Raw genomic sequence first — 57,671 nt, forward strand, 5'->3', positions numbered from 1 at the left:
GGTCAGGTCGCTTGGAGGGGAACGATCGCTACTGACCTATTACCGAAAGGTTTAATAAAACCTGATGCAACAGTTTGGGCAGGGCCAGGCCGCCACTTTGTTACTTATTATTTGCGAGGTGGAAAAATGGTTAATTTTGTCGCGGTAGAAGAGCGGTCGCAATGGACAAATGAGTCTTGGAATACAGCAGGTGATGTTGAACAATTAAAGAGTGCTTTCTCCGGTTGGCATTCAGAAGTGACACAATTATTGGCCGCAGCAGATGAGACTTTTTTATGGGGGCTTTTTGCACGTGAGCCACTATCTAAGTGGCACTTAAATCGGGTTGTGCTGTTAGGTGATGCTTGCCATCCTATGCTGCCTTTTATGGCTCAAGGTGCCGCTATGGCCATAGAAGATGCTTTTGTGCTTGCTAAAGAACTTTCTGGAGTCGTCCTAGAAAATAGTCAAAATGTGGAGCAAGCACTTACTCGATATACTCATCAGCGTCTACCGAGAACAAGTAAGGTACAGGCCATGTCTAAAGCCAATGCGGACCTATACCATATGAAAGGAGGGGCTTTAGGGCGTTTACGTTTGAATACGATAGGTATGGTAACGAGTACATTACCTTCAGTCGTCAATGTAAAGCTTGATCCTGTCTATGGCTTGGATGTAACTCAGTAAGCTCACTTTATCTTGGTGATTTTTGACTAGAAAAATTAATCCACAGAAAAGCGTGTTGCTTTAAGAAAGAGACAACACGCTTTTTTTGTGTATAAAAAGCTACCTTATACAGAATCTATCCCGATTATCGGCTTACTATCCTGAATAGAGCAGGCTTATTGTAAAAGTTGGGTGATTATTTTTTGCTGTTGAATATGTCCACTTGGGTCCGCTTGTGTTTTTAATTCACAAAACTGCTCTCCCCAAGGAGAGGTTCTCATCCGAATAGGTGGTGTAGAGGAGCGCGCGCAGGAGACGACAATGTCTGCGACTTCATCCGCTGTTTGATAAATGCTTTCCCCTAGAGCTCTGTTCTGAGCATTCGTAATGTATTTTTCCAATAATGGACGATATTCGTCATCCCTCATTCCCCCTGAGGCGGTAAATTGAGCGAGGGCGTTATTTGCAAATTCAGAGCTAATACCACCAGGCTCAATGTTGGTAAACTTGACATTAAAATTAGGTGTTATGTAAGTAGAAACCGATTCTACATAGCCTTCTAGAGCGAATTTTGCGGCACAGTAAATCTCATTGAAAGGCTGACCGATTAAACCGCCCACAGATGATATATTGATGATGTGTCCATGGCGAGCTTGACGCATATGTGGCAAGACGGCTTTGATACACCTAACAACGCCTAGAAAGTTTACATCCATGACCCATTGAATATCGGCTTCGGTCGTTTGTTCGGTCGTTCTTACGTAACCGGCTCCAGCATTGTTAATTAGTTGGTCTATATGTCCTTCTTGATTAATAATTTCGGACACACAGCGTTCAATACTTGCCGTGTCCTGAACATCTAATTGCTTTATTTCCAGAGAAACATTAGCCGCTTTCATGGCGCTTTCAAGCGCGGCCTTTTTCTCTAGGTTGCGCATAGTAGCAAATACTTTATGACCTTGCTTGGCAAATTGAATCGCTAAACTGATGCCTAAACCTGTGGATGTACCTGTAATAAGAGTGACGTTTGACATAAAAATGGCTCTTTAATGGTGGGTTAATGACGGGCTGTTTGCTTCCTGTATTCAGTCGGAGTAATACCAACTTTATTTTTAAATAATCGAGAAAAATACTGTGGATACTCAAACCCCAACGAATAGGCAACAGTGGCAACGGAGTCGTTGGAGGAAAGCAATAGGTTCTTAGCCTTGTCAACGAGGGCAAGTTGAATCCATTCTTTTGCGGACTTCCCTGTTTCAACTTTTAAGGCATCGGTTAAATAGCGAGGTGTCATATTAAGCTGTTGGGCTATATCGCTAATACTTGGCGTTCTATACACGTCAGATACATACATATATTGGTAGAGAAGGTTATTAAAGCTTTCATAAATTGAGGAGTGGAATTCTTTGCGCACAAGAAATTGCCGACGATAGAAACGTTCTGCATAGCGTAGCAAGGTCGACATTTGTGAAAGCATAATTTCTCGACTCAACGCATCGTAGCTTGAATGATATTCGGCTTCTATAGAGTCAAAAATACGACAAATTAGTTGCTGTTCTTTTGGCGAAAGATGTAATGCTTCATTCACAGCATAATCAAAAAAACGGCACTTTTTTAATTGAGATTGAAGTTCGTGCCCACGAAGATAATCTTCGTGAAAAAGGATCATCTTGCCAACAGATTCAACCTGTACTCCTGTTGTGTAAAATGTTTGATTAGGTGCAAAAAAAGCATAGTGCCATTTTGACAATCGTATTTTGTTTTACCGTAAAGAATCTCTCCGGTTAAGACGGTCTTTAGGGCAATGCAATAAAAGTTGGCGCTGATTACCTGATTATCTTGCATGCATCTAGCAGTATGTTTTTGTTCTTCTGCCGAAAAGGAGAAAACATCTATTAAAGGATGCTCTGGCATAGGTTTACCAAGAGTATGGTAATAATCAGCAATGCTTTCAAAATGCACTTTTTTCATAATAGAGAGCGGACCTTGCTAACGCCTGAATCGATATTTTTTGTGTTTAAAATTCTAAGGGATTCGAGGTGAGATGTCTGTATACAGGATTACATAAGCTGTATACAAATCGACGAAGCGGCATCGTGACACGATTTCTTGGGATAGCATAGGGATGAATACATTGGGGAATAAAATAAAAAATGACCCCGTATAAGGCCATTTTTTATCCGTATTTCTTTGAGATAGTTTTAGTTTGATAAAAAGGCATCAAAAATAGACAGTGCATTGATATTGTAGGCAATGCGATCTTCTGTTGTCGCTGTACTTGGACGAATACCCAATTTAGCGCCTATGATGAATTCTGGGTTTTCTTTTGCCCTACTAACCTCTAAACAATGATGTATTGCGGCCGCATTCATTAAAGAATCGGGTTCACCTTTTGACGTTGGGTTGAGCGGTGTTGGTGGCATATGAGTGTCTTGCCATGCACCATATTCCGTGGCTTTATCGGAAACGCCAGAGAACATAATGCCATATAATAGGTCATTGTCTTGTGCTTGATTAATATGGTGTATCGCGCCAGCCACATCTCGAGCTTCAATTACCGAACGCCCCCAATTAATCATCATACCTGCGGTAAGTTTGCTTGAGCGATTGGCGCCTTTAATGGCTGTTATTTCGTCTTCTATGGTTAAAAAACCTTTTGCGGCTGTCTGTGAATTTAACAACGTATCACAATGCTCGACGACCACTTTGGCCCCATCCCAATCCCAATCTAATAACGTGATCAGAGATTCTTGGAAAGAAGATAATGACGAGTTGGCTTTGCTTTGATTGGGAGCGGAATGTATTTGTATTGCACTTACCGCTTGTCTACCAAGGTGTACGTTTAGTTGTTTGATAGCCTGTTTTGCTTTTTCTAAAAAGGCTAAGGCGGCTAAACGACCTGATTCATTGTCCGAAGCTAAGCCAAAATCTGGGTTTTTGCCTAGTTCGTTCATTGTCCCTGGAATGCAGGTAAAAACAAAGTTCCAAGAGGGGTCGATATTGTTAAGAAACCATGCATCATCATGAGGATGTAGTGTGCCTAAAAAAGGGTGTTCTAATCCTTTAATATTCTGCAGTGTTTTAAGCTTCGCATAATATTCAGATTCTAATTCTGGGTTCCATAATTCACCTGTAGGTGAGGAAGCATACGCACCGACAAAATATGACATTAACAATCTCCTAAGTAGCTACATTGGTTTTCTCTTAAGGACAACGTTACGTTGAGTGTCTAGGTTAATCAATAGGGAAAGATTAAAGCGAGGTTAGAGTGTTAAAGAAAGTCATAGTCGGAGGGAGGTTAACATTAACCCTAAGGTTTAATCTGCATTAGTGGGTGCGATGTTCTGTGTTGTAAACTGGTGGGTCGCTATGACTTGATGTAAGTGACCTTGTAAATATCCCCTCTATACTCGTTTAATGAATAATATAGAGGGGAGTCAAGTATTCTAATCAAATTTTAAATTGACTTAATAATTGATTTTGCTCATTCACTTGTCGTGTCATTGCTTGACAGTAATTTAGTTGAGTTTTACTGCGTTCAGTCGCTTGTTGGCTGATATCTCTAATGGCATTAGTATTATTATTGATGCTGTTAGTCGATGCGCTTTGTTGCTCCGCTAATTCAGCGATCTGTAAGTTCATTTCAGTAATGTTGCCTATGGATCGTTTAATAATATTAAGCGCTTCATTGCCTTCTATCGCATTTTCTGCCGCAATACTGGCGGTTTCGAGTCCATGTTTAATTTTATTTTCGGCATGAGTAATTTCGGCCTGTAATTGCGATATCATGTCGTCGATATCGCGGGTGGATTTCTCTGTTAATGTGGCTAAAGTTCTAACTTCATCTGCGACTACAGCAAAACCTCGTCCTGACTCTCCGGCTCTAGCCGCTTCAATGGCCGCGTTTAGTGCGAGTAAATTTGTTTGTTCAGCAATACCTGTAATAACAGAAAGAATGGATTCAATGTTTTGACTGAAAAGCGCTAAATTTGAAATGGTTTCTGAAATTGAAGCCATTTCATTTGCAAGAGATTGTGTGGCGTCAGTGGATTGAAGAATGATTTTTACACCATTATCTGTTTCTATACTGGCCGTGTTTGCGGCTTCAGAGGCGAGATGAGAGTGGTTGGAGATGTCCGTTGCCGCTGAGGCCATTCTATTCATAGAATGCGTTAATTTTTCTAATTCTTTTAATTGTAATGGCAACTGTTTTGCCGAAAAATTGACTTCGTCTGATGTTTTCCCCGCACTGTTTTGAAGTGCGGCACAGCTTTCAGAAACATCGATAATGAGTTTTTGTAAGTGTTCAGTGAATTGATTAAATTCCTCTGAAACTAAACCAAACTCATCCTTACTGTCGATCGGCAATCTATGGGTTAAATCACCACCACCTTGATTAATTTTCACTAGAGAATCATATAAGGCGGTTAATGGCCTCAGGATTTTCTTTACGACCAGCCCTAAGATGACAATGCAAAGTAGCACGCCAATCAGAGCGACAATGATACTGCTCCAAATCATAGGATGGGTTTTTTTAAGAATGGCGCTTTCATCAAGAACCACGGCAATATACCACTCAAGGCCTCGTAATTGATTGAGCTTGGTAAAAGACACTAATTTGGTTTGGTTGTTCATCTGTGTTTTATGCAATTGCGCATTAATTTGGGGGGCTCTACCATCAAATAAGTCCGCTAAGGTTTTACCATTAAAGTTGATGTCAGGATGACTAATAATTTCACCTCTTTGATTCATTAAGAAAGCATAACCATTACCATCAAATTGTAAGGCGTTAATCGCATTAGATACCGTCATTAAACTTAAATCACCGCCGAAAGCACCTTTAAAACGGCCTTTATCGGTAATGTTTGCGACAATAGAAATGAGCGTTTCGCCAGTGCTCGCACCAACATAAGGTTCTGTTAATGTGGCTTTTGTAGCGGTCTTTGCAATGTTATACCAAGGTCGTTGACGCGCATCCCAATCTGGCCTTTTTCCACTCGTCCCCTGGTTATCAATTCGAGTGCCGTTGACTTCTAAACCACCAAATATAAGCTGGAATTCATTTTTTAAAATAGGCAGATCAAAGGTGGACTGAATAGTCGTACTGGTAAAATTTTTATCGATATTTTCTGCCATCATATCGATTAACATTAGCTTTCCATTAAACCAACTTTCAATTTGATCGGCGAGTAATTGTGTCGATTGGGAGACGGCTTCTGCTGTTTGTTTTTCTACGGTGGAGCGCATTTGAGATATTTGTAACCAAGAGACGCTGCCAATCGTCAACAAGAGTACCAGTGCGGCCGATAAGCCAATTTTCATAGAAACTTTCATGGGGTTTTTCCAATAATTAGTGAAGTAAATTGATAGGAAAGAAGCGTGATGAGTTATATTTTTCGTATTGTATCTAGGATTTAATGGTTACGATTTATCATGTCGGTATTTGAAAAATCCCCTATTACGATGCAAGTAATAGGGGATAGTCAGTGTATTTTTACAAACTAACTTATGGATTAGGCGGTTTTATCTAATCTTGACGCGGCTTTGTTATAGATAGATTCATCTAATTCATTTTCGCTTTTACCTACGAGAATAGTGACCATTAAATCACCACAAACGTTGACACTGGTTCTTGCCATATCAAGAATACGATCAATGCCCGCGACGATCGCCAAACCTTCAAGAGGCAAACCTACCGTGGTTAACACAAGAGATAGCATGATTAACCCAGCGCCTGGAACACCGGCCGTCCCAATAGAAGCGAGAGTAGAGGTTAAGATAATGACAATGTAGTCAGAAAACTCTAGATCAATACCAAAAGCCTGTGCAATAAATAGCGCACAAACCCCTTGATATAACGCCGTTCCATCCATATTGATGGTGGCTCCAAGAGGTAACACAAAACTTGAGATACCTTTGGAAACGCCCATTTCTTCGCGAGCGGCTTTAATTGTAGCGGGTAATGTACCTGAACTACTTGTCGTCGTGAAAGCAACAGCCGCTGGATTAACTAAGCCTTTTAAATACTGAATTGGATTTAGGCGACCAATAAAGCTGATCATACCTGTGTAGAAAACCAATACATGCAGAAGGCAACCAATATAAACCGCCGCAATAACCTTGATTAGTGGCAATAGAATGTCCATACCGTATTTACCAGCAACCCATGCCATTAAACCGAAAACACCATAAGGCGCAAGTTTCATGACGATTTCCGTTAGCTTGTACATGGCTTCTGCTAGGCTTTCGAATACCTTTATTGCTGGTTCACCTTTTTCGCCACATAGAGTCAGTGCAATGCCTAAACCTAAAGCAAAGATAATGATTTGCAAAATGTTACCAGAAGCCAATGCATTGACTGGATTCTTGGGAATCATATTTAATAAGGTTTGTACTAGTGCTGGGGCTTCTTTGCCAGCAACATTCGGGTCCGTAATGGACATATTTAAGCCAACACCAGGAAGGAATATATTCGCTAATGTTAAGCCGATTGTGATCGCAACGGCCGTTGTACCTAGGTATAGAATAATGGCTTTTAAACCAATGCGGCCCATTTTACTGGTGTCTTTCATTGATGTAACGCCAACAATAAGAGAACAAAAGACCAAAGGAACGATCAGCATTTTAATGGCATTAATAAATAGGGTTCCAATGGGTTTTAGCATTTCTGCACTTGGACCCATGATGGCGCCAACGATGACACCAAGAACCATACCGACTAAGATTTTTTTCCAAAGAGCGAGCCCGCCCCAAAAATTGGTGCTTGTTTTATTGGTCATAAAACGGTTTCCTTTATTTATATTTTTGGTTTTATTTTTTTAAAGGTTATGCGCAATAACGACTTTAGCGTTTTGCATTAACCTCGACGTTTTTGTGGTTGAATCATATTGCTTGGTTTTAATACTTCCTGAAGAGCTTCTTCAGTCATTAAGCCTTCTTCTCGGATCAGCTCTAATACACCGCGACCACTTGCAAGGGCTGATTTCGCGATGCGTGTCGAATCTTCATATCCAAGGTAGGGTACAACCGCTGTGATAATGCCTATGCTCATGTCTACTAATTCTTGGCAGCGCTCTACATTGGCGGTAATGCCTCTTACACAGCGATTTTTCAGCATGTCCATTGCTTGGGTAAGCATTCTCATGGATTCTAAAATGTTGTAAGTAATCAAAGGTTCCATGGCATTAAGTTGAAGTTGGCCGGCTTCAGACGCCATAGTGACGGCTAAATCGTTACCGATTACTTGATAGGCTACTTGGTTGACGGCTTCTGGTATAACCGGGTTTATCTTGCCGGGCATGATCGAGCTGCCTGGTTGCTGTGGTGGCAAGTTGATTTCATTTAGACCGCAACGGGGTCCCATGCTTAGCATACGTAAATCATTGGAAATTTTAGATAATTTGACCGCTAAGCGTTTTAGCATCGAAGAAAATAGAATAAAAGCGCCCATATCCGAGCTGGCTTCGACAAGATCCGTTGCTCGTTTGAACTCGAAACCACTAATTTCAGATAAAAAATTCACGGCAAATTTGGCATACTCTGGATCGGTATTGATACCCGTACCAATAGCGGTGCCGCCGAGGTTAATTTCTTTTAAAAGGTCTGATAAACCCGCAAGACGATCAATGTCTTCACCTAAGGTTGTCGCAAAGGACTGAAACTCTTGACCCAAGGTCATTGGAACGGCGTCTTGTAATTGTGTACGCCCCATTTTGATAATATTCGCGAACTCCATGCCTTTACCTGCAAAGGCGTCACGTAGACCTGTGAGGGACCGAATTAAATCGCTGTGTTTTAATAAAATAGCCAGACGTACGGCGCTAGGGTAAGCATCATTAGTTGATTGAGACATGTTGACGTCATTATTTGGGTGAAGATGTTTATACTCTCCTTTTTCATACCCCATGCTTTCTAAGCCAATATTGGCAATGACTTCATTGGCGTTCATATTTGTGGAGGTCCCAGCGCCACCTTGGATCATGTCAACGACAAATTGATCATGATGCTGACCTTGAAGGATTGTATGAACAGCGGCCTGAATTGCAGTGACCTTATGGTCGTCTATTAAATTCAGCTTTTGGTTGGCTTTGGCGCAAGCCAGTTTCACCATACTTAAGGCATTAACGAGTTGTGGAAAGTGTTGCAGAGTAACACCGCTAAGATCAAAGTTATCACATGCACGCTGGGTTTGAATGCCATAATAGGCATCACTTGGCACCCAAGCGTCACCTAATAAATCTTTTTCTTTACGAGCGCTGGCTACTGAATTAGACGTTTCCATTCGATCCTCTTATTTTATTATTAAGTAAGTCGAAGACTAATAGAGCAATAGTGATGCCAACCTTTAAAAGGCTTATAGGTTTTTGAATTATAAGAATTATTTATTTAAATTGAGGCAATGGAAGATTATAAAAGGGTATAACCAAAGGAATAAACATACCTTTTAAATATGATTAAAAGGTATGTTTTTCAATGAGATAAGTTGTTATTACTATAGTTATGAAGTGACAAAAGTTATAAGGGTTCAATCAGTTTCTTTTTTAACCTTTTACTGAGAGCCGGTTGAGAAATACCTAATAAACGAGACGCTAAAGATTGATTGCCTTTCGCTCTATTCATGGCTTCTTCTATTAATAGATCGCCCACTTCCTGTAGTGTCGGTAATGGTTGGTCACTTTTAAACAAGGTTGCGTTGTCGGTATCACCGATGATTGTTTGTTTGTTTGGGTCAATGACACGACGGAAAATCTCCATCGACAGTACTTTTGACTGGTGCTGACTCATTGCATCGTAAGCCAATGCTTTGAGCTCCCTTACATTGCCTGGAAAGGTATAGTTGGCCAGCAGGGTGATTAGCTCTTTAGGGATAGTCGGTTTGTTTTTTCCCATTTCGGCAGCGGCTTCCGCGAGGAAATATTCTAGCAATAAAGGAATGTCGTCTTTGCGTTGACGTAACGCTGGTATTTCAATTTGATGAATACGTAAACGGTAATAAAGGTCTTTACGGAATTCTCCCTTTTTAAGCTTTTCTTCTAGGTTTTGGTGCGTGGCGACGATTACTCGAGAGCGCATTCTCTTAGGTCTATCGCTGCCTAAAGGGTAGTATTCTCCCTCTTGTAGTAGCCGTAAAAGTTTTACCTGTGAGGTCAGGCTCAAATCACCAATTTCATCAAGAAATAGGGTGCCGTTAATGGCTTGTTCTATCATGCCTGATCTGGCTCGATCGGCACCGGTAAAAGCGCCTTTGTGATGACCAAATAAGGTGTCTGCAAACACGTTATCGTCTAATCCAGCTACATTGACGCTAACCAATTCACCTGAGCGGTTACTTAAAGTATGGATGGCTTGGGTAATTTGTTCTTTACCCACACCACTTTCTCCGCTTATGAGTACCGGCTGACTACTATTGGATACGGATTCAAGGTACTGAAAAACGGAACGCATGCCCTTATTTTGGGTGATGATATTGGCAAATACCTCCGGTCGCTCCAAGGTATCTGAGAGGAAGCGTTTACGCATTTCTTGGTTTTCTTGCCGCATCTCTTGCATATGAACCGCACGACGAATCCCTTTGATTAATCGATCTTCTTCTGTGGTTTTAACAAAATAATCGTACGCACCTAAACGAATGCATTGAACGGCGGTCTCTAATTGGTTGAGGCCACTGACAATAATAACGCCGACCTCAGGATATTCTTGGACAATCTGCTGTAGTAAATTCTCCCCTGAAAGATGAGGCATGGTTAAATCTAATAAGACTAGACCAATCGGCTCTTTTTCAATGATCGACATGGCTTCACGGCTGTCTTCACAGCGATAAATATGATTAAAGCCAGCGCCACGCTCTAAAGCAATGCTTAAACTGCGTAGAAAAGAGGGTTCATCATCAACTAATAAGATACCAAAACTTGGGTAGCGATTAATGTTCATGTGTTGCCTTAATAACAGGAAGAGAGAGCGTGGCTTGTGTACCTTCACCTACTGATGATTGGTAGCTTAAGTGGCCCTTATGTTCTTGAACAATGCGTTCGGACACAGAAAGACCAAGTCCAGTTCCACCTTTTTCTCTACGGGTAGTAAAGAATGGGTCACTTAAGCGTGAAAGGTTTTCGGCTTCAATGCCGCAACCTTCATCAGTAACAATGAATTGTACTTGTTCATCTATTTGATTATAAAGGGTTTTTATACTAATTCCTTTGTTTTTAGAGGGTAATGCTTGGCACGCATTTACAATCAAGTTAATCATAACTTGTTCTATGCGTTGAGCATTACCTTTGAAGGTGGGCAGATTTTCACCGAAATCAACAGTGACATGATCGCTGTGATTTTTAATAATATTATCGACTAATCTAATGGCGGTAGAAACGGTGCTATTCAAATCAACAAAGTCATCGTGGCTGCTTGGCTCGTGGCGTGAAAAATCTCTTAAATCATCGACAATTCGACGAACTCTTGCTGTACCAGCTAACATGTCATTGAGCATTAACGGTAACTCTTCACGCATGCGACTGTATTCCAGTCCACCCACATAAAACTCGCCATGGGCCTGGTAGTGCTCTTCTAAAATTTCTTCAATATCTTGAAAGGTATCGTTTAATACCGGTAAGTTTAAGAGTAACAGGCTGATGGGGTTGTTGATTTCGTGGGCGACACCAGCAACTAATACGCCCAGTGATGTCATTTTATCCGCTTGTACAAGTTGTTGTTGTTGCAATTTTAATTCTTCGGTACGACGGCTAACCTGTTTGGTTAGGGTTCTATTCCAAATCATAATGCCCCCAAGAATAACGAACAATAGCACAGAGATAAGGGCGGTAATTTTTCCTATTGTTTTCCAAATAGCACTGGGGTCCTCTAAAGGGCCTAACCATTTATCGTAAATGGCCTGTTGGCGACCAGTATTAATCAGGATAGCAAGGCCTTCGCTGAACTGGGCTAATAATTCATCATTACCTTTCAGAACCGCATAACCATAATGCTGAGCTCCGAAAGGTTTGCCGACGGGAAGTAAATTAGAAAGCTCTAACTCTCGACCAAGGTACAGGCCAGGTAAATTCGCCACAATCGCATAATCATGCTGTCCTGAGGCCAATAAACGCAATGCGGCTGCATGGGTATCGACTAAAATTAGAGGTGAGTTTACACCTTCTTGTAATAGATAATCATGGGCGACCCCTCTTTTTTGAACAATGATATCCTTGCCTCTAAGATCCGAAAGTTGCGTTACCTTAGGATTCCCCTTGCGGGTGAAAATAGACTGGTGAATAATGGCGTGGGGAGGTGAAAATTGATAGGTTTTGGTGCGAGCTTTTGATTGTGCTATGCCTTGTAATACATCGATAGTACCTTCTTCAAGTTGCAAGCGTTTTTGATTCCAATCGCCGAGTTCAATTTTGACCTCCATTCCCATCACTTCAGCAATCGCCAATGTCAGTTCGGTATTGTAGCCATCCGGTTCTCCATCTTCGTTGATGAATTCATAAGGAGGGTAATTATGATCTCCAGCCACTAAGATTGTGCCCTCTGTTTCAAAGGCATAGCTATCAATTGCAAATAGCCCCCAGAGAGCGCACATGGGGATTACAAAAAGTGCGCGAAAAAATAGTCGCATACGTGGTCTCTTAGTTTGCTTAGCGTTGTTTAACATGCGATCTGTCGTATATTCATTCAGCGGAAGAACACAATAATATAAAGAATTGGAGAGTAAGATGACGATTAATTTATAAATAACATTTATTGTTAGGGCTGTCATATTTTTGTAAGGGTTTGCATGTAGTTTCCATAATACAAATTACTTTATGGAAGCCGAATTATGTCAAATAATGCTCAAGCGATACTGCCGGAAAAGGGCTCGTATCAAAATACCCTGCAATGGGTAATGGTTGCTGTACTCGTATATTTATTGATTTGCGCTGTGGGTATGATTGGTGGTGGCTTTAAAATGGCGGCTGGTGGTCATGCTAAGGAATTGTTTGCTTTTGCGAGTAACCCTTTTGCTGGATTAGTGGTTGGCATTGTGGCAACCGCATTGATTCAATCTTCTTCTACAGTGACCTCTATTATCGTTGGTTTAGTGGCAGGAGGACTGCCTGTAGAAATCGCTGTTCCTATGGTGATGGGGGCAAATGTGGGGACCTCTATCACGAATACTATTGTCTCCTTAGGGCATGTAAGAGCGAAAGATGAATTTAAACGGGCCTTCTCAGCGGCCACCGTGCATGACTTTTTTAACTTACTGTCGGTGTTGATTTTTCTACCACTTGAGATCGCTTTTGGGTTATTAGAAAAAATTGGCGGTATGTTTGCCGGTCTGTTTTACGGCGCTGGAGATTCCTCTATAAAAGGCTTTAATTTTGTGAAAGCCGCTACGGCACCTGTTGTTGATATCTTTAAAGGCGTAGCAAAGCCTATGGGGGACCAAGCAGGAGGCATTATGATGATCGTTCTGGGTATTATCCTGATCTTCATTGCGATTACCTTAGTGGGTAAACTGCTGAAAAAACTCATGGTAGGCAAAGCAAAAGACATTATGCATACGGCGATTGGTCGCGGCCCTTTATCGGGGATTGCCTCTGGTACCTTAGTGACGGTATTGGTTCAATCCTCTTCAACAACCACGTCTTTAATGGTTCCGTTAGCCGGGTCTGGTGCATTCAAGCTTAAGGAAATTTATCCCTTTACCTTGGGGGCAAATATAGGTACTTGTGTGACGGCGGTGCTTGCGGCAACGGCGGTAACCGGCAATGCCGAAGCCGCGTTACAAATTGCCTTTATACATCTGGTTTATAATATTTTAGGTGTTCTCGTTATTTATGGTATTCCAGCGTTAAGGCATTTACCTATAAACGCAGCGGAATCGTTGGGTGGTATTGCTTCGGAAAACAAGTTTGCAGCACTGGGCTATATTTTAGGTGTCTTTTTTATTCTTCCCGCTGTCTGTCTTGGTGTGAGCAATATTATTTAATTGAAGGAGTGTAGTGTGAATGATTTTCAAGTGTTAACGAATGAACGTTTAAATAAATTAATTGATGAAACTCAGACAACGTTAACTGAGTTAAAAGAGGAAATGAAGCGTCGCGAGCAGCTTCAAAAAGAACATGAAATTATGGATCTCGATGAACATATGAAGAATACGGAGATCAGCCTCGCGACGATCCGTAACTTTATTAATTATTTGATGGAAAATTCAAAAAAACGATAACAATAGAATGCAATAAGGCATTGAAAAAACGCCCTTTTTCTCATTGAAAAAGGGCGTTTTTTTATTCTGTATGTGTTGCTTATCATGCAGCAAAGAGACATAAAAAAGCCTGTCAATATTAGACAGGCAAGCAAGGTCATGTGGGGGTCATCAACATGACTTGAGAGTTAATCATAAAGGTTCAGTCTTATTATTAACCTTCTCTGAAAGAGAATACTATTAGACCTTTGGACTAGGCTTTTTTACGAGATTCAATTAAGAAAGGGGCAGGGAGATAAAAACACGGCTTGTTTCTTTCTCCGTCGCGGCTTTAGGAGGATTACACTTTATATTGTGCGAGTTCTATGAGTGTTACTTGATGTGTTTCTATTAGTGTGTCTATCAAGGGTTTGATCTCTTCTATTGCTTGGTTCGATTCACAGGCCATCTCAATGGCTCTTAACTGTGATGCGACTAATATGGCACCAATAGACTCGGCATTACCTGCAAATCGATGTGCTTCTTCACCAATTTCATAACTGTCTTGATTGTGTAGCTCTGTTTGTAATTGAGCGATGGATAACTGACTATTTTCTTCAAAAAGGAGAATTAAACGTGTCAGCCTTTGTTCTCCTAGGGCGGTTTTGTGAGATTGCAACAGCGGCGTGTCTATTAATAAGGATTGGCTTTCTTTAAAAGTCATAGAAGGTCCTTCTTGATCTTTATGTTGAAATACGTGCTGTTCAATCACTTGATAGAAGAGTGCCATGTTAAAAGGCTTAGGCACAACAGCCGACATACCTGCGGATAAACATTTTTTTAGACTGTGTGAATTTACATTGGCGGTTAATGCCACTATAGGAGTGGCTTTGTTAATAGAGGGGGTATTTCGAATATAGCGGGCGACATCGTAACCGCTTAACTTAGGTAAATGGATGTCGAGCAAAATCAAATCATAGCGATTTTGCTCGGCCATTTTAATCGCTTGCTCACCATCTTCTGCGAGATACACCTTATGGCCATCAGTTGTCATCAATTCCATCATAATTTGCACATTAATGGGCGTATCTTCCACAATCAAAATAGCCAGCGGACGACTGGATAATCTCGCCTGACTTTTCGCGAGAGGGTCTTCATTGTCCTTGATAAGGTTTTTTTCTTTTGGTTCTAATGGAATGTTAAACCAGAATAAGCAGCCTTTATCTGCGTTGTTTTCAACACCTATTTCGCCTTTCATTGCCTCCACTAACCCTTTGGTAATTGCCAGTCCTAGCCCTGTCCCTCCGTATAAGCGAGTAATACTTTCATCGGCTTGACTAAAGCGTTCAAACACTCGTTCCAAATAAGACTCGGCAATACCTACACCAGTGTCTTTGACTTCTATATGAAGATATTCAAGATGATCAGTAGAGTGCTGTTGATCGACTTTTACACTAATATGGATTAGTCCATTTTGCGTGAACTTGATCGCATTAGATATCAGGTTTGCCAAGATTTGACGCAAAGCACTGTCGCTACCTAAATAATTGTAAGCTAACTTCTCATCAAGACTGTACTGTATTTCACTGCCCTGTTGTTCGGCTTTCGCTGAAAATAATAAGCAGCTTGATTGCACGACTTTTTTGACTGAGAACAGGCTGATCTCAGGGGAGTAAGATTTTTCTTCTAAACGAGCATAATCTAAAAGACCATTTAAAATTGACAGTAAACCTTCACCAGATTGATAAATTACATCTAATTTTTGATGATGTTCCTGAGTCAGTAGTGGGTCTCTGTCTAATAACTCAACCATGCCTAATATGCCATTTAAGGGCGTTTTGATTTCATGACTCATGGTCGCAAGAAATTGGCTTTTCGCTTGGTTGGCCATTTCGGCTTTTTCTTTTGCGTTTTGTAGACTTTGGGTGCGTTTTTGAACTCGTCGTTGAAGCTGATCTCTATGATAACGTAACTCTTCTTGGATCTTATCTCGATGGGAGATGTCTTCTAAAATAGCTTGTCGCATTTCATTAATGGAATACACGACCTCATCAATTTCATCCGGTGGATTTTTGGCTTTTCGAAAGGGAAGCTCAAGAGGGCGTTCTAGGTTTCCGGTACTGGCTTGACGAGTATAAAGTGCCATAAATTCTAAATGACGTGTAACCATTAAATGTACAATAACCAATAGTATTAAGCCAGTAATGACAACCATTAATACCTGATATAAGCCAATTTGAATGGCGGTATGAAACAAGCCTGTTTTGATAGCTTGAAGATCATAATACACAGTGAGCTGGCCAAGTAAGCGATCAGGTTTGCCGCTGTTAGGGTAGTAAATTAGGAATTTTGTGCCAGTGGACTCTTTTTCTTTTAGTACATCTGGATTACCGACAACAATGTCTTCCTCCCAATGGTTTGTGTGTAAGGCAACGGTTTCAACATTAGAAAAGTTAAGAATGCCTTTGAGTTGCAACTTAATTTGTTCATGATTTAAATCCCATAAACTTTTACGGATGCCGTCAAGGTGTGAAGAGGCGATATAATCGGTTTGGCGAGTTAAGTTGGCGGCTTCCTTTCGGTAATCACTGTAGACTTGGATGGAGGTTAGCAGAATCGCAAGCAAAGTACTAAATAGCAGCAGGGTTAAAAAAATACGAGCGGCTAGGGGATGTGAATGCCGTATAGCAAAAAAAGAATCTCTATGAAATGAGTCGAGTTTTACTTTCATATTTACGCCCTAGGGTATGAGGATGATATTTTGACTGGTTACGTCACTATTTATATATCGCTGTGTAAAGTGCTGAATGCCTTTTTCAACGGCATTACCTTGTTTTAGCTTAATTAGGGCGTTATTTAATTCGGTAGTGCGTTCCATCAAGGGAGAGTGATGAGAAATACCAACATACCAATAGTCCGAAACAATGGGGTTGGGGAGGCTTTCAATACTGTTTTCATAATCTAGCTTTTTGACTTGTAATGCGCCCCCGATGACGCCTAATGGCATAATATCAATCCGTTGAATTCGTAATTTATGGATATTCTGTTCTCCAGAAGAAACAAATTCAATGTTTAAGTATTCCCGTATTTTTTTATCGACCTCATCCCCAAAACTGTCACTAAAAAGAATACCGGCTTTGAGTCCTTTTAAATCTTCCCACTTGTCGGAAGTGATAGGTTTTTTCTTATTGTAATAGAGTGTGATGGGTTCAAGTACTATGGGCTCATCAAGATACGACATAAACTTTAGCCGTTGTTCGGTTCGATAAGCCGCGACAACAACGTCAATATTCCCAAGTTCAGCTTCCTTTAAACATCGACGCCAATTGCTGTCTTGCTCCGTACTGACGCTATAACCTAATGAGCTGATCATTTTCTCGACGAGTGTTGGGGCTACGCCAATGATATGACCTTCTTCTATCCAAGATATAGGTGGGTAATCAGGGCTTCCGCATACCGTAATAACAGGCAAACCATTGTTTTCAGCAAAGCCAGAGCAAGAAGTGAAGAAAAGCATGCTGGCAAGACATTTAAATGAAAACAGCTTGTTCACTCGAGAAACTGCTCAGTATTATTAGGTGAATACAAATAGCCTATACCGTGGACAGTGATAATAAGATTTGGGCAATGAGGATCTTGGGCTAATTTGCGTCGAATGCGTCCGACTAAAACGTCAATGCTGCGATCAGTGGCATTCCATGCCCGGTTTTTGAGCCGATTCATTAACTGGTCTCGCGTCAAGGGAGATTCGGCGTTGTCAATGAAGGTGGAAAGGAGTTGGAATTCGCCTTCGGTGAGTTGAATTGCTTCACTATTTTCTTGTTGCAAAACTCGTCTAGCATTGTCTAATTGCCAAGTGCCAACATCGCGAAATACAGGTTGAGTGCTGGCTTTGGTGTTTTTTCTAAGTTTCTTTACCCGTCTAATTAAATTTTTACAGCGGGCCAATATTTCTCGTGGGTTAAAAGGTTTTACAACGTATTCATCGGCACCACATTCTAGCCCGATAATTCGATCAATATCGTCTTGTTTACCGGTGACTAAAATAATGCCAATTTCAGACTGGGTACGCAGCTCTCTTGTTAGGGTTAAGCCATCCTTACCGGGGAGACGTATATCAAGTAATATAAGGTCAAAATTTTGCTGTTGCAGTTCCGCCTCGGCGGCTTCTGCGGTTTCCACACCAGTGACTTGATAGCCCTCTTGTTCAAAGTAGCTAACTAAGGTTTCTCGTGTCACGATAGAGTCATCAACGACGAGTATTTTTGCATCTAGGATAAGCTCTTGCATGTAACCTTTTTCTTATAGAAGAATTATTTTGTAAGCTATTTGACTATAGCAAGTAAATAAAGAAAACATAACCGTTGCCGTAGCACACATTGATAATGGCTTGTTAATAGTATGAACAAAATGTAAACAGTGTGTTTTTTTAGGTATCAATCCGACTTGACCTTTTTTACTTCCGCTCTATTTATGACCTGAATGGGGACGGTTAAACGAAAAATAGTCACCCGCTTAGTCGTTATTTTATGGGTAATATAATTGATCAATCAATAGGCAGAAAGCCTTATTCTTCTTGACCTAACACCTTGTAATCGAGCAGCCTATTTAGACTTTAATGGATGAATCTCTGGCTGATTTCTGTTTACCATTCTCTATAACCTAGTGTTTTTCACAATGTTAGTACAATCTATTACGACTTGTTTGCGACCTCCTTAGTACTTCCTGTTAGAACTATAAAGATGAATTAAAAGTATTGCTAAAACAGCTTGTCTATCTCTGTTTATTACGAGCAAAAAGACTGTTTTAACAATTTCATTTAATGCTGCAAAGCATCTTTTAAAGCGCTGTTTATTAAGCTGAGCGTCAGCGTTTTGATAAAAATAATAACCTGAGGAAGTGAAAATGTCAGAAACTAAAAGAATAAGTGGAACGAGTCGGCCTAGCCTTCTGCTGGCACTAATTCCAGTCGTACTTACTTTATTTGTATTAGGCATACAAATTTTCTATTTTGGTGATTTTACTCCCCATGTACCCTTAGCCATCGGTCTCGCGATTACCTCTTTAGTTGGAGTGAAGCTGGGGTTTAAATGGAAAGATATTGAAGAAGGAGTGTTTCACGTCATTCATATCTCTCTGCCTTCGGTTTCCGTACTGATTTGCGTTGGTATGATTGTTGGGGTTTGGATTGCCAGTGGTACCGTGCCAACGCTTATTTATTATGGCTTAACCTTATTGTCACCAGAAATCTTCTTAGCGGCAGCGATGGTGTTGTGTGCGGTCGTCTCTTTATCTCTTGGTACGTCATGGGGAACAGTGGGTACGGTTGGTTTAGCGCTTATGGGAATCGGTGCCGGTTTTGATATCCCAATGTATTGGACGGCTGGCGCGGTTGTTTCCGGTGCTTTCTTCGGAGATAAAATTTCGCCGCTTTCTGATACCACTAATTTAGCACCAGCGGTAACCGGAACGGATGTGTTTTCTCATATTAAAAATATGATGCCAACGACCGTACCGGCGATGTTGATCGCCTTTGTTATTTACCTAATCGCTGGCTTTAGTTTTATTGATACAGGTGATGTGTCTTTTGCCAAAATCAATACGATTACCACGACTTTAGAAAATAACTTCACAATTTCTGCCTGGTTATTATTACCTGCGCTCTTGGTTATTATTTTAGCTGTGAAGCGTATGCCTCCGATCCCATCTTTGTTTGCTGGTGTTTTAGCTGGTGGTATTACAGCTATGTTTACCCAGGGCAGTGGTTTACATGAAGTATTAACCTATGCGAACAGTGGTTACTCCATTAGTACTGGCGTGGGCGAAATTGATAGTCTATTAAATCGTGGTGGTATCCAATCTATGATGTGGACGATTTCTTTAGTGCTAATCGCATTAGGGTTTGGCGGTGCTTTAGAAAAAACCGGTTGCTTAGAGACGATTATTGCGTCGATTATGACGAAAGTGAAAACCTTCAAAGGTGTGCAAACCGCCGCGGTATGTACCTCAATTTCAACTAACTTAGTCGCAGGTGACCCGTACTTATCGATTGCTCTTCCTGGTCGTATGTATGCCCCCGTTTACCGTGGTATGAAGTATTCTACGCTTAACCTTTCCCGCGCTATTGAAGAGGGTGGAACATTAGTTTCTCCGCTGATTCCATGGAACGCTGGCGGTGCCTTCGTGATCAGTGCTCTAGGTCTTGGTATTGCAGAGGGTAATATTGAAAACCTAATGTATATTCCTTTAGCGTTTGCTTGTTGGGTGTCTCCTGTATTGGGTATTTTATATGCTCAACTGGGTCTGTTCTCCCCAAAAGCAAGTGAAGAAGAGTTACGTAATTGGGAAAAAATGGGTGAAGAATCAATGGATCTGTCTAGCCTTCGTAGTTAACCTTTTTAGGATTTAAAAAACAACGTTTCTTGACGTGACCCCCAATAGTTGGAGCATCCAATTATTGGGGGTTTTTTGTGTCTCAAAATTGATCTTATCTAGATGTAAATCGTGTCTAATCTTCTATTTTATAGCCTGATTTCTATTCAGATTTCATTGATTGTAAATCAATTCATTCATTTTTAGCCGCTCTTATTCCGCCAGTTTTGAACCTTTATCAATCTTCTTGGTGATATGAATTTTACTAATTATTTTTTTGATAACGACAGCCTTTTTTTGCGTTGAGTGCATTTTTTCATCTAAAAATTGTCTTTTCAACATGTATTTTTGGTTAAAAAAGCTTCACATATATTAATAATGTGTCATTATACGGGAATATTAAGTGTTCATGTTTCGTATTACGGAATATTGGTTTATTGATAACAGCATTCTTTATAAAAATAATTGTTGAGAGTCATTATGTATCAGTCATTGAAAGAAAGAGTTTTAGATGCCAATTTGCAGTTGCCTCAATATGGCTTAGTCACTTTTACATGGGGAAATGTGTCGGAAATAGATCGTGAGAAAAATGTGATCGCGATTAAACCATCGGGTGTAAGTTATAAGGATATGACGGCTGACGACATAGTGATTGTTGATTTAGACGGTAACCGGGTAGAAGGACAGTTAAATCCTTCTAGTGATACCGCGACACATATTGAGCTTTATAAAGCGTTTTTGGATATTGGTGGCATTGTCCATACTCATTCGCGAAATGCCACGATTTGGGCTCAAGCAGGAATGGATATCCCGGCTCTAGGTACGACCCATGCAGATTATTTTTATGGTGATATACCCTGTACTCGGATGCTGACAGCTGAAGAAATTGAGACAGAATACGAAAAGAATACTGGCATTGTCATTATCGAAGAGTTTCAAAAGCGGGCGATTACGGCAACGGCTTTGCCTGGTGTGATTATTTCTGGTCATGCTCCTTTTGCTTGGGGTAAGAATGCCTTTGATGCGGTGCATAATGCGGTAGTACTAGAAGAAATTTCTGCAATGGCAATTGGAACTCGCTCATTGAACCAAGATATACGTGTTCAAAAAGAACTCTTAGATAAACATTATCTGAGAAAACACGGAAAAAATGCCTATTACGGTCAAAAGTAAGGTGATGTATGTATAAATTATTGGCGCTTGATTTAGATGGTACTGTATTAAAATCGGACCATACTATCAGTCCTGTATTGATTGAAAAAATACAGCAGCTATCTCAGAAAATACCGGTTGTTATTGTAACAGGAAGACATCATACCGCCGCTCGACCGTATTACCTTCAATTAGGATTAAAGACTCCCATTATCTGCTGTAATGGAACCTACATTTATGATTATCAAAATGAAACTGTGTTGCAACACAACGCTATCTCTAAAGAAAAAGCTAAGCAGTTTGTTACTTTAGTTGAGCAGCATGATATGAAAGCAGTGATGTACGTTAAAGAGGCCATGTTGCATTCAGTGCAGCGTCCTTTAAATTACGTCAATGCTCTTTCTCTATGGGCCGATTCGTTTCCTGATGACATCAAACCTTGTATTAAAACAGTAGATAGTTTTCACGAAGAGATTGTCAATAACGAATATATTTGGAAATTTGTTGTAGAAGGTGGTCAGGTTGATCATTTTCTTGAATTACCATTTGTTAAGAATAATTTTAGTGCTGAGCCTTCTTGGATTGACCGTGTTGATATCTCTAACGTAGGGAATACGAAAGGGGCGGCGCTGGATAAATACCTAGCTAAAGAAGGGTTATCTTTTCGTCAGGTGGTTGCCGTTGGGGATAACCATAATGATATTAGTATGCTGCAAAAAGCGGGTATGGGTGTGGCTATGCTGAATGCGGATAATGTCGTACAAGCGCAAGCTGATTTAGTGACCTCAGCCACCAACGATGATGATTATGTTCTTGCCGGAATCATTGATAAATTTTTTTATGGCGCCTAAGGCAAAAGTATCTGACTTTAAAATAATAACGACTTATTGGTACAAAAGAAGATGAATTACTTTATTGGATTGGATTCTGGTGGCACTTTTATGAAGGCCGCGCTCATAGACAGCAATGGCCGGCAATTGGCGTTATCAAAAGTGCCTGCAAAGGTATTGAATACACGTCAAGGCTGGGTTGAAAGAGGTTTAGATGATTTATGGGACGATGCGAAAAAAGCCATTATCGCCTTGCTTGCTTCCGTAGAGATCCCTGCTCATCAAATCAAAGGCTTAAGCATTTCAGCACAGGGGAAGGGGGCGTATTTACTGGATAAACATGGACGCAATTTGCGCAATGGTATTATCTCTTCTGACTCCAGATCGCTCTATATAGTAAAACAATGGCAAGAACAAAATATCCCTGAAAAAATATACCCAGTGACATTACAAACCCTTTGGACTGGGCATCCAGTATCGATTATTCGCTGGCTTAAAGAGAATGAACCAGAGAATTACGCCAATATCGGTTCAATTTTAATGGCTCATGATTATATTCGCTATCGTCTTACCGGTGAAACTCAGGCCGAACTGACGAATATGTCAGAGAGTAATTTCTTTAATTCATTAACGGGTGAATACGATTTTAGTCTATTGGAAACATTTCAAATAGAAGCGGTTTGGTCGGCTTTACCTCCTATTATTAAACCAGATGAACTGGCAGGCTATGTGACTGAAAAAGTGGCTAAGGAGACCGGATTAGAAATTGGAACACCTGTTTTTGGCGGCCTATTTGATGTGGTTTCAACCGCAATTTGTTCTGGTATTAGTGGAAGTTCTAATACTTTGAATTATGTAATGGGGACCTGGTCTGTAACGTCGGGTATTGCCTCAGACGTGCTTCCAATGACGCATAATTATGTGTACGGGCATTATGTATTAGAGAATCAATACATAATTCATGAAGCCAGTCCAACATCCGCCAGTAATTATGAATGGTTTGCTGATTATTTAGGAGCAGACGGGGAATTTGATCATCAGGCGAATCAACAATTAGTCGCCGCCTTGCCGCCAGCTCAGAGTGATTTGTATTTTGTGCCTTTTTTATATGGTTCAAACATGGGGTTGGGTATTAAATCCGGTTTTTACGGTCTTCAATCTCATCATACTAAAGGGCATTTAATTCAGGCCATTTGGGAAGGTATTTTATTTTGCCATAACTTGCATTTAGATCGAATGCGTACACGCTTTCCAAACGCGAAGGTATTGCGTGTTACTGGGGGATCCACGGCATCAGATGTTTGGATGCAGATGCTCGCTGATTTAACGGGAATGACGCTGGAAATACCAAGTATTGATGAAACCGGGTCTCTTGGGGCGGCATTAATTTCTATGGTAGGAGCCAAAGAATACGCTTCTATTAATGAGGGCTTAGAAGCGATGCAAATTGATGCTAAATGTATTCAAGCGAATCCTGAGCATTTCGATCAATATCAGAAAAAATATCAAGGCTACTTACGATTAGTCGGATTTTTTAAAGCATTTGAGGAACAGAAGAATGACTAAGCCATTATTACAGATTGCACTTGATGCAACGAACATTCAGAAAGCAATGGACTCGGTTGAAAACATCGCCTCTTTTGTGGATGTGATTGAAGTCGGGACCATTCTTGCGTTTGCGGAAGGCGTTGGTAGTGTCTCCTTACTAAGAGCGAAATACCCTCAGCATATAATCGTATGTGACATGAAAATTACGGATGCCAGTGCCATTCTAACCAAAATGGCTTTAGAAGCAGGGGCTAATTGGGTTACAGTCAGTGCTGCTGCGCATATTGAAACCATACGTTCGGCTTATAAAGTAGCGCAATCTTATAATGGAGAAGTGCAAATTGAACTTTATGGCCATTGGACGTTAGAGGACGCTAAGTCATGGGTTAATATGGGTATTACACAAGCCATATATCACCGTTCGCGAGATGCTGAATTAGCTGGGGTTACTTGGACTGATGAGGATCTTACAAAAATGAAAGCGTTATCAGATTTAGGTATTGAACTGTCTATTACTGGCGGTATTGTGCCAGAAGATTTGTCTTTATTTCAAAATATAAAAGTAAAGGCTTTTATTGCCGGGCGGGCATTGGCGAGTGAACAAGGGGAAACGATAGCCGCATCTTTCCATAGTCAAATCGCTAAATACTGGTAGGTACGAATGAGTGAGCAAATTAAGTCATTGTTAAAATCATTAAGTGTTCTGGAATTCTTAGGTAAATACCCAAATGGTGCATCACTGCAACATATTTCACAAGAAACGGGTATGACGAAATCTTCTGCCCATCGAATTTTGTCTACTTACGAAAGTGCTGGTTATGTTACTCAGCTTTCCAGTGGACGTGACTATCGACTTACGATGAAATTACTTCATGTCGGTCAGAGCGCCATCAACTCAGATGTAACGGGTATGTTAAAACCCTATTTGACGCATTTGTTAGAAACCATAAATGAGACCATTAACTTTTTGGCTTTTGATGGTGACAGCATTATTTTTAAAGATAAGTTGGAACCCAGCAATGCATCATTTCGTACTCGGACTTATGTTGGCTTACATTCCCCTGCCTATTGCTCCGCTGCCGGAAAGTGCTTTTTAGCGTTTGCTTCTGATGAAGTGAGAGAAGCTTATTGGCAACGTAATACTCATATTATGAAACCACTTACTGAAAATACTATTCTTGAGAAAGATGCGTTTTTTGACGTCCTAGATCAAGTGAAAGAACGTGGTTTTGCTATTGATGACGAAGAGAATGAGGCGGGAATTTCCTGTGTTGCTATTCCTGTCTTTAATAAAGACAAAATGCCTATTTATGCGATTAGTGTGTCTTCCTTATCGCCAAAAATGGCTCGGCTAGGTTTTTCAGAGTTAGCAGCACGTCTCAGAGAAACCGCCATACAAATTGAACACAAGCTTTTTTAAGGCGAAACTCTTTAAGGTGAAATAATGATTCATTTCGAGAATAAATTCCGTTTAGGTATCTATGAAAAAGCGTTACCTGCGGATCTTAGTTGGCGTGAGAGACTCTCAAAAGCAAAAGAGCTCGGTTTTGATTTCCTTGAGATTTCGGTTGATGAAACGGATGCAAGGCAAGCCCGTCTTGATTGGAGTGATGAAGAAATCTATAAGCTTAGGGATTTATGTATCGAATTTGATATGCCATTACAATCGATGTGTTTGAGTGCTCACCGTAAATATCCATTTGGATCTATGGATAACGCTATTAGAGAGCGCTCTTTTGACATTATGGAAAAAGCCATCGCGCTGGCGTTTAAATTGGGAATTCGCTGTATTCAAATGGCGGGTTACGATGTGTATTACGAACCTCAGTCAGAAGAGACTCACCGACGGTTTGTTGAAGGCATGCAGAAAGCCACAAAAATGGCAGAACGTGCCGGAATTATGTTGGGAGTAGAGATTATGGATACTCCATATTTAAATTCCCTTAGTAAGTTTGAAGTACTAAAGCGTGATATACCTTCACCGTTTTTTATGGCTTATCCTGATGTAGGCAATATTTCTGGCTGGAACCACCATGTGCCAACAGAACTAAAATTAGGGCAAGATCATATTGTTCAAATCCACTTAAAAGATACCTTGCGTGTCTCTCCCGAATGTAAAGGCCAGTTTCGTGACCTTGTGATAGGCGAAGGCGAAGTGGATTTCCACAGTATTTTCAAAACATTAGCCGAGATTGACTATGCAGCGCCTTTTGTTATTGAAATGTGGGCTCAAAATGAAAACTGGTTTGACGATATTAAGAAGGCCAAAGAGAGGTTAATTACAATCGCTCATGAGGCTGGATTAGCGCTTTAACTTTTCTGCCTGTTACCCCAATGCTAAGCCTCTTTCTCGTGTCTGAGGGGCTTAGCCGCATGTTGTATGTAGATCTTAGCGGACTTTAACTTATAAATAGCCGCTTATTGCTATGGCCTAGTGGCTCATACGTGAGCTTTCTAGCGGCTTAACCCTTTCCTCTCATCTACTTTCAAGTTCCTATGAATTACGGCATTTCCTAATGCCTCCATCCGTGATGGGCGCATGTTATGTATTTTGTTTATTTTTTAGTAGTACCTAAAGAGCCCGTTTCACCTAGAGATATAGGTGACTTTTGTTCGTGAAATTTTGCTTATAAATTAAGGGATTAAGAATTTGTGCTTCAGTTTAATGAAAAAAATAGAAAAAATCGATTAAAAAAGCTTCACATTATCTCTTTATATGTCATTATACGGAAAAACAATAATTAATTATTCCGTAATGCGGAACATTTGAAAGGTTTTTACTATGCCTACAATTTCTTTAGACGAATTACATAATACTTATGAAACCATACTGATAAGCCGTGGTATGCCATTAAGTTCGGCTTCTCGTCTGGCGGGTGGTTTTGTGGAAATGGCCAATGAAGGCGTTTACTCCCATGGTATCAATCGTTTCCCTGTTTTTATTGGTCAAGTTGATAAGGGACAAATTCAACTGAATGCGGTGCCTAAATGCGTCAATAGTATGGGAGCGCTAGAACAATGGGATTGCCAGTATGGTCCTGGGGTGTTGAATGGATTGATTTGCGCTGATCGTGCTATGGAACTAGCGCGTGAATATGGCATTGGTATGGTTGGTATGCGTAATTCGAATCATTGGATGCGTGGCGGTGCTTATGTATTACGCATGGCTCGTCAAGGTTTTGCAGGAATTGCGGCGACCAACTCCATTGCGGTAATGCCGGCTTGGGGTGGTAAAGATCACCGTATAGGAACAAACCCTCTTATTATGGCTATTGCTGGTGATCCTCCAGTGGTGGTTGATTGCTCTATGTCCCAATACTCTTATGGTCAACTGCAAAACTACGTACTTGCAGATAAAGAGTTACCGGTAGTTGGTGGCTATGATAACAATGGTGAATTGACAACCGATGCTAAAATTTTGTGGGAAAACAAGCGTATTTTACCAATGGGATTCTGGAAAGGATCATCTATGTCGATTGTTCTCGATATGATGCTTACGGCTATTTCTGGTGGTAATTCCGTTCCCGCTATTACGGAAGATCAAGATGGCGAGTTTGGTGTGTCTCAATTTTTAATTGCAATCGATTTAAGCAAGACAATGGAGCAGAGCCAGTATGTGGCTGAGATGAAGCGTATACGAGATTATGTATTGTCTTCAGAGCCAGCTGAAACGGGTGAAGTATCGATTGCAGGGTCTAGAATTCAAACTTACATAGATAAGCATACACAAGCTGGTGGCATTGAGATTAATGATCAAATTTGGCAGCAGATAACGGCGCTAATGAACTAATTTACTGAGTTTTCAAAATAAACTAGATATTGAAATAATAAAAATAATATTAGTGAGGTGTGTCATGGCCGTTATAAGTGAGCCAAAAAAGACAGATACAGCATTACTGCAATTTCGCAATATTACTAAAAAATTTGGTAACAGCATCGCTGTGAATGATGTTTCATTTGATGTGCATTCTCACTCTGTGGTGGCTCTACTAGGTGAAAATGGTGCAGGCAAATCAACGTTAATAAAAACGTTAGCGGGAATTCATCAGGAAAACTCGGGTGAAATTCGTTACCAAGGAGAATGTCTTGATAAAAAATCTCGTCAACATGATGAGATTGCTTTTATACACCAAGATCTTGGTCTAGTCGATTGGATGACGGTGTCGGAAAATATGGCGTTATCCATGGGGTATTGTAAGAGAGCAGGCTTGATAGATTGGAAGGCAACCAATCAACGAGCGGCAGATGCTCTCGCCACGGTAAATGCTGACATAGATCCTCGCACCCGAGTGTTTCGTTTGTCTCGGGCCGAACAATCCTTGATAGCCATTGCTCGAGCCGTCTACTGTAATGCCAAAATACTTATTTTAGATGAGCCCACAGCGAGCTTGCCAGCGGCGGATGTAGAGCGATTATTTGTTGTTATTAGGGATTTACGCAAAAAAGGGGTAGGGATGATCTATGTCTCCCACCGACTTGACGAAGTAATGGAAATCTCCGATAGCATGGTCATCATGAGAGATGGTTGCCTAGTTGCAGAGTGTGAAACGGAAGGTGTAGAAGCGAAAGAACTCGTGGAAATGATAGTTGGCTCTGAACAAAAGGAATTTAAGCAATCAACAATTGATCCAAATGCCGCCATTATTTTACAGGCGACTGATTTTGAAGCCGGTAATGTTGGTCCTGTCAATTTTGATGTTAAAAAAGGAGAAATTCTAGGGTTAATTGGTTTACGAGGAGGCGGTCAAGGTGAAGTCGGACGGGCACTTTTTGGTGACTATCCCGTGTTTGGTGGCACGCTTGCTCTTGAAGGCCAACAACTAGAGTTTGATTCTCCTCAAGCCGCTATTCAGGCTGGTATTGGCTATGTAGCAGGTGAACGCTCTGAAAACCTGGCAATGTCTATGTCAGTTCAAGATAACCTTTTTCTGAATCCTTTACTGGGACAAGCTTCTTTTTCTCCATTAATGGTCTTGTCAAAGAGACTGGGGTGTCAAAAGCGCTTATTGAGCGTTTCGATGTTCGACCAAGTGATCCTGATCAAGCTGTTGAAAACCTAAGTGGAGGTAATCAACAAAAAGTGATTATGGCACGTTGGCTGAATTTGAATAAAAAAATCTTAATCTTAGATGAGCCAACCGCTGGTGTTGATGTGGGGGCAAAATCTGAAATTTACGATTTATTAAAGCAAGCGGTACAAAACGGGTTAACCGTCATTGTCGTATCAACAGATTTTGAAGAAGTCGAGAAAATTTGTAATCGCTGTTATGTATTTAGCAAAGGAAAAATTCATAAAGAGCTAGCCTCGGATGAAATTACTTTTGCCAATATGTTAAAAGTTGCTTCGGCGGATGGCGAATAAAAATAGACACTGAGTTTCTGTTGTTGATGAATGTAAAAAATAATAATCAAAAGAGAGCATACAATGAGTACTTCAATTAAATCAACGGCTTTAGAGCCGGACTACAATGATAAAGACGAGGATAAAGGTGGCATTTTATCGCATATTGGTCGTTATCTTCCTGTGTATGGTTTACCTGTTTTAACGTTTTTATTGGTCGTGTTTTTTTCCGTATTATTGCCAGACACTTTTCCCACCCTATTAAACTTGAGATCTATTTTAAGTGATAAATCCATCATAGCTATATTAGCTTTAGCGGCGATGGTTCCTATGCTAACGGGGAAAATCGATCTGACGGTGGGTTACGGGATTGTTCTTTGGCATATTTTAGCCATCAGTTTACAAACCAAATTTGGGATGAGTTGGCAGATGGCTGTGGTGGTTGTATTAATTTGTGGCATGTTGTTTGGCTTATTGAATGGTTTACTGGTTGAAATGGCGAAAATTGATTCCTTTATCGCTACTTTAGGGACCGGTACAGTGATTTATTCTGTCGCACTTTGGTATACCGGTGGCCGTCAGGTAATTGGTTCTTTGGAAGCCGATTTTTATGCCATTTCAAACTCCTTCATTTTTGGTCTACCTGCCCCCGCTTTTTATGTATTAGGTATTGCTATATTGCTTTGGATCATTACCGAGCGCTTGCCTCTAGGACGTTGTTTGTATGCCATTGGTGCTAACCCAAGAGCCGCTGACTTGAATGGTATTCCATCTCGTAAATACGTAATTGGTGCTTTTGTTACTTCTGGTTTATTGACGGCATTAGCCGGTGTTATTTTGGCCGCTAAGTTGCGTATCGGCCAAGCGAATGTGGGACTAGAGTTTTTATTACCCGCTTTAGTTGGGGCATTTCTTGGATCGACAACAATCCGCCCAGGACGAGTGAATGTATTAGGTACCATTATTGGGGTAACCATTCTTGCGGTGGGGATTTCTGGTATTCAGCAATTGGGAGGCGCTTTTTATATTGAGCCTTTATTTAATGGCGCAACATTATTGATTTCCATCGGTATTGCTGGATATGCCCAACGCCGAGGAGGGAAAATAAAAAGGATGCTGAAAAAGGGCGATGATTAAAGCCGATATAAAGTAAATAAATATGAGTTAAGCACATTAATCTATCTTGAAGTAATAAAAAAATAAACTAAACGAGGTTATGATGAAAAAATATACATCGATTCTAAAATACAGTGCAGTCTCTTTATCCGTTTTCATGGCTGTAAATGCTCAAGCCTCAGCCGCTGATGATTTTGTCGCTATGGCTAAAGAAAAAGTACAAGCGGCAACCGTTCCTTATAATGAATGGGATGGCCCAACAACTGGGCCTAAAGCGGTTGCAGGTAAAACCGTTGTTTTCTTAGCGTCAGATATGAGAAATGGTGGCGTGTTAGGTGTCAGTAATGGCGTTCAAGAAGCCTCTATATGGACAGGCTGGAATGTACGAGTGTTGGATGGTCAAGGTACGGTATCAGGACGTACGTCGGCTTTTAACCAAGCGATGGCATTAAAACCTGATGGTATTGTACTAGGCGGTTTTGATGTTAAAGAGCAATCGGCCGCATTGGAAGCGGCGGCGGCCCAAGGTATTAAAATTGTTGGTTGGCATTCAGCGTCTAAGCCAGGTCCTATTCCTGAGAAAAATATCTTTTCTAATATCACGACGAATGCAGACGATGTTGCTGAAATTGCGGCTTTAGCCGCGATTGCGGAATCCGATGGTAAAGCTGGGGTTGTTATTTTTACTGACTCAGCTTATGAAGTTGCGATTGCTAAGTCCGATGCGATGGCGGCTGTGATTAAGCAGTGTTCTGGCTGTACCTTAATTTCAGTTGAAGACACGCCGCTTTCTGATACATCTACTCGTATGCCACAGTTGACAACGTCATTGCTACAACGTAACCAAGGAACGTGGACGCATTCGTTAGGGATTAACGACCTGTATTTTGATTATATTGGTTCGTCATTAAATTCTTCTGGCTTACCTATGGATCAGCTACCTCGTAATTTATCTGCTGGTGATGGAAGCCAATCTGCTTATGCTCGTATTCGTGCTAATTTCAATCAAACAGGTACTGTCCCTGAGCCGTTGAATTTACATGGATGGCAAATTGTAGACGAACTGAACCGTGCTTTTGCAGGCGTTGCTGACAGTGGCTTCTCTACTCCAGTACACCTAGTAACTCCTGATAACATCAAGTTTGATGGTGGTGATCAAGATATTTTTGATCCAGATAATGAGTACAGAGAACATTACAAAGCCATTTGGAAATAGTTTAAGGCTTTTTCTTTTCTCCGACACGCTTTGCATTTTGTAAGGCGTGTCGTGAGCTTTTGAATAACAGACAAATATAGAAGACATGTTATGTTATCGATTGAAAAATTTGATTCAAGAATTGAACGTATCCTGCTATCTGATTCAATATTAGAAAAAGTGTGTACTGGCGCAACGTGGAGTGAGGGCCCTGTATGGCTAGAACCACAACAAACGTTGCTTTGGAGTGATATTCCTAATAATCGCATATTAAGTTGGAGCAGCGATAAGGGCATGACGGTTTGGCGATCTCCTTCTAATTTTACTAATGGGCATTATTTAGACCTTGATGGTCATCTCCTTCATTGCAGTCATGGCGGTCGATCTATTATCAAAACCGACCTGTTAAGTGGCAAGGTTTCCACCTTGGTTGATCAGTACCTTGGGAAGCGTTTAAATTCTCCGAATGATCTTGTGGTTAAGTCGGATGGCAGTATTTGGTTTTCCGATCCTCCTTATGGCATTTTGTCAGATCATGAAGGTTTCAAAGCAGATTCTGAGCAAGAAGGAAATTTTGTTTTTCGATACGATCCTCAATCCCAAGAAATTAAGGTGGTTTGTTCTAGTATTGAAGAACCGAATGGGTTGGCATTTTCACCGGATGAGGCGCTTTTATATGTTGCGGATACTTCTGCCGCTTTAAGAGAGGATGGTTCTGGAAATCATCATATTAACGTGTTTGATGTAGTAAATGGTGATCAATTGTCGAATGAAAGGTTATTCGCTGAAGTCTCTCCAGGGCTAGCGGATGGTTTTCGAATAGATGTTGAAGGTTGGCTTTATACGTCTTCGGAAGACAGTATTCAAGTGTATCACTATGATGGTAGCTTACTGGCTAAAATTTTCGTCCCTGAAAAAGTGTCTAACTGTACTTTTGCCGCAGATTATTCTAGCGGACATAATGGACATACCCTGTATATAACGGCATCGACATCCATTTATCGGATTCGGTTAAATACCAAAGGCTCTATGGTGAGCCGTTAGTGCTTTAACGATATAGAGCTTTATTGAGAAGGCATTTAGTGTATGAACTTTGAAGAATATTCGGCTGTATTATCGCAGTTTGAAAATGGAAAATTTACCTCAATTAAAGACGATTATAACGATATTTGTCATGCCCAAGACCGGTTGATTGCCGAGATGAGTAAACGTGGTGCTGAGGTCGCTGGTTGGAAAGTTGTTGAAGATGATGGTGTTCTTATCCTTTCTCCCATTTTTGATTTTCAAGTAATGGACCCAAAAGCATCAACGTTTTCTCAAGAGCAATTATTAGGAGTAGAAATAGAGCTGTGCTTTGCTTTTCATATTCCCGATCCTCTTAAGTCGAATAGAATAATTGAAGAAGAAATGGATCAACTGCAACCTTTGGCGGCTATTGAGCTTCTAAGACAAAAAATCAGCTCAGTAAGCCATTTAGCCTGCGATTTTTATTTTAATTACGGCATTCTTGTTGCTAAAGCGCCTGTTGAGAACGAGTTTACCCTTCATACGTCTAATAAAAGTACAGCAAATACGTTTATGTCGACAGAGTTAAGAAAGGACAAACTTTCTATGTTGAAATTAGGAGTGAAAGAGTGTCTACGAAGAGGGTTTGTTGATAGAGAATATTTCTTTATGACAGGTAATTTAAATGGACTTTTAGATACTCATACTTGTCTTGGAGAGAACACTGTAACAGCCGGTGATGAGGCGATAATTCATTTTACCATTCGTTAATACCATTCATTTATTTCGAAAAAATATATTATCTAGATACCAATCTTTGCTACAGCAAACGGTTGGTTTTTCTATAGAAGGTGTTTAATTATCTTTACTAAAAAATAGCATGAAACTTCATTATGACTTTGGCTCTGTTTGTTTTTTAGAGTACGGAAATTAAGGTTTCTGCTATCTTTAATAAAGCGTCCAAAGTAAAACTTTGTAGTCACAATGGGTTTCTACACTCAATGCGGTGTACATTAAGTTTATTGATCCCATTTGATAATGGTAAAAAAGATAAGTAGGTTTCTATCGGCATACATCTTGCTTAAAATGCGTGTTAATAAACAAGAGAAAAATTTATGTTTTTACGACCAAGGCTAAGATAAATGATCAATAAAAAGTGTATTGCCATCATATTATTAGCTATGGTCGCTGGTTTATACAGTATTTCTTTATATAAGGATTATTCTGCGGCTCAGGTTATCGAAGACACTCAAGCAGCACTGGTTGCTGAAACAACAAATCAAGCTAAGGCGATTGAAGCAAAAATCGCCAATAAAATATCATTATTAAAGTTTTTACTTTCAACTCCTCCAGTCATGGGAATAACACGCGCACTGAAAAATAATGGTATAGATGCTGAAGATAATACAACGCTTGAGCAATGGCAGCAGCGTTTAAGTATTATCTTCCAATCGTTAATCGAAAATGATGCGGATTTGATGCAGTTGCGCATTATTTTAACGGAAGATAAGGGGCAAGAATTTTTGAGAGTGGACCGTAATGGCGGTAAAGTCATTCGAGTTCCAGAAACGCGGCTACAGAATAAGAAGCGAGAGCCTTACTATCCTTATGCGTCTACTCTTGAATCAGGTGAAATATACGTTTCTCCCATTAACTTAAATGTGGAATACAATAAAATAGCCTATCCATTACAACCGACTTATCGCTTAGCTGTGCCTATTTTTTACATTGATGGTGTGGAACGATTGGGTTTTCTGATTATGAACGTGAATGCGGCCAGTATTCTCTCTGAATTAGAAAGTCACCCTAGCTTGGTAGATGCCTTATGGTTGCTAGATGAAGACGGTTATTTTATTTACCATGAGAATAAAGACCTACGTTTTACGCGCCAGCTTGCTCCGTCTAAAACGCTAAAAAATATTTTTACAATCAATGACTTTGGTCAAAATGGTTTACTCTCTATCACGAGTATTGAATCGAATGCCTCGAATTTTCTGGCTGATCGGCAAGTCGTTTATTCAGGGACAGATACTAACAGTCGGTTACTGCTTTATGGTGTCGTAAATCGCCACTCTGTTGATGAAAAAATAGCGTTGCGTCATCAAGAAATTTATTTGTTTTCGGGAATAACGCTTGCCGTTTTGTTAGTTGTATTGTCTATATTTTATCGAGCATTTAGTACTAGCCTACGTTTACACAACATTAACTCTACTTTCCAAGCGATTATTAGTGAATCGTCTAATGTGGTTGTGTGTATAAATCAGCATGGCAGAATAAAGACATGGAATCGTGCCGCTAGTAAATTATTTAATATACCGGAATTTACGGCTATCAATCACTCCATTGAGAAATGTATAAAACTAGAAAATAATAATATTATCGAGCTAATTAAAGGACTCAAAAAATCGGCAAGAGCGCAAACCTTTAACGATAAAATCATGGTGGGATCGCAGGAAAAGCATTTAAAAGTAAATATTTCTCCTATTTTTAATAGTTCGAATGAAGTTGATTCCTTTGCTTTGCAAATTCGAGATGTGACAAACGATGTTAATGCTGAAATATTGTTAAAACGAAATAATGCGGAGTTGGAAAGTAAAGTACAAGAACGCACAGAGCAATTAAAGCAGCACAGTGAGCAGCTTGAAAAAGCACATGACAAAGCATTAGAAGCAAGCCGAGCAAAAAGTAGTTTTATCTCTATTATTAGTCATGAAATGCGAACTCCATTAAATGGTATGGTGGGCACCCTTAGCTTGATTCGAAATGAAGCATTGAGCTCTAATCAAGAAAAATACTTAGAAATGGCCGAGCATAGTACTAAGATGCTGGCGATATTGATTAATGATGTGTTGGACCTATCTAAAATTGAATCTGGAAAGTTAGAAATTAATCAGCAAGAATTTAATCCTCATCAAATAATTGAGTCGTTAGTACTGCAGTATTCAGTTCGTACACAAGAAAAGGGCATCGAACTTATTTTGGATACGACTGAGCTTGTTCACACACAAATAACCGCGGATGTTAATCGTTTAAAACAAATTATTAATAATCTTGTTAACAATGCGATTAAATTTACCCATCGTGGTGAGATTATTATTAAAGCGCTATCTGAACGAACAAATTTGGATACGGTGAGAATCACTATTGAAGTTTTAGATACAGGAATTGGAATCGCTCAGGAGAATCAAAGTAAGCTCTTTCAGCCATTCACTCAAGAGACCGCAGGTATTTCTACTGAATTTGGCGGTACAGGATTAGGACTGTCTATCTGTCGGCAGTTATGTGAATTAATGGATGGATATATTGATTTTGAATCTGAGATTGGGTTAGGAAGCCGTTTCTTTTTTCATCTTGATACACCAGCTACACAAAGTAAAGAGCATCAGCCTACAGATATTTTACAAGGAAGCGGTGTTGGAATATTGGTAAGTAACAAATCACAGGCGAGTGTGTTGGAAAAAATGATTCATAGTATTGGAGGTAGAGCATATATTTTACCTTTTTCTAATATTGATTCATTTATTAAAAATGAAGAGAATCATTTTTTAATTATTGATTCAAGTATTAAGGAATATGCATTATCTATCTATAGTCAATCTCAAGATACATTGAAAAAAACACTTATTATTCTTGAATTAACAAAAGAGTCTTCTACAGCTAGAAAGAAAGATGAAGACTCCAATATTCTAAAGTTACAAAAACCTGTGTTACTCACTGAGTTAATGAAACTTACGAAAAAAAATATTACTGAAGATACTTTAATAGAGAATTTTGAACACATAACGGATGGTTATTCTATTTATAATTTGACTGGTCTGCGTCTATTAATTGTCGATGATAATAAGATAAATATTGAAGTTGCTAAAGGCTTTTTAAGTTCTTTAAATATGATCTTAGAAACGGCGGTAAATGGGCAAGATGCCTTGGATATACTTTGCCGAAATGAGGCCCAGGGCACACCTTTTGATTGCATCTTGATGGATTGTCAAATGCCTATTATAGATGGTTATGAATGCTCTCAAAAAATTCGCAATGGTAATGGAGGTAAGGCTCATATGAATACACCTATTATTGCGATGACCGCAAATGCGTTCTCCGGTGAAAAAGAAAAATGCCTCTCCTATGGTATGAATGACTATCTTACAAAGCCAGTAGATCAAAAAGAGCTCAAAACGAAAATTGAGCAATGGATAGCAATGTCTAAGGGATAAAGTTTTCAGTTCCTTATTTTCTTTAATATAAACCTGTAAAAATATGTTTTTTATAATGAATATTTATGGTTTTTTTGATACTTTACGGAAAAAATAAAATCAAACATATCTAGTTTTTAATGAATGAGATTCATTATTTTTTATATGATTAGAATTCTATATTCGATCACCATATTAAAAGGTTATATAATATGTTGAAATTAACCAAGTTAAACCAAAAATTATTGCTTGCATTTTTGTTTTTATCGCTTACCCCTCTTATTTTATTTGCTGTTATTAATCTTAATATTGCCAATAAAGCCTTTAAAGAAAATGCATTTAGTCAATTAGAGTCTATTCGAGAAATAAAAAAGCTAGAGTTATCTAATTATATTGAATCGCTGAGCGCCAGCTTGATTGTCATGAAGCGTGATCCTTATGCTGTTGAAAGTTTTGCGGCTTTTGATAGCGCGATGCAGCAATCTGGTGTGTCTGGAAGTGACTGGGCTAAATTTGAAAAACAGTATGCGTCACGTTTTAAAGAGGTAAATAAAGTAAATTCTTGGTATGACCTTTTCTTTATCAATTTGAAAGGCGATATTATCTTTACAGCCGCTAAAGAGTCGGATTTAGGGGCAAATATTGTTTCAACAAAATTATCTCAAACGAGTATGGGAGACGCCTTTAGAAAAGCTAAAACCTCATCGTCGAATGAGGTGGTTATAAGTGACTTTAAACCTTATCCGCCATCCAATAATGAACCCGCTGCATTTATGATGACGAAACTAATCAATGTAAAGAACCAGCATATTGGCTATGTTGCATTGCAGTTCCCTATCGATAAAGTGAATCACATCATGCAACAACGTGATGGTATGGGGGAAACGGGGGAAACCTATTTAGTCGGTAAAGATAAGCTTATGCGCTCTGATTCGTTTCTTGATGCAGAAAATCGTTCTGTTTTAGCATCCTTTGCTGGCAATGTAACGAATAACGGTGTTGATACCGAAGCGGTCGTTGCTGCGTTTAATGGAGAATCTGCAAACCGTATTATTAAGGATTATAACGCAAATCTTGTTTTATCATCATTTACTACCCTTGATGTCGGTGACTTTAGTTGGGCTTTAATTGCGGAAATAGATGAAGCGGAAGCCTTTTCTGCGGCCAATCAATTGATTAATGTATCTTATGGCTTAATTGCCGGTGCCGCATTCATTATAATGCTATGTGCGTTATGGATTTCAAAAAGCATCAGTGGCCCCATTATTATTTCCTCGAAAACCGCACAATTAGTTGCTCAAGGTGACTTAAGTACAAGAGTTGATGTGACTCAGCATAATGAGCTGGGGTTATTGCAGCAATCGATGCAAGACATGATTACTAAATTAAAAAACATGATTGAACACATTTCAGAGTCGGCTAATCAGCAAACCATTTCTTCTGAAAGGCTAGCGGTGATCACTGAAAAAACCAATCAAAATATGATGCGTCAACACAGTGCGACGGATCAAGTAGCAACAGCGATGACAGAAATGTCTTCTTCAATCGAAGATGTATCGAACAACACGGCGGCGGTCTCTCAAGCCTCAGATGTCTCTAAGCAGCTGGTTGACGATTGTGCACTAGCGGTGCGAAATGCCGTTGAGTATGTTGACGATCTTTCAGGCAATCTTGCAAATTCAAAGCAACTCATCGAAGAGGTTCAAGAAGGAACGACCAATATCGCGAATATTTTAGATGTAATAAAAAGCATTGCAGATCAGACTAACTTATTGGCTCTAAATGCGGCGATTGAAGCCGCCCGAGCAGGAGAGGAGGGGCGTGGTTTCTCTGTGGTAGCAGATGAAGTAAGAACGCTAGCTCAAAACACCCAGAACTCCACTGTTGAAATTGAAACCATGATACAGTCCTTGGTTATTAAAGTAAAAGAGGCAACCGACTCGATGAATAAAGGGTCTGAACAGGCTCAAAGCATTGTGTTAAAGACTCAAGAAGTGACTCAGTCTCTGAGTGAAGTTGGCGAGTCTGTTAATAGGATTGCTGATATGAATGTGGAAATTGCGAATGCCACATTACAGCAGTCAGAAGCTTCCAAAGACATAAGTAAACAGACGCTTGAAATTAGTGATGTCTCCGATGCGACAGGCCAAAGTACTCTTGAGATTATGAATACCAGTAAAGAGCTGATGCTATTAGCTACTCAGTTGTCTGACCAAGTAAAACAGTTTAAGTTGTAGCGGTCATATTAAAAATTGAGAACAACAATAAAAAAGATCAGGTTACGATGAACGGTAATCTGGTCTTTTTTATTGATGACGTTCAGCTGAAACAGTCTATGTAGCGTTTTTTGATAAACTTCCTAGTACCTTTATTGTTTTATCGCTGTTGCCGATAATGAATGCAGATCACTTAGTGTTATTTGTGTATATCATTTAGCTAAATGTACGATGAAACGAGCCATTATTTTATAACATAGTCGCTACTTGCGTGTTTTTCTTGCTGCGTCAATAAAGGCTCGATAAACATTCTTTTCTCCGCTATTTATATGGTATTCAGGGTGCCATTGGAATCCTAGGCAGAAGCGTTGGCTGGGAATTTCAATGGCCTCTATGACTTGATCTTCAGATATGGCACTGACCATTATTTCAGCAGGGAGGTCTTTTACCGATTGATGATGAACACTATTAACCCTTGCTTTCTCTTTTCCAAAAAAATGGTAGATTTTAGTGCCTGGCGTGAAATTCACATAATGCGCGGGTTCATCATGGGGTAAGGGTTGCATGTGGTTATGACTGCCTGAGATCTCTGATGCAATGTCTTGGATCAGCTTAGCTCCTTTTGTTACGGCCAGTATTTGCATGCCACCACAAATACCAATTAAAGGAATGTCTCTTTCTAATGCTCCTCTTACGAGTGCCAGTTCAAACTGAGTTCGAGAATCTTTAGTTACTAATTCACCTTCAATTTTGGTTTCATTATATAGCGCTGGATGGATGTCATACATGCCACCGCTAATAATCAAGCCATCGACTATATCTAGGTAATCGTCAACGTCACTTATTTCATGTGGTAGGCAGATAGGTAATCCTCCTGACTGGCTGACAGACGAGCAATAATTTTCCCTTAATGCATACCATGGTTCGTTGGCGTAGGTAGCGTTATTTTCAATATCTAATGTAATACCAATAACAGGTTTAATTGTCATTTAATTGTTCCGTATAAAATGAATAAAGTGATGATAAGTATGCGCTTTCTAATTATTTAGAAAGCGGTTGATAACCTATAATTAATTCGGGTAAAAAGAGTGAAAGAGAAGGGATAAATGTCGTTAGCATAAGTACAGGAATGTAACCAAAAATGATTAATATCATAGTGTAACCAACCATCTTGGGTAATGTTGTATTACCTATTAAGCCTGCGAAATACAGAATAGGGGCGGTGGGAGGGGTGATGAGTCCCATGCCTAAGTTCACTCCGATTATGGCGCCAAAATGAACGGGGTCTATACCTAAACTTATGGCGACAGGTAATAACATTGGAGAGGCAAGTAAAACGCCGCTGATGTCGTCTAAAAACATACCAATTACGAGTAAAAATAAATTAATTAGTAATAATAAAATAATTTTGTTATCGCTAATTCCTAGCATAAATTCAAGAACGGTCTGAGGTACATTTTCCATGGTCCATACTCTGGCTAACATGGACGAGAAAAAGACCAATATCATCAAAACGGCGGCTATTTGGCCTGTTTTCCAAGCAACAGAAGCAAAGCTTTTAAAGTCTAAGCCACGGTAAATGAATACAGCCACCGGTATCGAGTACACAACAGCAATGGCGGCGGCTTCAGTAGGCGTAGTAATGCCACCATAAATACAACCAAGTATGATCACAGGCATAGCGAGTCCAAAAGCCGCTCGCTTTGTTTTAAACCACACATCCAAAGCTCCTTCCTTCAAAGTGGTAGGAGGCAGCTCGATTAATGTCATTTTCCGTGTTAAAAAGTAATTCAAGACACTAAAGCACCCAATTAATAAGAGAGCAGGAATGATGGGAGCTAGAAACATAGCGGTTATAGATGTGTTTGTTACCCATCCATATAGAATCATAGAAGAACTTGGTGGAATTAATAGTGCCAGTACCGAAGAGGCTGCCACCAAGGCCGTTGCGTAACCACGATCGTATCCTCGCTCAACCATCTTAGGGATCATGATAGAGCCAATAGCGGCAACCGCGGCAGTCGACATGCCTGAAATAGCACCAAAAATAGCGGTAGAGAAGATAACAACAATTCCCAGCCCTCCCTTCACCCGAGACATCATGCTTTCGGCTAAATCGATCAGCCTGGTGGCGATTTTCCCTTCTGTCATTAACCCTCCAGCAAAGATATATAAGGGAATGGCTAATAATATTAAGGACGATAGTTTAGTGAAGCCGGAAGACACTAAGAAGTTAGCGTTATTAAAATCGCCTACGACAAATAAGAACAGTGCGGCAGCGGCAAAGCAGAGCGGAGCGGGTACGCCAATAAAAAGCAATACGACTAAAATAATGGCGTCGAATAAAATTTCTATATTCATAATGATTTACTCGAATTAAGCGAGTTTTTATTATCGTCTGATGTGGCTAGAGATACGTAGTCCTCACGTTTACTTATATAAATAAAGCGTCTAACCGTTTCTATTACAGAGTAAAAAGTCATCATTCCAAGACCAAATACCATCGCGAAATGCACGTAAAAAAGCGGCAACCTTAACTCGGGTGATTTTGGTACTCTTTTCATACTCCATTGGAAATAATCAAAACAAAGTAGAAAGATCCAACAGATTAGAATGAGCGTTAATACAGAAACAAATGCTTGGAAAATATCTTTGCTTCTTTGGTTTGGCAGTAGTAAATCCATAACACTGGCTGAAATGTGGTTTCCTTTGTATATGCCATAGCCTGAACCTATAAAGTAAAGCCACACAGCTAGATAAGCAGCAATCTCTTCTACGCCATAAAGCGGGATGTCTAGAAAATAACGAATGAATACTTGTATGAAAATTAAAACGGAAATTGTGAAGGTTGAAATACCTATCAGGACTCGTTGAAATGAAAGTAAACAGACGTGTATTTTCTGGAGTGGAAATCGTGTCATAAGGGTCACCCTAAGGTCTAAATGGATAATGCACGGTGCAGAAAATAATAGTTCAATAGAAATCGATAAAAAAAGGCCGCCTTTTTTATTGTCAAAAGACGTGCCTCTATTCGTTAAGCCTTATTTAATGCCCAAACTCAGCTTTAGTTTTGACATGTTGTCTGCACCAATTTCCCCTTGAATTTTGGGCCATACGTCCTTACGAACTGCATCGGCAACGGTCTGCAGTTCTTCTTTTGTTAATTCCACTACCTCAATACCTTTATCCCTCATTTGTTGTAGGTACTTTTGGTGCTCCTGTTCAGCAACTGCAAAGCGTTCTGCGGAAAGTTCCGACGCTACCTTCGACAGGATCATTTGTTGTTCTTTTGATAAATTCTCAAATCGAAATTTGTTTACGGCAATAAATGACACTTCAAAGTGGTCGTTATTTTGTACCCACATTTTGGCTATATCTGAGAAATTATTCATGGCAAGTTCAGGCGTTGCGCCAATGGCACCATCTACTACTCCAGTTTGCATGGCTGTATAGAGATCAGACCAAGGGATAGGGGCTGTTTGATACCCTAATCTATCGAGTAATGCTTGGTGTGTTGTCGCTCCAGGCCATACTCTGATTTTTAACCCTTGGTCACTGTTTGGGTCTCTTGGATTAGGCGCGGCTTTGGTGTAGACAATTCCACCCATGCCGGATACGAATGCACCGAGTATTTTTATATCTTGATAAGCTAAGGCATCATTAATCGTTTCATAGATCACACCACCTTCGGAAAAGGCTTTTTGTCCAGATTTAAAATCGAGTGCGGCATAGGGGAACCATTGTAAAGCTAAGACATCATTGAACCCATTTGAAAGCGGCTGTATCGCTAGATCAATAGTACCTTCCATTACTTGTTCATGAACTTCGACCCAGTCGCCTAATTGGCTTGATGGGTATACTTTTATTTGTATTTCATCGTGGCTTGCCGCTTGTACCCTTTCAGAAAATGAATTGGCAAATTGAACAACCGTGGAGGTTGGAGGTTCAATAGCGGATAACCGCATTTTTTCAGTTGCGAGAGCATTGACAGAAGTTAGTAGTAATGATGCCGTTAGAGTTAGGCTTGAAATTGATTTTAGTGCTTTATATGTCATAACTTGTACCTTATTTTTGTTTGATTACGCTCTTAGGTCTTTGTTGTACTAACCGAGCTTTCGCGGTTGACAGTCATTAGAGCAAATCAAAAAAAACATGCCCATTTCGCATACAGAACATCCTGATGCAGTGAGTGCGTATGAGTGATGCTTAACGTGCATCATGTTTTATCTTTCGTTACAGTAGTATGATAAGAGTCGATATTTGCTGGTTTTATTTTACGGCTCTTAAGTCGTGCGAATATTAGGGGGATAAATAAAATGCAAAAAGATGGGAATGAGCCTTTGGACTTTGTAGCAAATTTAAAATTACTTTGTGATCACTACTCATCTATTGCAGAGGTGTGTCGAAAAATAGGTATTAATCGGACACAGTTTAATAAGTACTTAAATGCTCAAGTGCATCCATCGAAGTCCAACATTCGCATTATTTGTGATTTTTTTGGTGTAGAAGAATTTGAGATAATGATGCCCCATGAACAATTTAGTCGAGAGGTGCTGCCCGGTAAGTTAACTTCGCCAATTGAGAAAGATGAATCGATTTTTTTTGAAAAAACCAAAAATCTAAAAATAGCGTCTTCTGCTACCTTAACTCGATATATAGGTTGGTATTATGAATACTATTTTTCACTTGGGTATCCTGGAAAGGTTTTCCAATCTTTAATAGAAGTGAAGCAAGATAAGAATGGACTCACTTATAAACGCTATGAGCGGTTAATTGGAGTAAGGCAACTAAACGAGAAGGTAACTCACTGTTTATATGATGGCATCGTAATTAACTTATGTGACCGTATTTTCTTTCTTGATGTTGAGTCATTGACGGAAAATGAAATGACCCAGACTATCTTTTTTCCTTCATACCGAAGCCAATTAAAGCGTCTACATGGACTAAAATTAGGTGTTTCTTCTAGAAGCCACAGATCTCCTGCCTGTACTCGTGTGTTATATGATTATATTGGTAAAAATATTCGCTTCAGGAGTGCGTTTAAGCATTGCGGTCTTTATAAAGAAGACGAGATGGAAGAGTCAATCCTTATCGCAATTAACAATGACAAAGCTGAAAATGAGCCGTTGTTTCTCGCTCGTGGAGAATAGACTTGTTGGAATAGTTGATCTAAATTCATCTAATATAAGCTATCTTGTTTTGTGTAATTAAAAGAAAGCAAAAAGTAATGGATGCATAAGATAATTATAGTAAATGTTTCTGTTAGGTGTAAGGCGCTGCAATAGACTCGAATTGTGAAATGGCTCACAGACCATAGAATCTAAATGGAATGATAAATGAATCCGTTCGTAGATAATGTATGACTACAAAATGGGTTTTAATTGTAATCTTGAAACATTTCGTGTTGCAGAGTATTAATAGCACTCTTTTTATCGTTTTTCATTTACTCTCTAGCTACCAATAAATCCCTTTACAATGATGACGTTTCTATTTTCCTTGAGTGGGTCCATTGTGTATCGACTCAAGATCAGCGAAAATAGCGAATAATTAACTTTAATACTACAAGATTAAGCTGCAAAGCCATCCTGAACAATAGAAGATACCAATTCATGTCTAATGCTGAGTTTTTAAAGGAAGTCGAACAACGACGTACTTTCGCAATTATTTCCCACCCTGATGCCGCCCAGTCTTTCAACGCTTAAAACCACCTTTCATTGCACACCACAATCACATCTCTACGTACTGAATTTAAAGGCTTTTTGTCTTTTTCTCGTTTCTTTGCTTTTCAATGATGTTCAAGCGTAACCTCGGAAAGTGTGTACAAACTTGAGTACAAATTCCGTTTTAGAGGCCTTTAGCGAAAATCCCATGACACAAATCTGGCTGTAGGCCTTGTGGTTACTGGGTTTAATGAATAAAGTGCCTCCTGATTTTGGTGCTTTGGTTTCGACATTACAAAAGCGGAATAAATGCGTTCATCTCTAGTTTTTTGTTTATAAGCTTATGAATTTAAAGGGTTCGTCATTGTGGTTTTTGATGTGTCATCGTTGCGAGTGTACAAACGGTGTGTACAAATTTTTCTCGTTAGGCATGTTGATTGCAATTCATGACACAAACCGCCTTGTAGCCCTTGTTATTCATAGGTTTGAGCTTAAAAGTACCTAATTGCAACATTTGTGTTTTGATAAGGCTGATCTTCTGAACAAATCATGCATCTTTCTGACCATCAACAAGTGATGAATCAGGCGATGATAGCTTTACATTGATTTTCAGGAGAATGCAGATGACAGCAGTAGCGCACCAAGTAACCCCTTTTCTAACGTCTTACGAAGTGATGGCTCGTTACCACATTAGCTATACGACGCTCTGGCGAAGAATAAAAGATGGCAGCTTGCCGCAACCTCGTATCAACCGAAATACACGAAACAAGCTTTGGCACATTGAAGACTTGGAAGAGTATGAGAAGAATTAGGAATTGATAGCGTAGCTTAGTTTTTCTGTTGGAACTTGGACTAACGCTTTGAAAGCTTGTGCTAACAATATAGTTAATATGTCCACCAACTTAGGCTAAGATAGCAGAATGGATTTTTTATGGATTGGATGGATAGGTAAGTGGCGACTCCTCAAGAACGAACAACAGGTATTACAAATGCGTCGATAAAAAAACGTTTCGGCTCAATTCCCGCTTGGAAGATGTTGAGTGAATATATCTGGAACGGTTTGGATGCTGGTGCATCAGATATTGATGTCATTATTAATACCTGTGATCTCGGCGGAGTGGAGTCAATAGAGATCCATGATAATGGAGAAGGAATTGACTTTCATAACCTAGACCGAAATTTTGATAATTGGGATGACTCATCCAAAAAACAGGTTACCCAAAAAGGCAGCCAAGGCAGAGGGCGATATTCATTTCATAAATATGCTGCAACCGCAACCTGGCTTACGAGAAGACAATCTGAGAATGCACGTATCATCATAGACTCGTCTCGTATTAAAACGTACAAAGTTGAGTTGATCGACGATAAAGAGCAGCATAGTAGTATTCTTTCAAATGGAAGTGGGACATCAGTATTTCTTACGGGTATAACGAGTGAAAAATCTCAAAAAATCCCTAATATTGAAAATATCATGGAGGAGCTTTCAAATGAATTTGGTTGGAAGCTAATAGTTTTTTCTAACATTAAAATATCAGTTAATAGAGTCCCAGTGACTCCTCCCCAACATAGGTTGTTTCAAGAGCTTATAGAAGTTGATGGAAATAAATTTAATTCAAGTATCATTCAGTGGATTAAAAAACCATCTGGTGAAAAGTCATACAATTATTTTAGAGATTCAAAAGAACATCAGAAGCATAGAAACCTAACTGGTTTTAATTACAAAAACAATTTTTTCATAAGTGGATATATACAATCTGAGTGGTTCGATAATTTTCAAGATACCTCATCTCCAAATGCCGATCTCTTCATTAGTGAAAAGAGTGATGGGAATAAAGTTTTAGCTATGCTGCTAAAAGAACTGCGCAACAAAACAGCCGAGATTTATCAGGGGTTCCTTAGAGAAAGAGCTATTCAGCTTGTCGATTCTTTCGAAGCAAAAGGATATTTTCCTGTTTACAATTGGGAGTCTGACGAAGATCGTTCCTTTAGAATTGCACATACGAAGAAATTAGTAACTAGTATCTGCGTTGCTGATCCAGCAGCTTTTAATGGGCTAAAGGCTAAGCAAACAAAAATTATAATCTGTTTGCTTGATAGGCTATCTACATCAAGTGAAAATGATAGTTTGATAGATATATTGGAAGGCGTTTTAGACTTAAATAAGGAGCAAATGGATGAATTTGCATCTCAAATAAGTAAATCTAAACTTGATTATATAATTAGCACGATTGGACACATTCATAAGCGAGATCTAGTCGTGCAGAAAATGAAGTACCTTTTTAAAGAGCACGCTAAAGAAGTTCTAGAAACACCAGACTTACAAGGTATTATTGAGGCTAATACATGGTTGTTCGGCCCTCAGTACACAACTATAGGTGCTGAAGAGGATGACTTTTCTAATACAGCTAGAAGTCTTCGGAATTCAGATATTGAAATCTTGGATGGGGACAATATCAGTACCAGTGATCTTATTGAAGGCGCTACCATAGAGGGGGCAAAAGGCCAAGTAGATTTGTTTCTTGCACGCAAAATGGTCACAATAGATCATTCTACACAAGAAGAATTTATTAAATGTACGATCATTGAAATAAAAAGACCAAGTGTAGCATTGAATAAGAAACATTTAGCTCAAGCTGAACGGTATGCTGAGGTACTTGATAAGCATCCTGCCTTTAATGATGAGAGAATGAGATTTGATGTTGTTCTTGTTGGAACTAAAATCTCCCAGAATGATACTCAAATTACAAGGCGGTTGAAAGACCTTGCTGGTAAGGGCGGCGCTGGCCTTGTTTCCGGGGCGGATGAAAGAATTCGAGTATACGTTAAAAGTTGGTCTACAATTTTTAATGATTTCGAGGTGACTCATAGTGCTTTATTACAAAAGCTAAAAATTAAGAGAAGCGAGCTAGAGTATAAATCTAAGCAAACCCTTGTGGATGAATTGCAAATACCTCTCTCTGAGGCGTCTTGAAACTTGTATTAATTATTCTATAAGTTGGTTTTTTTAACAGGAATAACATCTAATCTAAACCGAGCCAAATGCGCTATTTGACTCGGTCATTGTAAGAATACTTGCTCAGTCTCTTCCTTAATTCAGCAACCCCTTATTGTCCGAAACGCCAGTTGAATGGAAAGCCTGTCGGCTCAATGATGGTTTCTAGTTGTTGATACCAAACGTCGTAAGCATGACGCATTTCATCCAGGTACTGATATTGGTTGTAGATAGCATCCAACCCTTTTTTGCTGTGGCCAATCATCAACTCGGCAACTTCTTGCGTCGTGATGGCCGACATTCGCGTTCGCATCGTTCTTCGAAGATCATGCATAGACCAGTGTTCCATCTCAATACCAAGCGATCTGCGAGCCCAGATTTTCACATTGTTAGGAATAGTGGTATCAAAGCCATTTGTGGCAAGCTCTACTTGTCCGTTCGCGGGAAACAAGTAGGTTGATTTGCTCATCTGCATCGCCAGTTCAATCAGCTCAATAGCTGGCTTAATCAATGGCCGCATGATCGGCGCTCCAATTTTCTCACCTTGTTTGCGGATCTCTATGGGCACTGTCCACATTGCAGATTGCAAGTCAAAGTGATGCTTTTCAGCTTGAATGAGTTCGCCCTTGCGCCCTCCCAATAAGAGAAGCAGTTTTATGTAGATGCGATTCTTCTCAGTGATTTTTGACTCGTGCAAATAGCGCCAAAGTATCCTGATCTCGTTGTCATTTAGCACCCGAGTTCGTTTGCCTTTCTTACCGCCGACTTTCTTTGCTGTGATACCAGCGGCAGCGTTAATTTCCAAAATTTGTTCATCAATCAGCCAGTCATAAAACTTGTGCAGCACAGACACCAGACGTTCTGTGTTTGATGGGGACGACTCCGAAACCTCACGAAGACAGTTTCGCAAGGACAATTCATTGATGTCAGTTAATGGGTACTTGCCAAGTCGGGGCAGTAAATATATTTCACTGCTGCGTTTTTGGTAGTGCCACGTTTTCTCCTTTAGCCCTTGCTTACCGGCAGAGTCTATCCAGTCTCGAAAAATCGATTCGAAGCTTTGGTTGGCAGAATACTTGGCCCGTTCCTGCTGTAGGTAGAGCTTGGGGTTTCGGCCTTGATCAAGTACCGCCCTTAACCTATCCAGCTCATTCCTAGCTTCAGCAAGCTTCATAAGTGGGTAAGTACCTATGTCTACCCGCTGTTGCTTGCCATCAAACCGATAACGAAATTGAAAAACAATTTTGCCCTTGGGCGATACCCGAGCACTTAGCCCATCTCGGTCGGCTTTTACTACGGTTTCTTTTGCTTCTTTATTTAACCTGGCATCGAGCCAGCTAACTGATAACGCCATGTTATAAGCCCAGCCCTAGTTTTGATTTCAATGATTGTTTACGTGATTCTGCTTTGGGTTCTGGCGCTGTACTCATGGAAGTAACGTCACCATCTGGTGCATAGTCATCAACCGGTACAGATGTCGTGGATAGATTGGGTTGGCTCATGTGAATTAACCCAAAGGTGGCCAGCATCCGCAGACGCTCAGCGCGTTCCCGTGGCGGCGTCTTTTCTAATTCTTTGAGCAGTTCAGGGTGGCTCCCTGGGGGAATGTTGACGACGACTCTCATGATCACGCCCCATAAAACCAGAAGCCTCGGACGTTCGCCAAAACAGACTGTTCCGGCACGATAATCTTGCTTCGTGAAAAAATCTCCTTGGCCGCTTCCTTATAAGCCAAGGCTCCACCTCCGGCGATCAATACCAAGTCCGCATTAATGCTTTCGTCACGCATGGATTGGCGCATGGCTGTAAGAGCAACAGGCGCTACCTTTTTCATGGCAGCATTCAGATAAGGTGAAATATCGACTTTTTCTCCAAATAGCAGGACCTGTAAGTCGCCGGTTCTCATGGCTTTTTCAAGTCGATCCATACCTACTTTGGCACCGTGATCTTCCGAAATCAGCTTATCAATGGTTTCCAGTAGCACGGACATTGCCTGAAGACTGGTTCCTGATGAGCTGTAGCGAATTTCTCCGGCCTCAAGGGCAACCCAATCAACAGAAAAGAAGCCGGGATCGATGACGACGACACGACCTTCTTCAATCAAGCCCAGATCACCACCTGTTTGAACCAGCTCCATGTAGGCACCGGCAGGCTGTGGCAGTACTTTGACGTCATGAACGGTGATGATGCGCTTAGGCGTCACTTGATGGACACCTTTTAAACGCTTCACAAGGTCAGACTTACGTTGCGGTTCATGAAACTGGGAAACCGGTAATCCAGTGACAACCAAATCGATGGATTCTGTTTCAGCCATTAACAAGGCAGCATGAAAAAGCGCCTTATAGGTTTTTGTGGTGGGATATTCGGGGTGAAGCTCTCGTTCCCAGCCTTGAAGGCGTCCAGCAGGCACACCAGCGGCCCAACGCTCATTATCGACAGACACATACAAACAGGTTTCATCATCGCCTCCACCGATACGCTCCGGCATACGATCCGCAGGACCGGCACCCGCAGGCAGAATAATGGTTTTCGGTTCACTGCCTGATTGGCCAATTGCCAGCTTCAGGTTTGAGTAACCGATATCTACGCCTAGTACAAACATACTTATCTCCTGTGCACTCAAAGTGCTCTAACGGTTTTCAATCAACCGCGCTGTTTACGCTTGGGCTTTTCCAAGTGCTCTGGCGGTTCACTCAAATGTCATTATCAGGATTCGGTGCACTGGCGGTGGGCAGAAAGGTGACAAATCCTTTCATCTATCTGCCTATTGCATTTTCGCAAAAGTATGAGAATAGGCTCTGTTTGGCGGCGGATGACTGAGCCAAAAAAATCGAGACGCCAAACGTCGTTTGCATTCTGGCCTGAACTCGCCAAACGGTTTGTATCTTCATGGCGATACGTCTTTTTAGGCGTTTTTAAGTGAAATCGGCCTGTATTCCTTGTCAGGTATGGGGTTGCGCGAGTTGATTTATATCGAGACGCCAAACAGTGATTGTTACGGCAGTTTTACGTTTGGCGTTTCGATCCAAAAGCCAAACGGATAGTGGTTTTGGCTTTTGGGTTTAATTGGATGGGGAAATTGGTTTGGTAGAAATCGTCAATGAACAATGGAAAGCAGAGGTATCAGATTTACTTCAGCAAGAAACGGACAGGCTAAAAGCGCTGGCACGATCTGAAGTTGATGACTTTTGGGTTACCCATTACAAGGTTCGCGAGAATGCGCCCTTTAAAGATTGGGGGCTGCTCGGTGTCCGTATCAGAGACTTTAAGTATGGCTTTGGCATTGAGTGGTACATCAACAGCTTTCACGGTCAACGAGGTAAGCGCGTGGTCTTTAGTAAGGGACTGCGTATTTCAAAGACGAAGCTGAGATACTCATTTTTGGACTGCCAAGGTCTAGCCAAAGAATGGGAGTTAGCGCTGGCCATGGAGAAAGAGGGTTTCTTCAGTGATGTTCGACGTCAGGTTGATAAGCTCAACATGCTACGTCGCAGAGTGAATGCCTATTAAGTTTGTCGGGTTAGAATATCTAACCCGACAAACTTAATAGGGAGTTAAATTCTTCCTTGTTCCTGTAACCACCAAGTTGGTGCCCAAGATGTGGCCCCAATTGAGAGCCCTTGGCCACCGTTTTCTGGGTAGAGTTGCTTAAGTGTTTCTAAAACTTTTGAACTAGTTTGAGCGCCAGGGTAAATAGCGCGTAGCCAATAGCCGAAATAACTTTTAAAGTTAATATGCTCACCAATTTGGTAGCTACAATTATCCATTAAAGATCTATAGTAATGGCCAATGGCGACTAAAATATAGCCTAAATCCTCATGCTGTTTGTTCTCGCCTTCATGACAAGAATATCCATATTGTTTCAGTTTTTCTTTATTAATAGTCCATCTTGTCAATTGCTCAACATGTTTTAAATTTGAATCAGTATCGATGGCTGTGGATAGCAACCCCAAAAACTCATTAACTAACTCATCTTTTTGTTCTTTGTCTATGCAGTCAGCGAGCACTTTCTTGATGACTTCAGAATATTTTTCAATCAGACAAATATTAGCTTCGAGCTCAGAGCCTTGAGTTTTATTTTTTTGAAGCAAGTCGTGATAATCGTGAAATCCCAAATTCTGGGCAGTCATATTCAAGCATTGGGAGTGTGATTTGTCGGGCGAGTTTTTATGGAGTTTTTTTGCTGTTTTTTTTGCGTGTGCAATTAAATTTTGCTTTTTAGCTAACATGGCGTTTTCCTCAATAGCCATTGATTAAAGTGCACCCCTCACCATATACGATGGCTGAAAAAAACGTTTAAATAAGAATAATTGGTTCTCTGAAGAGATTTGCCATTAGGGTGGGCAGGCATCCATAAAACACCTTGATGAGAATTTTGCCCTGAAGTGTTGAGTTCTGTCAAGGAAAAAATCAGGTGTTTTTTAATTGGGCCCCAGCAAGAATTTAAGCTTGTGCTTAAGATATACATTTTTGGTATTGGGCTCTGGAGTTACTTCACTCGTGGTAGCTGGTCCAGCGTGTTGTGTAGGTGGGGACGCATAATCTTCTTTAACTCTTGTTTTATATAAAAATTTTTTCCAATAAGACTTTAGTCAGTGGTGTCCGGAGCTGGCAGGATCTCTTTAGTCTTATTCTTTTATATTTAATGATTGGAGTAGCTCATGCCCTTTGGGTGTAAGCCAAACCCTTCGATTCATCCCTGTTTCTACATATTCCAAAAGATTTAATCCATCATTGGATCGGTAGGGGCTGCCTGAAGAAAGTTTTCTAAATTGCCCTAGGGCTTTTTTATAAGATTTCGAACTAGCATCGTCTGTAGAAGCTAAGTCTATAATGGTAAGCGATGGGGCGTTAGTTTTAGCTACTTCTAAAAAGAACTGAAGTTGTGTCACACTTTGTATTCCAAAGTTGCTTGCAGTAGTAAGCATTTTTTGAAAATTTTGAATTTCAATGGTTGTCATTAAATTAATTCACCATATTCTAAAGATGTAAAATAAATAATAATCTACTTATACCTTCTAGAGATGTCTAGCGAGCTATTGCGATTTACTCATAGTGATATGTCGGAATGGTCTTGGATAAATAGTTGAAGCTAAAGGCTGCTTAAGCAACCTTTAGCTTTTAGCTATATTATCGAGAAGTGATTAAACTAGGCAAATATGTTGCCACATCTGGAATTAAGATAACGATTACTAGAACTATGAGTTGGATCAATACAAATGGCATTACACCTTTATACATATGACTATAGGTCATACTTTTGGGCGCTATCGACTTCAGGTAGAAGATAGACGGTGCCATAGGAGGAGTTAGATAAGACGTTTGAATAACTACCATAAACATTACAGCAAACCAAATAGGATCGATGCCTGCCGCGTTGACTAATGGTGTAAAAATAGGAACGAATATCAAAACAACAGAGATCCAGTCGAGTACAAATCCAGCAATGAAGACAACAGACATAAGTAAAAATATTAGACCATAAGGTCCCATATTCAATCCATCTACCCATTCTGTGATCATCCACCCCCCACCTGATACAGCAAAAATGCTTGTGAACATTGTTCCGCCCATTACAATAAGCATGATCATTGCTGTGATATTAATGGTCGTTCTTAAAGCGTTGATGAATTTAGTGACAGTTAATTCACGAAAGGCTAAAGATAGTAATGCAGCGCCAGCGGCTCCAACAGCAGCGGCTTCTGTTGGTGAAGCGATACCTAGTAACAGAGAACCTAACACGGCCGTAATTAAAAGCATTGGTGGAATGATGGCAGATAGCGTGATTTGTAGTTTTTCTTTTAAAGGAACAATATCGGCTTCTGTTGATGCTGGCCCCATTTTTTTATTGATGCGACAAGTAATCAGGATGTACAAAATGAAGAGTACCACCATGATGAGTCCAGGTAATAAACTGGCGGCGAATAATTGGCCAATCGATAGCTGCGCCATGGATGAATACACCACAACAACAATAGAGGGAGGAATTATGGTTCCAAGAGATCCGCCAGCGCACACCGTGCCAGCCATTAAACTTTGATTGTATTTGTATTTAGCCATAGCAGGTAAAGCCATCATACCCACTACAATTTCTACGGCACCAACAACTCCAGATGCGGCGGCAAAAATAGCACACATGGTTATGGTTGAAACTGCTAAACCACCGGGAAATCTCCCCATCCATAATTGCAAAGCTTTGAATAAGCGTAGTGCTAGGCCGGTTTGCTCGAGAAGAGCACCCATAAAGATAAAAAGTGGTATTGCTGAAAGCGTAAAGTTTGAGGCAGTATGAAGAATTGAGCCATACAATTGTAAAAAGAGGCTATCGCCAAACACTACCAAACCGAAACCTGTAGCAATTGCGATCAGCGATAAAGCGACTGGAATACCTGCAAACACAAATATAAATAAAGCGACAAACATCCAGATAGGAATTAACTCAATCATTTAGGGGCACTCCTGAATCTGTAGTGTGGCCAGGTATTTTAGAACCGAGCATAAACTTAATAGCTTCTAGATAAAGCTGAATAGTGCAGGCGATTAATCCTAATGCAATAATGGAATAGAAAGGCCAGACGAGTGGTGCCCATGGACTAACGTTTTCTACCTCTCCTGTAAGAAATGCGGTATAGGCTTTTTTTGTTGCCACCCAAGAGAATGCAGCAAAAGCAGGACCTGCAATAAATGCGTAAATAATAGCGTTTAGATTTTGTTGTAAGCGAATAGGAAGTTTGCTTGAAAGGAAGTCTATTCGAACATGAGCTTCATGGTTCAGTGAATACGCTCCTGCAAGGAGAAAGATGCTACCATTTAACATATAAGATATGTCAAAAGCCCATAGTGTAGGAGATTGGAATACGTAGCGCGCACCTACTTCATATAGCATTGAGCAAACCATTAGACATGTAAGTACCATTGCGGCATTGCCCAGCAACGTGGATATAGAGTTAATATATTTCAGAGAATTATACATGTGAGTAACCTTATAGGAGCGCCTGTGGCGCTCCTTCTGGATTTGATCAATTTATTAGTCTGCATCACGCACAAAAACACTTGAATTACGACTCCAAGCTTTCTGGTAAGCAAAGTATTCATCAAGAATTGAATTCATTGAGTTATCACCTTTTGCTGTTTGTTCATTTGCGCGTGCTTTCATCCACTGATGGCCGTAGCCACGGATCTGAGAAAGAACTGATTTATCTAAGGTGATGATTTCTGTGCCAAAGTCTCGGTATTTATCCATGGCTTTGATATCAGCGTTTGCAAAACGCAAGTAAGCTTCCATCGTTGTGAGACGAGCAGCGGCTTCTACTTTAGTTTGCAAATCTTTTGATAAGCTATCCCAAGTTTCTGTTTTAACAACTACTTCCCAAACAAAAGTAGGTTGATGAATGCCAGGTACTATGATGTAAGGAGCAACTTCGTGGAAACCTTCAGACAAGTTAGAGCCAGGTGTTGCCCATTCCACCGCGTCTACGCCTTTACGTTGTAGCAGGGTGTAGATCTCGCCCGGTGGCACAACAGTAGGAACACCATTTAAGTAGTCTTTTAGTACGCCAGCCCATGCACCTGATGTTCGGTATTTTAGATTAGCGAAGTCTTCTATCTTATTGATGGGTTTATTAGCGTGAGCTAGGATTTCAGAGGTGCCGATACCGATAATTAGACTGTGTAGTCCCATTTTCTCTCTACGGTAGTCTTGCATTAGTTCAAGCCCTCCGTCTTCATATAGCCATGCCATCATAGCTTCTGGTGACATGCCACCAGGGAAACCAGCAAAAATAGCATTTGTAGGGTCTTGGTTAACTAGGTAGCTAGGGGTTGAGTGTCCCGCCTCTACTATGCCATCTTGTACTGATTCATATACTTTAAAGGCAGGGACAATAACGCCAGCGCCAAATGCTCTAACTTTGATTTGCTTGTCTGTTAAGTCACCAACATGGCCGGCAAACCTTTTTAAAAAGTTATTATAGAAGAAGGAGCCTTCAGGAACGGAAGAAGGAACCTTCCATGTTATTTCGGCGGCATTTGCCAATGGGGAAAGAAGAGCGCTACTTAAAATGGCTGAAGCAGCCAATGTTTTTAATATTTTCATTTTTGTCTCCATAGAACAGCAAGGTTGTTGTTACATTCACGGGAGTTTGGTACGCATTGAGAATACCACTCTGAAAACAATATATTGTATCCAATATACAATATCAACATTAATAATGCTTTCTTTTTGCACTATTCAAACATTAAGTACGCTAATGGGTTGTGACGATGTTTCCTAAAAAAGAATTGATTGAATCGCTAATGGTTTAATATATTCATAATAGTGACGCATTTTGATGCTTTTGAGGCGTGCTCATTTACTACTATAATTATTGTTTTTAAACAGATAAATTCAGTGCTTAGCCTTCTTTGTAGTTTCATAAGGAGAAAGCCCTAATAGAACAGTATTTTCCTATGTAGTAGGGGGAGGTTAGGCTGCTTTTTAGGGGGCCAGGGTAACTAAAAGAGCGCTATAAATAGTTCTCAATGTATTGGTAGGTTCACGTATAATTGCGTTCTAATTGTATAAAGTATACATTTTTGATTTTACTAGGAAGTCTTTAGCTATCCTGGGTTTATGTTTACAGAGGATGAGAAGTTGGTTCAAAAAAGAGCTGTTCTACGCCAGAGTTTACCTGAGGTGATTGCTGCTGATTTGCGTAATCGTATTTTGTCAGGGGACTTATCTGAAGGGGATCTAATTCGCCAAGAGCTTTTAGCAGAAGAATATGGAGTCTCTCGAATGCCGGTCCGTGAGGCACTAAAACATCTAGATTCAGAAGGTTTGGTTGTTTTTATTAATAATAGAGGGGCTACGGTGACAAAGCATACTCTCTCTGAAATTGCTGAGTTCTTTGATATTCGAGCTCTTTTGGAAATTGATTTATTAAAAAAATCCATTCCTTTGATGGAGGAACATCATTTCAAAAAGTGCGAGGATTTACTCGATAGAATGAAGGAGTCTTACGCAAAAGGGAGTGTGGCCGACTGGGGACCATTAAACGCCCAGTACCATGAAACACTATATGAAGCAGCTAACCAGAAATTGACTATGCAGCTGCTTGAACGAGTTAGCATGCAAGCTAATCGTTATGTTGGTATGCATATTGATAAATTGCATAAGGCAGGTAGTGCAGAACATGACCATTGTGCTTTATTAAACCTCGCTCGTCAGCGAGACATAGAAGCCGCAGCAGCTCTACTGTGTTCACATCTTACAAGTACCAAGCAGCAAATTATTGAATTGATTGCTCAAACACGAGCTAATGAATCGTAATACGCTTCAGCTAGATAGAATGGCTAGGGAAAGCTACTCTATTTACTATATTTCAATGATCATCAGCTAGTTCAACGAAACCTATTCCCTTTCTTAGCCTTAGTTCCAGACCTCCTTTCGTGCGGGGGGAGGGGTATTACTTGTACTTAAGATAAAATTGGATACAATATCCATTGTGTTGGTTTTTAATCATAAATTGATGGAGTAAGAATTATATGAGTTTCATACCGCATGGAAAACATTCGATCGCTGGGCAACTAATTTCCTCAGAAAACACTTTTACCTCTTCTCCAGCTTCTGGCGAAGCTTATAACTTCTCTGTTGGAACCGTTGATCAAATTAACAAAGCAGTGGAAGCTGCTGAAAACGCTTTTTTAGAATACGGTTATACCTCTCGTGAAACACGAGCGGCTTTTTTAAATGCTATTGCAGATGAAATAGAGGCTCGAGGAGATGACATAACCAAAATGGGTTGTGCAGAAACAGGACTGCCTGAAGGGCGATTAGTTGGCGAACGTGGACGTACATGTAGTCAGCTACGTTTGTTCGCAGAGCATCTCCTACAAGGCGAGTATCTTGATAAGCGTCATGATAAGGCATTACCAGAGCGTCAACCTTTGCCACGACCTGATCTGAGGTTAATGCAGCGACCTATTGGACCTGTGGCTGTTTTTGGTGCTTCTAACTTTCCTTTGGCGTTTTCGACGGCTGGTGGCGATACAGCAGCAGCGTTAGCTGCCGGTTGTCCTGTTATTGTTAAAGGGCACGGTGCACACCCTGGAACGGCCGAAATCGTCACTGATGCAATCAACCAAGCAGTGAAAAAATGCGCAATGCCAGCAGGAGTGTTTAGTTTAATACAAGGAGGAAATCGTGAAGTAGGATCGGCACTTGTGAAGCATCCATTGATCAAGGCGGTCGGCTTTACTGGATCATTACA

General features: G+C 40.2%; 49 protein-coding genes (2 of these 49 running past the window's edge). 25 read left to right on the plus strand and 24 right to left on the minus strand.

Annotation, left to right across the window (positions count from 1 at the left end):
- Positions 1-666 carry the 3' portion of an FAD-dependent monooxygenase gene (locus O1D97_RS04970; RefSeq protein WP_269123359.1) on the plus strand. 540 nt of this gene lie to the left of the window's left edge, so 666 of the gene's 1,206 nt are visible here — the last part of the coding sequence; its start codon lies beyond the left edge, outside the window; its stop codon occupies positions 664-666.
- Between the two features lie 155 nt (positions 667-821).
- Here the strand turns inward: O1D97_RS04970 and O1D97_RS04975 are convergent, their stop codons facing one another.
- The 9 genes from O1D97_RS04975 to O1D97_RS05015 all read right to left on the minus strand — a co-directional run bounded on the left by O1D97_RS04975 (position 822) and on the right by O1D97_RS05015 (position 12,256).
- Positions 822-1,679, minus strand: a complete 858-nt coding sequence (locus tag O1D97_RS04975; RefSeq protein WP_269123361.1) for an SDR family oxidoreductase — start codon at positions 1,677-1,679, stop codon at positions 822-824.
- Positions 1,680-1,702: 23 nt separating this feature from the next.
- Entirely contained in the window at positions 1,703-2,314 is a 612-nt protein-coding gene (locus tag O1D97_RS04980; RefSeq protein ID WP_269123363.1) for a helix-turn-helix domain-containing protein, read from the minus strand.
- Positions 2,311-2,616: a hypothetical protein gene (locus O1D97_RS04985; RefSeq protein WP_269123365.1), complete on the minus strand. Its 306-nt coding sequence runs from the start codon at positions 2,614-2,616 to the stop codon at positions 2,311-2,313. The genes O1D97_RS04980 and O1D97_RS04985 overlap by 4 nt, the downstream gene beginning before the upstream one ends.
- Positions 2,617-2,846: 230 nt before the next feature.
- Positions 2,847-3,815 carry a DUF4862 family protein gene (locus O1D97_RS04990; protein WP_269123367.1) on the minus strand — a complete coding sequence of 323 codons (969 nt, stop codon included), beginning with the start codon at positions 3,813-3,815 and terminating at the stop codon, positions 2,847-2,849.
- A gap of 280 nt (positions 3,816-4,095) precedes the next feature.
- Positions 4,096-5,979: a methyl-accepting chemotaxis protein gene (locus O1D97_RS04995; RefSeq protein ID WP_269123369.1), complete on the minus strand. Its 1,884-nt coding sequence runs from the start codon at positions 5,977-5,979 to the stop codon at positions 4,096-4,098.
- 179 nt (positions 5,980-6,158) lie between these two features.
- Positions 6,159-7,424 (minus strand): dicarboxylate/amino acid:cation symporter, encoded by a 1,266-nt coding sequence (locus O1D97_RS05000; RefSeq protein WP_269123371.1) that lies wholly within the window; start codon positions 7,422-7,424, stop codon positions 6,159-6,161.
- Between the two features lie 77 nt (positions 7,425-7,501).
- Positions 7,502-8,926 carry an aspartate ammonia-lyase gene (locus O1D97_RS05005; protein ID WP_269123372.1) on the minus strand — a complete coding sequence of 475 codons (1,425 nt, stop codon included), beginning with the start codon at positions 8,924-8,926 and terminating at the stop codon, positions 7,502-7,504.
- 233 nt (positions 8,927-9,159) lie between these two features.
- Positions 9,160-10,575 carry a sigma-54-dependent transcriptional regulator gene (locus tag O1D97_RS05010; RefSeq protein ID WP_269123374.1) on the minus strand — a complete coding sequence of 472 codons (1,416 nt, stop codon included), beginning with the start codon at positions 10,573-10,575 and terminating at the stop codon, positions 9,160-9,162.
- Positions 10,565-12,256 carry a transporter substrate-binding domain-containing protein gene (locus tag O1D97_RS05015; RefSeq protein ID WP_269123376.1) on the minus strand — a complete coding sequence of 564 codons (1,692 nt, stop codon included), beginning with the start codon at positions 12,254-12,256 and terminating at the stop codon, positions 10,565-10,567. Before O1D97_RS05015 ends, O1D97_RS05010 begins: the two co-directional genes overlap by 11 nt.
- A 201-nt stretch (positions 12,257-12,457) precedes the next feature.
- On the opposite strand from O1D97_RS05015, the gene O1D97_RS05020 reads away from it, so the two are divergent.
- Together O1D97_RS05020 and O1D97_RS05025 are read left to right on the plus strand one after the other, a co-directional pair.
- Entirely contained in the window at positions 12,458-13,609 is a 1,152-nt protein-coding gene (locus O1D97_RS05020; protein ID WP_269123378.1) for a Na/Pi symporter, read from the plus strand.
- A 15-nt stretch (positions 13,610-13,624) separates the two neighbouring features.
- Positions 13,625-13,846 carry a hypothetical protein gene (locus O1D97_RS05025; RefSeq protein WP_269123380.1) on the plus strand — a complete coding sequence of 74 codons (222 nt, stop codon included), beginning with the start codon at positions 13,625-13,627 and terminating at the stop codon, positions 13,844-13,846.
- A 319-nt stretch (positions 13,847-14,165) separates the two neighbouring features.
- Here the strand turns inward: O1D97_RS05025 and O1D97_RS05030 are convergent, their stop codons facing one another.
- The 3 genes from O1D97_RS05030 to O1D97_RS05040 are packed head-to-tail and all read right to left on the minus strand — an operon-like array spanning position 14,166 to position 18,094.
- Positions 14,166-16,535: an ATP-binding protein gene (locus tag O1D97_RS05030; RefSeq protein ID WP_269123382.1), complete on the minus strand. Its 2,370-nt coding sequence runs from the start codon at positions 16,533-16,535 to the stop codon at positions 14,166-14,168.
- 9 nt (positions 16,536-16,544) lie between these two features.
- A complete protein-coding gene (locus tag O1D97_RS05035; protein ID WP_269123384.1) occupies positions 16,545-17,357 on the minus strand; it encodes a substrate-binding periplasmic protein in 813 nt (270 codons plus the stop codon).
- On the minus strand, positions 17,354-18,094 hold the full coding sequence (locus O1D97_RS05040; RefSeq protein WP_269123386.1) for a response regulator: 741 nt from the start codon (positions 18,092-18,094) through the stop codon (positions 17,354-17,356). Before O1D97_RS05040 ends, O1D97_RS05035 begins: the two co-directional genes overlap by 4 nt.
- 615 nt (positions 18,095-18,709) lie before the next feature.
- Here O1D97_RS05040 and nhaC point away from each other — a divergent pair.
- The 16 genes from nhaC to O1D97_RS05120 all read left to right on the plus strand — a co-directional run bounded on the left by nhaC (position 18,710) and on the right by O1D97_RS05120 (position 38,790).
- The gene (gene nhaC, locus O1D97_RS05045; protein WP_269123388.1) at positions 18,710-20,197 is read left to right on the plus strand and encodes a Na+/H+ antiporter NhaC; all 1,488 of its coding nucleotides are present in this window, start codon (positions 18,710-18,712) and stop codon (positions 20,195-20,197) included.
- 459 nt (positions 20,198-20,656) lie between these two features.
- Positions 20,657-21,349, plus strand: a complete 693-nt coding sequence (locus O1D97_RS05050; protein ID WP_269123390.1) for an L-ribulose-5-phosphate 4-epimerase — start codon at positions 20,657-20,659, stop codon at positions 21,347-21,349.
- 8 nt (positions 21,350-21,357) lie between these two features.
- Entirely contained in the window at positions 21,358-22,179 is an 822-nt protein-coding gene (locus O1D97_RS05055; RefSeq protein ID WP_269123391.1) for a Cof-type HAD-IIB family hydrolase, read from the plus strand.
- 51 nt (positions 22,180-22,230) lie between these two features.
- Entirely contained in the window at positions 22,231-23,724 is a 1,494-nt protein-coding gene (locus O1D97_RS05060; protein WP_269123393.1) for an FGGY-family carbohydrate kinase, read from the plus strand.
- Positions 23,717-24,361 carry a 3-keto-L-gulonate-6-phosphate decarboxylase UlaD gene (locus tag O1D97_RS05065; RefSeq protein ID WP_269123395.1) on the plus strand — a complete coding sequence of 215 codons (645 nt, stop codon included), beginning with the start codon at positions 23,717-23,719 and terminating at the stop codon, positions 24,359-24,361. Before O1D97_RS05060 ends, O1D97_RS05065 begins: the two co-directional genes overlap by 8 nt.
- Positions 24,362-24,367: 6 nt before the next feature.
- Positions 24,368-25,126 (plus strand): IclR family transcriptional regulator, encoded by a 759-nt coding sequence (locus O1D97_RS05070; RefSeq protein WP_269123397.1) that lies wholly within the window; start codon positions 24,368-24,370, stop codon positions 25,124-25,126.
- A gap of 24 nt (positions 25,127-25,150) precedes the next feature.
- Complete coding sequence (locus tag O1D97_RS05075) at positions 25,151-26,020, plus strand: L-ribulose-5-phosphate 3-epimerase (RefSeq protein ID WP_269123399.1); 870 nt, start codon at positions 25,151-25,153, stop codon at positions 26,018-26,020.
- 468 nt (positions 26,021-26,488) lie between these two features.
- Complete coding sequence (yiaK, locus tag O1D97_RS05080) at positions 26,489-27,496, plus strand: 3-dehydro-L-gulonate 2-dehydrogenase (RefSeq protein WP_269123401.1); 1,008 nt, start codon at positions 26,489-26,491, stop codon at positions 27,494-27,496.
- Between the two features lie 64 nt (positions 27,497-27,560).
- The gene (locus tag O1D97_RS05085; protein ID WP_269123403.1) at positions 27,561-28,766 is read left to right on the plus strand and encodes an ATP-binding cassette domain-containing protein; all 1,206 of its coding nucleotides are present in this window, start codon (positions 27,561-27,563) and stop codon (positions 28,764-28,766) included.
- Positions 28,697-29,068, plus strand: coding sequence for an ATP-binding cassette domain-containing protein (locus O1D97_RS05090; protein ID WP_269123405.1), 372 nt, complete (start codon positions 28,697-28,699; stop codon positions 29,066-29,068). Before O1D97_RS05085 ends, O1D97_RS05090 begins: the two co-directional genes overlap by 70 nt.
- A 63-nt stretch (positions 29,069-29,131) precedes the next feature.
- On the plus strand, positions 29,132-30,184 hold the full coding sequence (locus tag O1D97_RS05095) for an ABC transporter permease (RefSeq protein ID WP_269123407.1): 1,053 nt from the start codon (positions 29,132-29,134) through the stop codon (positions 30,182-30,184).
- Between the two features lie 82 nt (positions 30,185-30,266).
- On the plus strand, positions 30,267-31,379 hold the full coding sequence (locus O1D97_RS05100) for a substrate-binding domain-containing protein (protein WP_269123409.1): 1,113 nt from the start codon (positions 30,267-30,269) through the stop codon (positions 31,377-31,379).
- 90 nt (positions 31,380-31,469) lie between these two features.
- Positions 31,470-32,402 carry an SMP-30/gluconolactonase/LRE family protein gene (locus tag O1D97_RS05105; protein ID WP_269123411.1) on the plus strand — a complete coding sequence of 311 codons (933 nt, stop codon included), beginning with the start codon at positions 31,470-31,472 and terminating at the stop codon, positions 32,400-32,402.
- 42 nt (positions 32,403-32,444) lie between these two features.
- A complete protein-coding gene (locus O1D97_RS05110; protein WP_269123412.1) occupies positions 32,445-33,134 on the plus strand; it encodes a hypothetical protein in 690 nt (229 codons plus the stop codon).
- A 371-nt stretch (positions 33,135-33,505) separates the two neighbouring features.
- Complete coding sequence (locus O1D97_RS05115) at positions 33,506-36,574, plus strand: ATP-binding protein (protein ID WP_269123413.1); 3,069 nt, start codon at positions 33,506-33,508, stop codon at positions 36,572-36,574.
- A gap of 191 nt (positions 36,575-36,765) precedes the next feature.
- On the plus strand, positions 36,766-38,790 hold the full coding sequence (locus O1D97_RS05120; protein ID WP_269123414.1) for a methyl-accepting chemotaxis protein: 2,025 nt from the start codon (positions 36,766-36,768) through the stop codon (positions 38,788-38,790).
- 242 nt (positions 38,791-39,032) lie between these two features.
- On the opposite strand, the gene O1D97_RS05125 is transcribed toward O1D97_RS05120, so the two are convergent.
- The 4 genes from O1D97_RS05125 to dctP (O1D97_RS05140) form a co-directional block, all read right to left on the minus strand.
- Entirely contained in the window at positions 39,033-39,758 is a 726-nt protein-coding gene (locus tag O1D97_RS05125; RefSeq protein WP_269123416.1) for a gamma-glutamyl-gamma-aminobutyrate hydrolase family protein, read from the minus strand.
- A gap of 52 nt (positions 39,759-39,810) precedes the next feature.
- The gene (locus tag O1D97_RS05130; protein WP_269123418.1) at positions 39,811-41,130 is read right to left on the minus strand and encodes a TRAP transporter large permease; all 1,320 of its coding nucleotides are present in this window, start codon (positions 41,128-41,130) and stop codon (positions 39,811-39,813) included.
- A complete protein-coding gene (locus O1D97_RS05135; RefSeq protein ID WP_269123420.1) occupies positions 41,127-41,690 on the minus strand; it encodes a TRAP transporter small permease in 564 nt (187 codons plus the stop codon). The genes O1D97_RS05130 and O1D97_RS05135 overlap by 4 nt, the downstream gene beginning before the upstream one ends.
- Before the next feature lie 120 nt (positions 41,691-41,810).
- Positions 41,811-42,824, minus strand: coding sequence for a TRAP transporter substrate-binding protein DctP (dctP, locus tag O1D97_RS05140; protein ID WP_269123422.1), 1,014 nt, complete (start codon positions 42,822-42,824; stop codon positions 41,811-41,813).
- 261 nt (positions 42,825-43,085) lie between these two features.
- On the opposite strand from dctP (O1D97_RS05140), the gene O1D97_RS05145 reads away from it, so the two are divergent.
- From O1D97_RS05145 to O1D97_RS05160, 3 genes are all read left to right on the plus strand, one after another.
- On the plus strand, positions 43,086-43,919 hold the full coding sequence (locus O1D97_RS05145) for a helix-turn-helix domain-containing protein (RefSeq protein ID WP_269123424.1): 834 nt from the start codon (positions 43,086-43,088) through the stop codon (positions 43,917-43,919).
- Between the two features lie 1,133 nt (positions 43,920-45,052).
- Positions 45,053-45,241, plus strand: coding sequence for a helix-turn-helix transcriptional regulator (locus O1D97_RS05155; RefSeq protein WP_000127615.1), 189 nt, complete (start codon positions 45,053-45,055; stop codon positions 45,239-45,241).
- Positions 45,242-45,381: 140 nt separating this feature from the next.
- Positions 45,382-47,400 carry an ATP-binding protein gene (locus O1D97_RS05160; protein ID WP_269123474.1) on the plus strand — a complete coding sequence of 673 codons (2,019 nt, stop codon included), beginning with the start codon at positions 45,382-45,384 and terminating at the stop codon, positions 47,398-47,400.
- A 133-nt stretch (positions 47,401-47,533) separates the two neighbouring features.
- Here O1D97_RS05160 and O1D97_RS05165 read toward each other — a convergent pair whose 3' ends face one another.
- From O1D97_RS05165 to O1D97_RS05175, 3 genes are all read right to left on the minus strand, one after another.
- Positions 47,534-48,775 carry a tyrosine-type recombinase/integrase gene (locus tag O1D97_RS05165; protein WP_269123476.1) on the minus strand — a complete coding sequence of 414 codons (1,242 nt, stop codon included), beginning with the start codon at positions 48,773-48,775 and terminating at the stop codon, positions 47,534-47,536.
- A 1-nt stretch (position 48,776) separates the two neighbouring features.
- Positions 48,777-48,923: a hypothetical protein gene (locus O1D97_RS05170; RefSeq protein WP_269123478.1), complete on the minus strand. Its 147-nt coding sequence runs from the start codon at positions 48,921-48,923 to the stop codon at positions 48,777-48,779.
- A gap of 125 nt (positions 48,924-49,048) precedes the next feature.
- On the minus strand, positions 49,049-50,023 hold the full coding sequence (locus tag O1D97_RS05175; protein ID WP_269123480.1) for a ParM/StbA family protein: 975 nt from the start codon (positions 50,021-50,023) through the stop codon (positions 49,049-49,051).
- A gap of 482 nt (positions 50,024-50,505) precedes the next feature.
- Here O1D97_RS05175 and mobI point away from each other — a divergent pair, with 482 nt between their 5' ends.
- Complete coding sequence (gene mobI, locus O1D97_RS05180; RefSeq protein WP_428981090.1) at positions 50,506-50,931, plus strand: conjugative transfer protein MobI(A/C); 426 nt, start codon at positions 50,506-50,508, stop codon at positions 50,929-50,931.
- 44 nt (positions 50,932-50,975) lie between these two features.
- On the opposite strand, the gene O1D97_RS05185 is transcribed toward mobI, so the two are convergent.
- From O1D97_RS05185 to dctP (O1D97_RS05205), 5 genes are all read right to left on the minus strand, one after another.
- Positions 50,976-51,671: a hypothetical protein gene (locus tag O1D97_RS05185; protein ID WP_269123484.1), complete on the minus strand. Its 696-nt coding sequence runs from the start codon at positions 51,669-51,671 to the stop codon at positions 50,976-50,978.
- A gap of 378 nt (positions 51,672-52,049) precedes the next feature.
- Positions 52,050-52,382: a hypothetical protein gene (locus O1D97_RS05190; protein WP_269123486.1), complete on the minus strand. Its 333-nt coding sequence runs from the start codon at positions 52,380-52,382 to the stop codon at positions 52,050-52,052.
- A 169-nt stretch (positions 52,383-52,551) separates the two neighbouring features.
- Positions 52,552-53,868: a TRAP transporter large permease gene (locus tag O1D97_RS05195; RefSeq protein WP_269123487.1), complete on the minus strand. Its 1,317-nt coding sequence runs from the start codon at positions 53,866-53,868 to the stop codon at positions 52,552-52,554.
- On the minus strand, positions 53,861-54,394 hold the full coding sequence (locus O1D97_RS05200; protein WP_269123489.1) for a TRAP transporter small permease subunit: 534 nt from the start codon (positions 54,392-54,394) through the stop codon (positions 53,861-53,863). The genes O1D97_RS05195 and O1D97_RS05200 overlap by 8 nt, the downstream gene beginning before the upstream one ends.
- Positions 54,395-54,448: 54 nt before the next feature.
- Positions 54,449-55,516 (minus strand): TRAP transporter substrate-binding protein DctP, encoded by a 1,068-nt coding sequence (dctP, locus tag O1D97_RS05205; RefSeq protein WP_269123490.1) that lies wholly within the window; start codon positions 55,514-55,516, stop codon positions 54,449-54,451.
- A gap of 537 nt (positions 55,517-56,053) precedes the next feature.
- On the opposite strand from dctP (O1D97_RS05205), the gene O1D97_RS05210 reads away from it, so the two are divergent.
- Positions 56,054-56,731 carry a GntR family transcriptional regulator gene (locus tag O1D97_RS05210; RefSeq protein WP_269123492.1) on the plus strand — a complete coding sequence of 226 codons (678 nt, stop codon included), beginning with the start codon at positions 56,054-56,056 and terminating at the stop codon, positions 56,729-56,731.
- Positions 56,732-56,946: 215 nt separating this feature from the next.
- Positions 56,947-57,671, plus strand: partial view of an aldehyde dehydrogenase (NADP(+)) gene (locus tag O1D97_RS05215; RefSeq protein ID WP_269123494.1) — the start only. Its footprint extends 790 nt past the window's final position; 725 of the gene's 1,515 nt are visible here — the first part of the coding sequence; it begins with the start codon at positions 56,947-56,949; its stop codon lies beyond the right edge, outside the window.

It is taken from the genome of Marinomonas phaeophyticola (assembly GCF_026966905.1).
GTDB lineage: Bacteria > Pseudomonadota > Gammaproteobacteria > Pseudomonadales > Marinomonadaceae > Marinomonas > Marinomonas phaeophyticola.

Coding starts and splice junctions, on each gene's coding strand:
- O1D97_RS04975 (WP_269123361.1), bottom strand. CDS start 1,679: ATGTCAAACGTCACTCTTATTACAGGTACATCCACAGGTTTAGGCATC.
- O1D97_RS04980 (WP_269123363.1), bottom strand. CDS start 2,314: ATGATCCTTTTTCACGAAGATTATCTTCGTGGGCACGAACTTCAATCT.
- O1D97_RS04985 (WP_269123365.1), bottom strand. CDS start 2,616: ATGAAAAAAGTGCATTTTGAAAGCATTGCTGATTATTACCATACTCTT.
- O1D97_RS04990 (WP_269123367.1), bottom strand. CDS start 3,815: ATGTCATATTTTGTCGGTGCGTATGCTTCCTCACCTACAGGTGAATTA.
- O1D97_RS04995 (WP_269123369.1), bottom strand. CDS start 5,979: ATGAAAGTTTCTATGAAAATTGGCTTATCGGCCGCACTGGTACTCTTG.
- O1D97_RS05000 (WP_269123371.1), bottom strand. CDS start 7,424: ATGACCAATAAAACAAGCACCAATTTTTGGGGCGGGCTCGCTCTTTGG.
- O1D97_RS05005 (WP_269123372.1), bottom strand. CDS start 8,926: ATGGAAACGTCTAATTCAGTAGCCAGCGCTCGTAAAGAAAAAGATTTA.
- O1D97_RS05010 (WP_269123374.1), bottom strand. CDS start 10,575: ATGAACATTAATCGCTACCCAAGTTTTGGTATCTTATTAGTTGATGAT.
- O1D97_RS05015 (WP_269123376.1), bottom strand. CDS start 12,256: ATGCGACTATTTTTTCGCGCACTTTTTGTAATCCCCATGTGCGCTCTC.
- O1D97_RS05020 (WP_269123378.1), top strand. CDS start 12,458: ATGTCAAATAATGCTCAAGCGATACTGCCGGAAAAGGGCTCGTATCAA.
- O1D97_RS05030 (WP_269123382.1), bottom strand. CDS start 16,535: ATGAAAGTAAAACTCGACTCATTTCATAGAGATTCTTTTTTTGCTATA.
- O1D97_RS05040 (WP_269123386.1), bottom strand. CDS start 18,094: ATGCAAGAGCTTATCCTAGATGCAAAAATACTCGTCGTTGATGACTCT.
- nhaC (WP_269123388.1), top strand. CDS start 18,710: ATGTCAGAAACTAAAAGAATAAGTGGAACGAGTCGGCCTAGCCTTCTG.
- O1D97_RS05050 (WP_269123390.1), top strand. CDS start 20,657: ATGTATCAGTCATTGAAAGAAAGAGTTTTAGATGCCAATTTGCAGTTG.
- O1D97_RS05055 (WP_269123391.1), top strand. CDS start 21,358: ATGTATAAATTATTGGCGCTTGATTTAGATGGTACTGTATTAAAATCG.
- O1D97_RS05060 (WP_269123393.1), top strand. CDS start 22,231: ATGAATTACTTTATTGGATTGGATTCTGGTGGCACTTTTATGAAGGCC.
- O1D97_RS05065 (WP_269123395.1), top strand. CDS start 23,717: ATGACTAAGCCATTATTACAGATTGCACTTGATGCAACGAACATTCAG.
- O1D97_RS05070 (WP_269123397.1), top strand. CDS start 24,368: ATGAGTGAGCAAATTAAGTCATTGTTAAAATCATTAAGTGTTCTGGAA.
- O1D97_RS05075 (WP_269123399.1), top strand. CDS start 25,151: ATGATTCATTTCGAGAATAAATTCCGTTTAGGTATCTATGAAAAAGCG.
- yiaK (WP_269123401.1), top strand. CDS start 26,489: ATGCCTACAATTTCTTTAGACGAATTACATAATACTTATGAAACCATA.
- O1D97_RS05085 (WP_269123403.1), top strand. CDS start 27,561: ATGGCCGTTATAAGTGAGCCAAAAAAGACAGATACAGCATTACTGCAA.
- O1D97_RS05095 (WP_269123407.1), top strand. CDS start 29,132: ATGAGTACTTCAATTAAATCAACGGCTTTAGAGCCGGACTACAATGAT.
- O1D97_RS05100 (WP_269123409.1), top strand. CDS start 30,267: ATGAAAAAATATACATCGATTCTAAAATACAGTGCAGTCTCTTTATCC.
- O1D97_RS05105 (WP_269123411.1), top strand. CDS start 31,470: ATGTTATCGATTGAAAAATTTGATTCAAGAATTGAACGTATCCTGCTA.
- O1D97_RS05110 (WP_269123412.1), top strand. CDS start 32,445: ATGAACTTTGAAGAATATTCGGCTGTATTATCGCAGTTTGAAAATGGA.
- O1D97_RS05115 (WP_269123413.1), top strand. CDS start 33,506: ATGATCAATAAAAAGTGTATTGCCATCATATTATTAGCTATGGTCGCT.
- O1D97_RS05120 (WP_269123414.1), top strand. CDS start 36,766: ATGTTGAAATTAACCAAGTTAAACCAAAAATTATTGCTTGCATTTTTG.
- O1D97_RS05125 (WP_269123416.1), bottom strand. CDS start 39,758: ATGACAATTAAACCTGTTATTGGTATTACATTAGATATTGAAAATAAC.
- O1D97_RS05130 (WP_269123418.1), bottom strand. CDS start 41,130: ATGAATATAGAAATTTTATTCGACGCCATTATTTTAGTCGTATTGCTT.
- O1D97_RS05135 (WP_269123420.1), bottom strand. CDS start 41,690: ATGACACGATTTCCACTCCAGAAAATACACGTCTGTTTACTTTCATTT.
- dctP (WP_269123422.1), bottom strand. CDS start 42,824: ATGACATATAAAGCACTAAAATCAATTTCAAGCCTAACTCTAACGGCA.
- O1D97_RS05145 (WP_269123424.1), top strand. CDS start 43,086: ATGCAAAAAGATGGGAATGAGCCTTTGGACTTTGTAGCAAATTTAAAA.
- O1D97_RS05155 (WP_000127615.1), top strand. CDS start 45,053: ATGACAGCAGTAGCGCACCAAGTAACCCCTTTTCTAACGTCTTACGAA.
- O1D97_RS05165 (WP_269123476.1), bottom strand. CDS start 48,775: ATGGCGTTATCAGTTAGCTGGCTCGATGCCAGGTTAAATAAAGAAGCA.
- O1D97_RS05170 (WP_269123478.1), bottom strand. CDS start 48,923: ATGAGCCAACCCAATCTATCCACGACATCTGTACCGGTTGATGACTAT.
- O1D97_RS05175 (WP_269123480.1), bottom strand. CDS start 50,023: ATGTTTGTACTAGGCGTAGATATCGGTTACTCAAACCTGAAGCTGGCA.
- O1D97_RS05185 (WP_269123484.1), bottom strand. CDS start 51,671: ATGGCTATTGAGGAAAACGCCATGTTAGCTAAAAAGCAAAATTTAATT.
- O1D97_RS05190 (WP_269123486.1), bottom strand. CDS start 52,382: ATGACAACCATTGAAATTCAAAATTTTCAAAAAATGCTTACTACTGCA.
- O1D97_RS05195 (WP_269123487.1), bottom strand. CDS start 53,868: ATGATTGAGTTAATTCCTATCTGGATGTTTGTCGCTTTATTTATATTT.
- O1D97_RS05200 (WP_269123489.1), bottom strand. CDS start 54,394: ATGTATAATTCTCTGAAATATATTAACTCTATATCCACGTTGCTGGGC.
- dctP (WP_269123490.1), bottom strand. CDS start 55,516: ATGAAAATATTAAAAACATTGGCTGCTTCAGCCATTTTAAGTAGCGCT.